The following is a 45072-nucleotide window of genomic DNA, read 5'->3' as shown; positions in this document are numbered from 1 at the left end:
CGACCACGGTGTAGCCGGTGCGCTCGTGCCGGATCCCGTCGATCGTGATGCGGTACGCGGCGGGCTTCCAGGCGAGGACCGCCCGGAGGCCGCCGGCGTAGTAGGAGGCCGCGCCGCGCAGCAGGCGGGAGGCGTTGGCGTGGCGGTTGGCCACCGCGTCGACACCCGCGTACACGCTGCCGAGGACGTGGGTCCCCGGGTGCCGGGCGGACTTCACCTCGATGGTGTCGACGGCCCGCGGTTCGCCGTCGAGCAGCACCTCGGCGAGGCCCGGGGCGTCGGTGGGAAGCCCCAGAGCGCGCGCGAAGTCGTTGCCGCGGCCGGCGGGGACCAGGCCGAAGACCGTGTCCGTGCCGCTGAGCGCGCCGCCGACGGTGCCAGCCATGCCGTCACCGCCGACGGCCAGCACGACGTGCCCCTTCGCTCCGGCGTCCCTGGCGAGTTCCTGTGCGTGTTCGAGACTGCGGCTGTAGACGGTGTCGAGCCGCGCCCCCGCCTCCCGCAGCAGCCGGGCCAGCGGGAGCAGGCTCGCCGTGCCGCTGGAACCCCCTGCGGTGGGGTTGACGACGGCGGTGAACTGTCGCATGGATCTGGCCTCCGGGCGGCAGAAGAAGGAATTCGGGAGGGAGGGGCTCAACGGGGATCAGCGGGCGGGGATCAGCGGACGGGGATCAGGACCCCGGGGCTGAGCACGCCGGACGGATCGATCTCGGCTTTGACGGCCTGGAGCATGCGGACGCCGAGGGGGCCGATCTCCCGGGCGTACCAGTCGCGGTGGTCGGTGCCGACGCCGTGGTGGTGGCTGATGGTGCCGCCCGCCGCCAGGATCGCGTCGTTCGCCGCCCGCTTCACCGGCGCCCAGTGCGCGACGGCGTCCTCGCCCTGCGCGGAGACGACGGTGAAGTACAGCGAGGCGCCGTTCTCGTAGGTGTGCGAGATGTGGCACATGACGAGCGGCGGGGTGCCGGCCTCGGTGAGGGTGTTGGTCAGCGCGTCGCGTACCGCCGCGTAGAGGCCGGGGATCGCGGACCAGAAGGCGGCCGTCTCCAGCGTCTCGGCGAACGCGCCGGCGTCGAGCAGCGCGTCGCGCAGGTAGGGCGCGTCGTAGCGGCCGTGCTCCCACTTGTCGCCGGGCTCCTCGCCGAGGAACTCGCCGTCGCAGGCGAGGAGGACCTCACGCGCGGCGGCGCGGCGGGCGGCCGTGTCGGCTTCGGTGCCCTCGAAGCCGACGATGGCCGTGCAGCCGGGGTTCTGCGGGAGTTCGGTGGTGCCGATGGCATCCGGCTGTGCCAGTCCGATGAAGGTCTCGGTCTCGTCCGACAGCCGCAGCACCGTGGGTCGCGGGCCGTCCTGGGCGAGCCGGCGCAGTGCCTCCGTGCCGGCCTCGAAGGAGGTGAAGCGCCAGCCCTCGTAGATCCGCTTCTGCGGCAGCGGACGGACGCGTACGGTCACCGACGTGATCACGCCGAGGGCGCCTTCGGAGCCGAGGATCAGCTGGCGCAGGTCGGGACCGGCGGCGGAGCGCGGGGCGCGGCCGCTCCACAGGGTGCCCTCGGGGGTGGCGACCGTCAGGCCGACGACCATCTCGTCGAAGCGGCCGTAGCCGGCCGAGGCCTGGCCGCTGGAGCGGGCCGCGGCGAATCCGCCGATGGACGCCCATTCGAAGGACTGCGGGAAGTGGCCGAGCGTCCAGCCGCGCTCGTTGAGCAGCGCCTCGCACTGCGGGCCGCGCAGGCCGGGCTGCAGGGTCGCGGTGCGCGACACCTCGTCGACGGCGAGGAGCTGGTCGAGCCGGCCGAGGTCCAGGGCCACGAAGGGCCGCTTCGTGGTGGGCGCGAGGCCGCCGACGACGGAGGTGCCGCCGCCGAACGGAACGGCGGACAGGCCGTGGTCCGCGCAGGCGCGCAGGACGGCGAGGACCTCGTCGTGACCGGCGGGGAGCACGACGGCGGCCGGGATGTCGTCGACCTCGCCGGCACGGATGCGCAGGAGGTCGGGGGTCGACTTGCCCCGGGTGTGGCGGATGCGGCTCTCGGCGTCGTCCCGCAGGCCGTCGGGTGCGGCGACGGCGGCGCGCAGCGCTCCCCTCGCCTCGTCGGTCAGTGCCGGGGCGGGCACGTCGATGTCGGCGAGGACGGACGGGCCGCTCTCGCGCGGCGTGACGCCGAGCAGGTCCCGCAGCAGGCCGGTCACCGAGTCGGGCAGGGGCGCCGCCTTGGCCGGGTCGCCCCAGCCGCTCCACAACATGTCCACTTCGAGAGGTTCCTCACGGTCTGTTTCACGGACGGCGCTGCCGCTCGGCCCGCACTGGCATTACACTGTGACAGATGACGCCCATTCGTCACAACCATGCGGACGCAGATCCCGTACTCGACGCGGCACGCGACTGCGTGCTCGCCGTCGGCGTACGGCGAACCACCCTCACCGACGTCGCCCGGCGGGCCGGCGTGTCCCGGATGACGCTGTACCGGCGCTGGCCCGACGTGCGGACCCTCGTCGGCGACCTGATGACCCGTGAATGGATCGCCGCCGCCGCCGACGCCATGCCGCCCGCCGACGACGACCGGCCCGAACGGGCCCGAATCGTCGAGGGGTTGGTGGCGGGAGTCGCCGCGTTCCGGTCGCATCCGCTGTTCCGGAAGATCCTCGACGTCGACCCCGAGCTGCTGCTGCCGTACGTCCTCGACCGGCGGGGCGCCAGCCAGGACGCCCTCCTCGGGCTCCTCGTCACCGCGCTGGACGAAGGGCACGAGGACGGTTCCGTACGCCGCGTCCACACCGACCTGCAAGCCCGGTCCCTGCTGCTCGTCGTCCAGTCCTTCACGCTCTCGCTGCGCACCATGGCCGACGAGGACGATCCCGAACTGAGCGAAGCCGCCTTCCTCGAAGAGCTGCGCACCCTCCTTGAGAGGACCCTCACGCCATGAGCCCCACCAACCCCACGAGCAGCACCGCCCTGCCCGGTTCCTCGCTCGACGCCGAGCGGCGCCGACGCGAACTGGACCGGCTCGCCGACGGCGACATCGTCGACGTACTCGTCGTCGGGCTCGGCGCCACCGGAGCCGGAGCCGCGCTCGACGCCGCCACCCGCGGACTCCGCGTCGCCGCGATCGACGCCCACGACCTGGCGTTCGGCACCTCCCGCTGGAGCTCCAAGCTGATCCACGGCGGACTGCGCTACCTCGCGTCCGGGCAGCTCGACGTCGCCCACGAGAGCGCCGTCGAGCGCGGCATCCTCATGGAACGCACCGCCCCCCACCTCGTCCGCGCCCATCCCTTCGTGCTCCCCCTCACCCCGCTCGTCAGCCGCGGCCAGGCCGCCCTCGCCCGCGCCGGATTCGTCGCGGGCGACCTGCTGCGCGTCGGTGCCCGCACCTCGCGCCGCACGCTGCCGCAGCCGCGCACGCTGTCCGCCGTCGAGACCCGCCACCTCGCCCCGGCCCTGCGCCCCGTCGGCCTGCGCGGCGGACTGCTCTCCTGGGACGGACAGCTCTCCGACGACGCACGCCTGGTGACCGCGATCGCCCGCACCGCGGCCGCCTACGGCGCCCGCGTCCTCACCCGCACCCGGGCCCTGGAACTCCACGGCGACGGCGCGCTGGTGCGCGACGAGACCACCGGCCAGGAGCTCCGCGTCCGCGCCCGCACCGTCGTCAACGCGGCCGGGGTCTGGGCGGGCGGCCTCGTCGACGACGTACGTCTCCGCCCCTCGCGCGGCACCCACCTCGTCCTGCGGTCGGAAACCCTCGGCCGGCTCTCCGCCGGACTGCACATCCCGATCCCCGGCGAGACGAACCGCTTCGTCCTGGTCCTGCCCCAGGGCGACGGGCGCGTGTACGTCGGCCTCACCGACGAGCCCGTCGACGGCGACGTCCCCGACGTGCCGGAGGTCCCCGAGACCGACATCGGCTTCCTCCTCGACGTCCTCGGCTCCGCCCTCGACGTCACCGTCCACCGCTCCGACGTGGTGGGGGCCTTCGCCGGACTGCGGCCCCTGCTCGACGCCCAGGGCCCGGAGGGCCGCACCGCGGACATCTCGCGCAAGCACGCCGTGCTCACCTCGCCCGACGGCATCGTCACCGTCGTCGGCGGCAAGCTGACCACCTACCGCCGCATGGCCCAGGACGCCGTCGACGCGGCCGTCGCCGTCCGCGGCCTGGCCGCCGGCGCGTGCCGCACCGCGTCCGTCCCCCTCGTCGGCGCGGCCGGCCCCGGGACCCTCGCCGGTCTCGACGTCCCGCCCCGCCTCGTACGGCGCTACGGCTCCGAAGCCCCGGCCGTCCACGCCCTCGGTCTCGAAGACCCCGCCCTGGCCGGGCCCGTCGTGCCCGGCCACCCCGTCACGGGCGCCGAACTGGTGTGGGCGGTCCGCCACGAAGGCGCCCTCGACGCCTCCGACCTCCTCGACCGCCGCACCCGCATCGGCGTGGTCCCGGAGGACCGCGCCCTCGCCGAAGAAGCGGCCCGGGACGCCCTCGCCCGTACGGCCCGGGCACGGTGAACGGGCACAGTGCCCCTGCCGGCATCCGGCAGGGGCACCGTCGTCCTCCCGGCAGGTGAGGTCGCGTCGGCCCGGTCCGGACGGAGAGCCGCGCCCGCACCCCGCATGCCGCCGTACGGCCGGGCCGGTAGCCTTCGCCCTGCCCGCGGTCATACGCGTCCCCGTGGGCACGCGCTTGCTCGTGTTCGCCGTCCTGTCGGTCCTCGGGACAAGCGGCCTCCGGTCACCGGTGGCTGTGTTCCAGCGGGGGAACTCCTCTTCGGCGGCGTGCGGACGGGGCGGGAATGGCCCCTTCGGAGCAACATCGGGCCCGGATGGCGGTCTTCCCGGGGACTCCACGTGCCGGCGGACGATCGCGCGCCTAGCGTGTTGGTCGCACGGAAGTGACGCGCAGCCAGGCGTGCCGTGGGACCGGGAGGGCTCCCGACGCGCGGGCGTCGGCACGGGCAGTGGCGGCGACCATCCCGACCACCGGTGCGTGCCTTCCTCATCACCCACACCCTCCGGGAGTTCGGCATGTCCCGTATCACCATCAACGGCGTGACGGTGGACCCGCTGGCCCAGGCCGATGAGCTGGTCGCCGCCTCGCTGGTGTCGGAGGACGCCACCGCGTCCAACTACGTGCTCATCCAGACCACCCACCCGCCCACGACCGAGGAGAAGGAAGAACTCACGGCACTCGGGGTGGTGATCCAGGAATACGTTCCGGACGACACCTATCTGTGCGGCTTCCGGTCCAGGGACCTGGACGCGGTGCGCGCCCTGCCCTTCGTGGCCTGGGCGGACGTGTACTTCAAGGGCTTCAAGATCACCCAATCGCTCCGGTCGAACCGCCTGCGCCCGGGGATCGCCGTGCTGGCCGATCCCCTGGAGGCGGTGGGTTCCCGGCCCCGGACCGTCGACGTCGTGCTGCACGAGGACGTCGAGGTGAACACGGACGGACTACGGGACCGGATCGCGGCGGCGGCCGGCGTCAGCCCCGGCGACGTACGTCCCGAGGGCGACAAGGTGCGCATGACGGTCCGCCAGGAGGACCTGGAGGCGCTGGCCGCGCTCGATGAGGTGAAGGAGATCGAGGAGGTCCCCGAGAGGGTGCTGTACAACACCGTCGCGGGAAACCTCATGCACGCCCATGTGTCCCTCAACGGCACGAAGTTCCGGGGCGAAGGCCAGATCGTGTGTGTCGCCGACACCGGGTTCGACAAGGGGTCCACCACCAATGTGCACCCCGCCTTCACCGGCCGGGTCAAGCGTCTGGTCGCCCTCGGCCGTACGAGCCCCGCGAGGGCGGACGACCCCGACGGGCACGGCACGCACGTGGCGGGCTCGGTTCTCGGCGACGGCACGTCGGCGTCGATGGGCGGCCCCGTCACCGGCACGGCCCCCGAGGCGAGACTGGTCCTCCAGTCCGTGCTGGCCGACGACGGCTCGCTGTCCGGCATCCCCCCGAACCTGCGTGACCTTTTCGAGCCGCCCTTCCTGGAGGACGGGGTGCGGATCCACACGAACTCGTGGGGTCCGATCACCCCGGCCCTTCCGTACAACCAGAGCGCGCGCGAGGTCGATCGGTTCGTCTGGGACAACAAGGACTTCGTCATCTGCTTCGCCGCGGGCAACGACGGCACGGACCACGACGGTGACGGCCGGATCAACCTGAGGGCCGTCAGCGGGGAGACCGGCGCCAAGAACGTCATCACCGTCGGCGCCAGCGAGGGCGACCGCCCCCAGATCCCCCACACCTACGACGACCTGAGGCCGTCCTCGTACCCCGCCCCGCCGATCCGCGGCGACAGGATGGCGGACAACCCCGCCGGGATGGCGGCCTTCAGCAGCCGCGGCCCCACTCAGGAAGGCCGGATCAAGCCCGACGTCGTCGCTCCCGGCACGGCGATCCTTTCGACGCGCTCGCGCCTCGCGCCCGACAACGCTCGCTTCGGCGTCTCCACGGACCCCGCGTTCATGTTCGAGAGCGGCACCAGCATGGCCACCCCGCTGGTCGCCGGCTGTGTGGCGGTACTGCGCGAGACGCTGGTGAAGAACGGCACGCCCAAGCCCAGCGCGGCGCTCATCAAGGCCATGCTGATCAACGGCGCCGACGAGCTGAAGGGTCAGTACGTCCCCAGCGAAACGGGCTCCTCCCCCAACAACAACTCCGGCTTCGGCATCGTCAACCTCCAGCAGGCCGTCGTCCTGCCGACCGACGCCGGCCGGGCGGGTTTCACCGACGCCAAGGAGCTGGACCAGGGAGAAGAGCGTACGTTTCTCATCGCGGTCCCGGAAGGGGCGACCCGCCTGAAGGTCACCCTCGTCTGGACGGACCCCCCTGGCAAGGCCCTGCAGAACGACCTCGACCTGATCGTCCGAGCGGGCGGCCAGGAGCGCCACGGCAACATGGGCACGGATCCCGGGTTCGACCGTGTCAACAACGTCGAGCAGGTCGACTGGCGGAACATCCCGGCCGGGGAGGCCGAGGTCGTCGTCAGCGCCTTCCGGATCACCCAGTTCGCCCAGCCGTATGCCGTCGCCTGGCGAATTCTCTGACCGGTACGGCCACGAGGACGAGCACGCCCCCGCCCCGCAGCCCCGTGCACCGTCGCGCCGGCGGGGCGGGCCGGGTTTCCCGGCCGCCGCGGCGACGTGCTCACCCCGTGCCGCCCGGCCGACGGTGCGTCACTTCGCCAGGAAGGCGAGGAGGGCGGCGTTGACCTCCTCCGCGTGGGTCCACAGCAGGCCGTGCGGGGCGCCCTCGATCTCGACGTAGTCGGCGGAGGGGAGCGCCTTGTGGAAGGGGCGCGCGGTGCCCTCGGCGGGCAGGATGCGGTCGGCCGTGCCGTGCAGGATGAGGGCGGGCACGTCGACGGCCGGGATGTCGGCCCGGAAGTCGGTGTACCAGGTCGCGGGCGCGGCGGAAGCGGCGAAGGAGCCGCCGCCGGCCGCGGTGTTCCAGCTGTTGCGGACCGCTTCCTCGCTGATCCGGGTGCCCAGGTTCTCGTCGAGGTTGTAGAAGTCCTCGAAGAAGGCGGTGTAGTAGGCGTAGCGGTCGGCCCTGACCGCGGCGACGACGCCGTCGAAGAACTCCTTCGGGGCCACGCCGTCCGGGTTGTCGTCGGTCTTGAGCAGGCAGGGTTCCAGCGAGGCCAGGAAGGCGACCTTGGCGACGCGGGCGGAGCCGTACGTGGACACGTAGCGGGCGACCTCGCCGGTGCCCATGGAGAAGCCGACGAGGACGGCGTCGTTCAGGTCGAGGGTCTCCATCACGGTGTTCAGGTCGGCCGCGAAGGTGTCGTAGTCGTAGCCGGTCGTCGGCTGGGAGGACTGCCCGAATCCGCGGCGGTCGTACGTGATCACACGGTGGCCGGCGTCGAGCAGCGCGGCGGTCTGCCGCTCCCAGGAGTGGCCGTCGAGCGGGAAGCCGTGGATGAGGACGACCGGCTGCCCGGTGCCGTGGTCCTCGTAGTAGAGGTCGACGGCGGTGGTGTTCTCCTGGCCCACGGTGATGTAGGGCATGGGTTGTCTCCTTGAGGCGAAGTGGCTGGTCCGCGCCCTGGTCCGGCACGGAACGCCGTCACGCTACGGGCCCGTCGGCGCCGCCTGTTGTCGCATCACGCACGGCGTCTTGCCCGTGAGCGCAGTGTTCCGCTCCCGCCGTTCCTGCCTGTGGTTCTGCCTGGAGACAGGCACGGCCCGCTGCTTGGCTGTTCGGTGCGGGCGGGAACCCGGGCCTCGCCGAAGCGGTCCGGTCACGCTCCGGCGAGGTCGTCGCCCGTGCGACGAGCCGTCCGGCCCCGCCGTACACGGGCCGCCGCCTTCCGGGGAGGTGCGGCGTCCCGTTCCCGACCGTCGCAGCCCCGGAGTCACTTCCCCTGAGCGGAGAGCACTTTGAGCTTGGTGTTGTCGACCGCCTCCGTGCCGGACCAGGACAAGGTCGCGTACTGGAACGACGCGGTCAGCAGGACGCTGGTGCCGATGACGGTCGTCCCTCGGGGCGACGGGCCGTTCGACGGCCGGATCGCCACCGACCGTCTCGGCTATCTCCAGGTCTGCACCATGGAGGCCGACGCGGAGCGGGTCAGCCGCACGCCGGCGCTGATCGCCAGGTCGTCCGAGGCGCTCGTGGCGGTCGGTGTCCAGATGTCCGGCACGGCCACCTTCGTCCAGGACGGCAGGCGGGCCGAGGTGGGGGAGGGCGACCTGGTGGTGTACGACACGACCCGGCCGTACTCCTTCGACTACCCGCGGCGGTTCGCCACGCACGTCTTTCAGCTTCCGCGCCGCACGCTGGGCGTGTCGGACGACGACATCCGGCAGGTCACCGGCAGCGCCATCGGCACCGGGGACGGTGTCGGCGCGATGCTGCTCCCGTTCCTGGCCGCCCTGGCCTCCTCCACCGCCGACGGCTACCCGCCGGCCGTCGCGAACCGGTTGGCCGGCAACGTCGTCGACCTGTTCTCCACCCTGATCGCGGAACGGGCCCACCGGGGCGGCACGGACACGGACGCCCGGAGCCATCTGATGCTGCGCGTCCTCGACCACATCAACCGGAACCTGGGCGACCCGGATCTGTCTCCGGAGCACATCGCCAGGGAGCACAGGATCTCCGTCCGGTACCTGCACCGGCTGTTCGAGGGCGAGGGGACCACTGTCGGTCAGTTCGTCCGGCGACGGCGCCTGGAGGAGTGCAGGCGCGAACTGGCCCGCCGCGGCAGGACGGCCCCCACCGTGTCCGCCGTGGCCCAGAGGTGGGGATTCGTCAACCCCGCGCATTTCAGCCGGTCCTTCCGCGCCGCCTACGGTGTCTCCCCCCGCGAATGGCGCGACCTGCGCACGGCCCGGGACGGCCCCGGGCGGTCCTCGGCGGTCGTCCCGGCGCCCGGAACCGCCCCCGAGAACGCCGCCGACGTCCGCGACACCGCCCGACAGGGGGCTGACCTCCCGCCGTCCAGGGGGTAAGGTCCCCGCTCGGAGCCGCGCCGGGTGCCCTGTGCCGCGGGCGGTGCCCCAGGCCCGACAGTCGCCGCATCGCGTTCCGCCGCTCGACCGGGGACCCGGTGCACCGACCCACTCTTTCGCTTCAGGCCCACTCGGCAGGAGACCGTGCGTGACCGACTTCGCCCCCTCGTCCGCTCGGCGCCCGGTCCTGGACCATCCCACCCGGGCGTTCGTGGCCCGGCACACCTGTCCGCCGCCGACGCACGACCCGGACCTGGCACAGGCACGTCTTGCCCTTGCGCGTCTCCAGGGAGAGGACGCCCCCGACCCTCTCGACGTGGAAGCCACTTCCACGGAGTGGTTCGCAGTGCCGGGAGGGCCGACCGGCCACGTCCGGGTGCAGGTGGTCAGGCCCGCCGACAGCGTCGGCGAGATCCCCGTCGTGCTCTTCCTGCACGGGCTGGGCTGGACCCTGGGCGACGCCGGCACCCATCGGCGTCTGGTGCGCGCGTTCGCCCTCGGCACGGACGCGGCCGTGGTCTTCGTCGAGTACGAGCGCGTCCCCGAGGCGCGGTATCCGGTCGCCGTCGAGCAGTGCTACGCGGTTGCGCGGTGGATCTGCGAGCGCGGCGGCGAGATCGGCCTGGACGGAAGCCGGATGGCCGCCGTGGGCGAGTCGGCGGGTGGCAATCTCGTGGCGGCCCTGACCCTGCTCGCCAAGGAGCGCGGAGGGGTGCGGCTGCTGCAACAGGTGCTGCTCTGCCCGGTCACCGACGCCGGGTGCGACACCCCCTCGTACCGGGAATTCGCCGCCGGGTACTTCCTCGGCGGCGAGACCATGCGCTGGTTCTGGGACCAGTACCTGCCCGACGTACGGCAGCGGCGCCAGGCCACCGCGTCACCGCTGAGGGCGTCCCTGGAGCAGCTCACCGGACTCCCCCCGGCGCTGGTGGTCACCAGCGAGGCCGATGTGGTGCGCGACGAGGGTGAGGCGTACGCGACGAAGCTCCGGGCGGCCGGCGTACCGGTGGTCTCCCTGCGCTATCAGGGGACGATCCACGGCTTCATGGTGCTCGATCCGCTCCGCGACACGGACTCCGCCCGCGCCGCCCTCGTCCAGACCCTCGACACCGTGCACGTCGCCCTGCACCGGCACCGTGGTTGATCCCCCGGCCCCGCGGCAGGGGCTCCTCACTCGGCAGGGAACGTGTCCAGCAGCCTCTGTGCGGCCTCCAGCTCCTTGTCGTCCGCCGCGTCGCCGAGGGCGAGGGCCTGGCGCAGGCAGTAGCGGGCCTCCTCGGTTTCGCCCAGTTCGATCAGGGCCTCTCCCAGGTGCAGCAGTTGTTCGGCCTCCCTGTGGGACACGCCGATGCGACTCGACTGGATCCGGGCGTTGCGATAGTGGTCGGCCGCCTCCCGCCACCGCCCCAGTGCGGCACAGTCGAGACCGAGCGCCTGGATCGTGTGGGCGCGGAAGACGTCGGCGACGAACCCGCTCACCGGGCAGTCGGGCGCGTCGAGGAAGGCGATGACGCGCTCGTGCTCGGCCAGGGATTCCTCGGGACGGCCGAGCAGACGCAGGGAGGTTCCGTAGAGGCGCACGGCCTGGGGCCAGACCTCGTAGTGGCCGGCGTCTTCCGACAGGTCGACGGCGGCGAGAGCTCTCTCCGAAGCCGCCTGGGCATCGCCGAGTTGCCGGTGCGCGCTCGCCGCGTGCACCAGCGCCGAGGCCTGCTGGTGCACGTCCTGTGCGCGCCGGGCGTGCTCCAGGGCTTCGTCGGCCCGTTCGATGGCCTCGTGGTAGCTCTGTTCGCAGGTGTTCAGCGCCCAGGAGTGGCAGTTGAGGTGGAAGGCCCGCATGTACGGGTCGTCAAGGGCGGCAGCGGCCTCGCTCGCCAAGCGGAAGACCTCGGGCCAGTGTCCCCAGTGGACCCACAGGTCACAGAACCACTCCATGGCACGAGCGGTCTCCACGACCTGGGTGTGCTCACCCCTGTGGGCGGCGCCGCGCAGCGCGGCGAGCCAGGACGGGGCTTCGCTCTGGAGCCAGGCCCGGGCCTCGTCGGCGCTCCCCAGCGGAACCAGGCCGCGCCAGGAGGAGGGCGGCGCCCCGTACCCGGGTTGGTACCAGCGGCCGGCGACCGCGGCCGTCTCCAGCAGCCAGGCGCGCAGCCGGTCGTCGGCCGCCTCCCGCTCGTGGGCTTCCTCCTCGCGGGACAGACGGACGCGGGAGAACAGCCGCAGTAGGTCGTGCAGTTGGTAGCGACCGGTGAAGGTGGGCTGCAGCAGGCCGGCCTCGACCAGCTCCTCCATCACGTCCTCGGCCTCGAAGACGTCGGTCGCGGTCAGAGCGGCGCCGTAGGCGGCGGTCATGTCCGGGCCCGGCACCAGACTCAGCAGCCGCAGCATCCGCGCGGCCTGGCCGGTCAACTGACGGTAGGACAGCTCGAAGGCCGCCTCCACCCGCACGTCGCCGGCGGCGAGCGCGCCCAGTCGGCGTTCCTCGTCGGCCAGGCGCCGGACCAGGTGGTCGACGGTCCATCCGGAACGGACCGTCAGCCAGTTCGCCGCCACCCGCAGGGCCAACGGCAGTCGCCCGCACAGCTCCGCCACCCGTGCCACGGCCCCGGCTTCCGCGTCCGCCCGCTCCTCGCCCAGGATCCGGCGCAGCAGATCGACCGCCTCGTCCTGCGTCATCTCCGACAGCGCCAGGCGGTGGACCTCCTCCAGGCCGGTCAGGGGCCGCCGGCTGGTGACCAGCACCAGGCTGCGCCCGCCCGCGGGCAGCAGCGCGCGGACCTGCTGCTCGTCGCGGGCGTTGTCCAGGACCACCAGGCACCGGCGGTCGCCCAGCAGCGTCCTCAGCAGTCCCGCGCGGCCCTGCTGGTCCTCGTGCGCCAGCCGGCGGTCCGGCACGCCCAGGGCTTTCAGCAGCCTCAGCAGCGCCTCGCCCGTCTCCACGGGGCCGTCCACTCCGTGAAGATCCACCACGAAGTGCCCGTCGGGGAACCCCTCCGCCAGGTCCGCCGCCGCCTTCAGCGCCAGCGTCGTCTTCCCGCACCCCGGAGGACCCGAGACGACCCATGTCGAGACCCTCTGGCCGGCCGATGCCCGTTCCGCGGCCTCCCGGAGCAGCGCCATCTCCGGTTCCCGGCCCGTGAAGTCCCCCACCGATCGCGGCGGCACGACCGTCCCCGTCACCGCGACCGCGCACGTCGGACGCGCCGCGCGAGCCGTGGCCAGCAGCGCCTCCCGCTCCGCGTCCACGAGCCCCAGACCGTCCGCCAGCGCCATCGCGGTGCGCCGTTGCGGAACCCGGCTGCGTCCCCGTTCCATGTCGCCGATGGCCCGGACGCTCACGCCCGACGCCTCGGCCAGCTCCTCCCGCGTCAGACGGCCCCGCTGCCGCAGACCGAGCAGAACGGCCCCGAACGGCTTCTCCCCGTACACCACTCCTCTTTCCTCCCCGCCCCAGGAAAGAATACGGTGTGTCAGTCCAGCGAACTCGCAGGTCACGGCACCAAGCACGGTGCCGGGCCCACCCCGAGGGGTGGGCCCGGCACGGCCTCCGAGACGCGCTCGCGGGTCAGTGGGCGGTGGTGCGGACCGCTTCCTGGATCAGCGCGGCCACGGCCTCGGGCCGGGCCAGCATGACGAGGTGCGAGGAGTCGACCTCGACGGTGGTCATGCCGGCCCGCTGGTAGCCGTAGCGCTCCACGTCGGGGTTGATGGTCCGGTCGGAGGTGGCGACCAGCCCCCACGAGGGCTTGGTCTTCCATGCCGCGACCGGTGCTGCCTCGGCGAAGGCCCTTGCCGCCAGCGGCCGTTGGGAGACAGCGAGTACGGCGGCGAGCTCAGGGGCGATGTCCGCTGCGAAGAGGGCGGGAAACTTCTCGGCCTCCACCGAGACGTCGGTACCGGGCTCGGCGGGCCCCGCTCCGGGGAACGGCGTGTACACGAGCGCGTCGGCGAGACCCGAGTCGGGGAAGCGCCCCTGCAGCTCGCCCAGGCTCTCGCCTTCCTCCAAGGCGTATCCGGCCAGGTAGACCAGGGCACGGACGTTGTCCTCCGTACCGGCGAGGGTGATGACGGCGCCGCCGTAGGAGTGCCCCACGAGGATCACGGGGCCGTCGATGGCGCGTATCACCGAGGCGATGTACGCGGCGTCGTCGACGAGGCCGCGGTTGGGCACCGCCGGAGCGACCGCCTTCAGGCCGGCGGCGGTCAGTTCGGGGATGACGCGGGCGTAGCTGGAGGCGTCGGCGAAGGCTCCGTGGACCAGGACGACGGTGGGGCTGACGGGTCGGGGCATGCGGGAACTCCTGGGTGTGTGGGTCGGGGGTCGGAAATCGGGTCGGTGCGGCGGGGGGGTTCAGAGCGTGCGGCGCACACCTGCCTGGCGCTCCAGGTCGCGGAGCTGGACCGCCAGGTCGCCCTCCACGGCGGCGTGGGCGGGGCCGCTGCGGCCGAGGGGCAGGACCTCCTCGCTGCGCATGTCCTCCAGCATCAGCGCGAACGCGGCGTACATCGCGACGAGCGCCACCACGAGTCCGAGAGCCCCGGACGTGCGCGTGAGCCCTTCGGCGCCGGTGAGACCCGACAGGCCGGCGGCGGCCCAGCGGGGCAGGGAGACCGCCAGGACGAGCCACAGCGCGCGCTTGGGGCGGGTCACGGCGGTCATCAGTGCCCCGAAGGCGAGGAGCGCCAGGTTGAAGACGCCCAGCACGCGCGGGCCGTCGGCCGCTCCGTCGAGCACGACGAGGGCGTAGGCCAGCCAGCTGCCGGCGAAGACGGCCATGAGCGTCGCCGCGATCACGTCACGGGCGCCGAAGGCCAGGACGCTGACCAGCAGTTGCAGGGCGAAGGCGGGCAGTACGCAGAGGGCGACGGCGCTGCGGGCCCCGGCCTCGAAGAGTCCGAGCTGTGCGCATCCCGTCATCGCGGAGGCGATCGCCACGGTGAAGAAGCCGAGCGGCATGGGTGAGGCGATGGGGCGGAGGTTGATCCGGGTCATCGACCGGAGGTCCGGTTCGAAGCGGCGCCCAGGGGCGGCGTCCGGCCGGCCGGCCGGTCCGGTGCCCGCGTCGGCGTCGGGGGCGGGATCAGTACTCATCGTGGGGGTCTCTCGTTCAGGGCGCGAAGCAGGGGTCGAGGAACGGCGGAGGCGTCTCGGGAGTGGAGCCCCGGGTGACGCGCCACCGGCGGTGCAGCTCGGATTCGGCGACGGCCTCGGCCACTTGCGCCGCCTGGCGGGCACCGCTCCGGTGGCCGCCGAAGCGGGCCACGGGGCTCCATTCCGGACGGACCGGCGGGAGGGCCTCGTCGAGTCCCTCGTACTCCGCGCCCGCGTAGACGATGCGGCCGCCGACGACGGTCAGCACGGACTCGATGTCGGGGATGACGTCGTCGGGCACGGTCAGGAAGTCCTCGGAGAGGATCGCGAGGTCGCCGTACCAGCCCTCCCGCAGGCTTCCCTTGACGTCCTGCTCGCCGGTGAGCCGGGCTCCGCCGAGCGTGTAGAGACCGAGGGCGGTCTCCCGGGCGATCAGCTCCTCGGCCGGGCGGAGCGCGGTGCCGCCGATGGTGCGCCCGGTCACCAGCCAGTGGAGTGCGACCCAGGGGTTGTACGAGGAGACGCGGGTGGCGTCGGTTCCGGCGGCGACGGTCAGGCCGCGGTCGAGCATGGCCCGGATCGGCGGGGCGTGGGCGGCGGCCTCGGCTCCGTAGCGGTCGCGGAAGGCGGTGCCCTGGAAGGACATGCGGTTCTGGACGGACAGGGCGCCGCCCAGGGCCGCAATCCGGTCCAGGCTGTCGGTCGAGACGGTCTCGGCGTGGTCGAAGAGCCAGCGGTTGCCGCCGGGGAAGAGTCCCTCCGCCGCGAGCTTCTCGAAGACGGCCAGGTCGCGGCGGATCGTCTCGTCGTAGGTCGCGTGGAGCCGGAATCCCCAGCCGTTCTCCATCAGGAGCCGCACCGCCTGCTCGAACTCGGCCTCGTACCCGTCGGCGAGCTCGGGCCGGGGTTCGGAGAAGTTCTCGAAGTCGGCGGCGGCCCAGGTCAGGTTCTCGCCCGCGCCGTTCAGCCGGAGCCACTCGTCCCCGTCCCCGGGCTTCACCGTCTCCGTCCAGCGCTTCAGGTCGGCGAGCTCCTGGCCGGCCGTCTGCGGGAACAGGTGGTAGGCGATCCGCAGCGACAGCTCCCCCGACCTGGCGAGGTCGACGACCGTCGCGTAGTCGTCGGGGAAGTTCTGGAACCCGCCCGCGGCGTCGACCGCGGAGGTCAGACCGAAGCGGTTGAGCTCACGCAGGAAGTGACGGGTCGACGTCCGCTTGTCGTCCTCGTCCAGCGGCGGCGCCTTGGCCAGGGTCGAGTAGAGGATGAGGGCGCTGGGCGCCGCGAGGAGGACGCCGTTGGGTTCACCGTCCCTTCCCCGCACGATCTGTCCGCCCCGTGGGTCGGGGGTCTCGCGCGTGAACCCGGCGGCTCGTACGGCGGCCCGGTTCATCAGAGCCGACTGGTAGAGGTGGAGGAGGAAGACGGGGGTCTCGGGGGCGGCGGCGTTCAGCTCGGCGACCGTCGGCATCCGGCGCTCGGCGAACTGTTCGGCGGTCCAGCCTCCGACGACCCGGATCCACTGCCCCTTGGGGGTGCGTCCGGCCTGCTCCCGCAGCATGGCGAGGGCGTGGCGGAGGCTTCGTACGCCGTCCCAGCGCAGCTCCAGCACGTAGTTCAGGCCGCCTCTGATGACGTGCAGGTGCGCGTCGTTCAGACCGGGGACGACCCGGCGGCCGAGCGCGTCGACGACCTTGGTCTCCGGTCCGACGAGGGGGGCGAGGCCGTGGTCGTCGCCGAGGGCCGCGATCCGGCCGTCGCGGATCGCGACGGCCCTGGCCTCGGGGCGGGCGGGGTCACCCGTGAACACCTTCGCGTTGCGGACGAGGAGGTCGGCGTGCGCCGGATCCCGTCGCGGGGCGGGGACGAGGCCCGCCACCGGCATGCTCGTGGACGTGCTCGTCGACGGCCTGGTCATGCCAGGGCCTTGCGCAGGGTGTCGGCCGCGAGGCCGATGGCCAGTTCCGCGCCCCGCGTCTCGCGCAGCGCGTTCAGCATGACGAAGTCGTGGATGGTCCCCTGGACGCGCAGAGCGGTGACGGGGACCCCGGCGGCACGGAGCCTGTCCGCGTACGCCTCGCCCTCGTCGCGCAGGACGTCCGCCTCGGCGGTGATCACCAGGGCCGGTGGCAGCCCGGTGAGCTGCTCGGTGGTGGCGCGCAACGGGGAGGCGGTGATCTGGGCGCGTTCGGCCTCCTCGGTCGTGTACTGGTCCCAGAACCACTTCATGGCGTCACGGCGCAGGAAGTAGCCCTCGGCGAAGAGGTCGTACGACTCGGTGTCGAAGCGCGCGTCGGTCACGGGGTAGAACAGGACCTGGTGGGTGAGGCGGACGTCGCCGCGCTGCTTGGCCATGAGGGTGAGGGCGGCCGTCATGTTGCCGCCGACCGAGTCGCCCGCGGCGGCGATGCGGGTGCCGTCGAGGTCCTTGTGGTGCCCCTCGCGGGCGATCCACTGGGCGACGGAGTAGTTCTGTTCGATGGCGACGGGGTACCGGGCCTCGGGCGAGAGGTCGTACTCGGGGAAGACGACCGCCGCCCGCGCGCCGACGGCAAGCTCGCGGACGAGCCGGTCGTGGGTGTGGGCGTTGCCGAAGACCCAGCCGGCGCCGTGGAGGTAGAGGATGACGGGCAGCGGGCCGGTGGCGCCGCGCGGGCGGACGATCCGGGCGCGCACGTCGCCGGTCGGACCGCCGTGGACGGTGACCCATTCCTCGTCGACGGCGGGCAGCGGGACGTCTCCACCGCTCTGGACGTCGTCCACGGCCTTGCGGCCGTCCACCACGGGGATCTGGTACAGGAACGGCGGCTGGGCGGTGGCGTCGGCGAAGGCCCGGGCGGCGGGTTCGAGGATCGGCGGGTGGGGCATGAGGGGTTCTCCTTCGTGGGTCCTGCGGGGGGGGTGCGGGTGAGTGGGGGCGCCTCAGAGGCCGTAGGCCTCGAGGAGGCGCAGCCAGACCTCGCTGACGGTCGGGAAGGCGGGGACGGCGTGCCACAGCCGTTCGAGCGGCACCTCTCCGACGATGGCGACGGTTGCGGTGTGGATGAGTTCGGTGGCCATCGGGCCGGTGAGGGTGCAGCCCACGACCACGCCGCGGCCCTCGTCGACGACGAGCTTGGCGTGGCCGCGGTAGCCGTCCGCGTGCAGCGCGGCGCCTGCGACGTCGTCGATCCGGTACTCCACGGCGCGCACGGTCATGCCCGCCTCGCGTGCGGCCCGCTCCGTGAGCCCGACGCTCGCGACCTCGGGGCGGGTGAAGACGGCCTGCGGCACGACGGGGCGGTCGGTGCCGGTGCTCCGGGCGTGTCGGGCGCCGGGGTCCGAGGGGCGGCCCGCGGCGCGTCCGGCGATGGCCGCGGCGCAGGTCCGTGCCTGGTGCTTGGCCATGTGGGTCAGCGGCGCCAGGCCGTTCACGTCGCCGACGGCATAGAGCCAGTCGCCGTCGACGGCGGTGACCCGGCAGGTGCCGTCGACCGGGATGCGTCCGTCGGCCGGCAGTCCGACGGTCTCCAGGCCGAGGTCGGCTGTGCGTGGGCGTCGGCCGACGGCGGCCAGGACCTCGTCGCAGACGAGCGTCGCACCGTCGTCGGTCTCCACGGTGACGGCGCGGGTGGCCTCGTCCCGGCCGACCCGGGTGGCCGTGACCCCGAAGCGGACCGTCACGCCCAGGCCGGTCAGCCCCCGGGCGACCTCTTCGCCGGCACACGGCTCCCAGGCGGTCAGCAGGGCCTGGTCCCGTACGAGCAGGGTGACGGAGGAACCGAGCGAGCTCCAGGCGGTCGCCATCTCGCAGGCCACCACTCCCCCGCCGATGACGACGAGCCGCTCGGGCACCGCGGCAGCGGTCGTGGCCTGGCGGCTGGTCCACGCGCCGATCCGTTCGAGTCCCTCGACCGGAGGCAGCACGGGTTCCGTGCCGGGGCTGAGCACCACCGCGCGCCGGGCCCTCAGGGTGCGGACCGTGCCGTCGGCCCTGGTCACCTCCACCCGGCGCTCGCCGGAGAGCCGTCCCCATCCGCGTACGAGGGAGATGCCGGCGCCGTTCAGCCAGTCGGTCTGGCCGGTGTCGTCGCCTCGACCGGTGAAGCGGTCACGGCGGGCCAGGACGTGTGCGGGGTCGAGCGACGCGGTGACCGCCTGCCGGGCCCCGTCGACCGACCGCGCGTCCGCCAGGGCGGCGCCGGGGCGCAGCAGGGCCTTGCTCGGCACGCACGCGAAGTAGGAGCACTCCCCGCCCACCGCCTCGGCCTCGACGACGACGGCCGTCAGTCCCGACCGGACGGCGCGGTCGGCGACCACCTCGCCGCCCGGCCCGCCGCCGACCACGACGACGTCGTACGTGTCGTCCATCAGCCGCGCACCAGCGGGGTGTCCACGAGGTGCTCGGCCAGGAACCACACCTGGGCCTCGCCGGTGCGGATGACCTCGGAGACGAGCAGGTCGGTGCTTCCCTCGTCGCCCTCGGCGGCGATCCGGGTGGCGGCGTCCCGGGCGTCGACGAGGATCCGCTCGTGGGCGTCGAGGAGCCGCGAGAGCATGACGGGGACCTGCTCGACGCCGTTCGGCGGACGGGGGATCACCGTCAGCTCGGCAACGTGGCGCGGATCTCCGACGGCGACGCCGCCGAGGCTCTGGATCCGCTCGGCCAGCGCGTCGACGATGGCGAGCTGCGCCTCCGCGTGCTTGTCGAGCATGAGGTGAAGCGAGTGGAAGGTGGCCCCGCGCATGAGCCAGTGGTGCTTCTTGTAGAGGGAGTACAGGATCTGCGTGTCGGCGAGTACGCGGTTCAGGCGCTGGCAGGCGTACATGCGGGTGTCGTGGCCGAGGCCGATCGGCAGCTGCTTGAGCGTGCCGAACGCCTGGGTCTCGGCGCCCTTCTGGTGCAGCAGCGGCTGGCCGCCGCCGGGCGCGTGGGGGGTGGTGGATTCGGTGATCGCGGTTTCCATGGAGGCGCTCCTGGTAGGAAGGGGTGAAAGGGCCCGGCCGCTCGGGCGGGGCCTCTCGGGTGGCCGGGCCCGGTCCGTGCGCGGCTCGCGCTCAGCGTCCGCCGGGGGCGGCGGTCCGTGCCGCCGGGGCCGTCCGGTGCAGGACGAGCCGGGCGAGCAGGCCGCTGCCGGTGCCCGCCGCGAGCGCGAGGGCCGCGTACCAGAGCGGGTACGGGGTGAGGCCGAGGGCGGCGTCGAGGGACCAGGCGCCCGGTCCGGTGGCGGCGAGGGCGGCGGCTGTGCCGATGAGGACGAGCGGGTACTCGTAACCGTCGTTCTGCACCCACAGGCCGTTGTGCCACTTCACGGTGAGGGCGACGGTCATGACTCCGACGGCCCCGGTCGCGGCGAGCGGGGTCAGGAACCCGGCCGCGAGCAGCAGGCCGGATCCGATCTGGCCCCCGCCCGCCGCCACGGCGGTGAGTGCTCCGCCCCGGAAGCCGTCGGCGCGGAACTCCTCCGTGCCGCCTTCGAGGCCCTTGCCGCCGAGGTGCCGGCTGACCTTCTGCACGCCGTGGCCCGCGATGAGCAGGCCCACCAGCAGACGCAGGATCAGAATGCCGGTGTCCACGCGGGTCAGCCGGCCGCGTGCGCGCCGATGACGCTCTGCGCGTACACGACCCCGAGGCCGTACGCGCCCGCGTGGGCCTTGACGACCTCCGTCACGGGGCCGTAGGTCTCCTGGCGGGCCCAGTCGCGCTGCAGTTCGAGGAGGACCTGCACCCAGGTCACCGGCACGGCGCCGGCGGCGATCATCCGCTGGAGGGCGTGCTCGTGGGCGGCCGGGGTGACGCCGCCGGAGGCGTCGGCGACGACGTACACCTGGTAGCCCTGCTCCAGGGCGGAGAGCGCGGGCAGCACCAGGCAGACCTCGGTCCACAGGCCCGACAGGATGATCTTCTTGCGGCCGGTCGCCCTGACCGCCGCGACGAGCGCCTCGTCCTCCCAGGCGTTCATGGTCGTACGGTCGATGACCTCGTGCTCGGGGAACACGGCGGCCAGCTGGGGCAGCAGGGGCCCGGAGAACGACTCGGCGGCCACCGTCGTCAGGACCACGGGCACGTCGAAGACCTCCGCCGCCTTGGCGAGCCCCACCGTGCTGTTGATGATCGCGGCCCGGTCGCCGCTCCCGGTGCCGAAGAACATCTGCGGCTGGTGGTCCACGAAGAGCATGACCGAGTTGTCGGGTGTCAGGAGGTCCTTGCTCGGGGCGGCCTGCACCTTGGTGACGTCGAACACGAGGGGTGGGTCCTTTCGAAACGATCGGTGTCTCCGTGCCCGCCGCTTCCGCGGCCCGGCACACCCCGAAGCTACGACCGGTCCGATCGCCCGACTTTTCTCCCCGTGCCCCGGAGTTGGCACGACAGCGCACGATCGTCCGCTGCCGCGCCGGCCGTTCACCGGGCGGACAACTCCTCCAGCCGCTTCCGGGCACCGCTCACGATCTCGGCGTCGGCCGCGTCGCCGATTTCGAGGACCTCCGCGAGGCAGCCACGGGCCTCTTCCACCTCTCCGAGTTCGATCAGTGCCTCACCCGCACCCAGGAGCGCGCTCGCCTGCATGTGGGGCATGCCGATGCTCCGGAACCGGGCCAGCGCGTCGCGATGACGGTCCAGTGCCTCGCTCCACCGGCCCAGAAGGGCGTGGTCGAGGCCGAGCGCGTACGTCGTGTGGGCGCGGACCATGCCTGCCAGGTGCTCGCCGACCTCCCTGTCCGGCGCGTCGAGGAACGCGAGGACCCGCAGGTTCTGCGTGTGCGCCTCTCCGGTACGGCCCAGGGCACGCAGGCAGGACCCCAGGTTGACCATGGCCCCGAGCCAGCCCTCGCGGTCGCCGATTCCCTCGTACAGCTCCACGGAGGCGCGGGCCTTGTCGGCGGCTTCCTGGACTTCGCCCAGCTTCCGGTGCGCCACCGCCGCGTGGGAGAGGGCCGAGGCCTGCTGCGGCACGTCGCCGGCGAGGCGTGCGCAGCCGAGGGCCGTCTCGGCCCGTTCGATGGCCTCCCGGTACCGGTGGTCGCATGCGATGAGGGCCCATGCGTGCATGTTGAGGGTGAAGGCGCGCTTGTCGGGGGCGTCGAGCGCCGCGGCCGCTCGGCCGGCGAGCTCGTAGAGCTCGGACCAGTGACCCCAGAAGACCCACAGGTTGCAGAACCACTCCATGGCGTCGGCCGTCTCCACGACGCGCGCGTGCTCGTTCTTCTGCGCGGCGTCGCGCAGCGCCGCGAGCCAGGCAGGAGCTTCGCTCTGCAGCCAGGTCCGGGCGTCCTCGGCACTCTCCAGAGGGACGAGTCCCTTCCAGGAGGCCGGAGGCGCGCCGTACTTGGGCTTGTACCAGCGGCCGGCCACCACGGCCGTGTCCAGCAACCAGTCGCGCAGCCGGTCGTCCGCCGCCCGCAGTTCGAGGGGCGGCTCCTCGCGGAAGAGGCGACCGCGGGCGAACAGCCTGAGCAGGTCGTGCAGTTGGTACCGACCGCTGAAGGTGGCCTGGAGCAGCCCGGCCTCGACCAGTTCCTCCATCACGTCCTCGGCCTCGAAGAGGCCGACGTCCGCCAGCGCGGCACCGTACGCGGCGGTCATGTCCGGCCCCGGAACCAGGCTCAGCAGGCGCATCATCCGAGCGGCCTCGTCCGTCAGCTCCCGGTAGGACAACTCGAACGCCGCCTCCACCCGTACGTCGTCCACGGTCAGGGCGCTCAACCGCCGTTCCTCGTCGGACAGACGGCGCGCCAGGCGATCGACGGTCCAGGCCGACCTGATCGCCAGCCAGTTGCCGGCCACGCGAAGGGCCAGCGGCAGGCGTCCGCACATCTCCGCCACCCTCGCCACGGCGTCGGGTTCCGCGTCCGCCCGCCCTTCGCCCAGGATCCGGCGGAGCAACTCGACCGCCTCGTCCTGGGTCATCTCCTCCAACGCCAGCCGGTCGACGTCCTCCAGCCCTGTCAGGGGCCGTCGGCTGGTCACCAGGACCAGGCTGCGCCCGCCCGACGGAAGCAACGGGCGCACCTGCCCTTCGTCGCGCGCGTTGTCCAGCACCACGAGACACCGCCGCTCGCCCAGCAGCGCCCGCAGCAGTCCGGCGTGCCCGGCCGCACCCTCCTGGCTCAGCCGGCGGTCCGACACCCCGAGGGCCTTCAGCAGCTTCAGCAGCGCCTCGTCCGGATCCACGGCCCCGTCGACGCCGTGGAGGTCCACCATGAAGCAGCCTTCGGGGAAGTCTTCCGCCAGATCCGAGGCCGTCTGGAGCGCCAGGGTGGTCTTTCCGCATCCCGGCGGGCCCGAGATCACCGCCATCGACACACCGTCACCGGCGCCGGCCCGCTCGGCCATCCCCTTCAGCCGGGCCAGCTGGGGGCCACGCCCGGTGAAGTCCTCCACCGATCGCGGCGGCACCGCCGTGCCCGCGACCGCCACCGCACGCGTGGGACGGCCTGCCCGGCTCGCCGCCAGGAGGCCCTCCCGCTCCGTCACTCCGAGTCCCAGCCCGTCCGCCAGCGCCACCACGGTGCGCCGCTGTGGTGTGCGGCTGCGGCCCCGCTCCATGTCGCCGATGGCACGGACGCTCACACCCGACGCCTCGGACAGCTCCTCCATCGTCAAGCGGGCCCGCTGACGCAGCGCGCGCAGGACCGTCCCGTAGGTTTTCTCTCCGGACATGACTCCCCTGTCTCTTCTCAGGGGCGAGGGTATGTCGTGCGCGGTACGGCCGGACCCGCTCGTAACGGGCGCCCCGGCGGGGCGGGAGGCCCCACGGTGATCGGCCTCCCGAGCCACCACGGCGCAGCACGGCCCTCACCGGCCTTCTCGGGGCTGTCCACGACGTCAGCGGCTCGCGTACGGCAGCAGGGCCATCTCGCGGGCGTTCTTGATCGCGGTGGCGAGCGAGCGCTGTTGCTGGGCGGTCACGCGGGTGACGCGGCGGCTGCGGATCTTGCCCCGGTCGGAGAGGAACCTCCGCAGCAGGTCGGTGTCCTTGTAGTCGACGTACGTGATTCCGGCCGCGTCGAGCGGGTTGGGGCGGGCCTTCACGGGCTTGCGGGGGTCGGGACGTCGTGCCATGTCGCGGTTCCTTCGATTGAGCGTTTCAGTGGGGTCGTACGAGGTCAGGCGGCGTCGAGCAGGGAGTCGAAGGCGGCCGGCAGCTGCTTCCAGGCCTCGCGCCCCGACGCGTACTCCGCGTCCGTCAGGAGGCAGGAGTCGAGGAGCCGTTCGAGCCCGTCGCGGTCGAGGCCGGGCGAGGTGAAGACGAGGTGCTGACAGCAGTCGCCGTGCTCGGGGTGCCAGTCGAGGGCGGCCGCCGCGCGGCGCACGGGCGGGACCATCTCCCAGGCGGCGTCGGGCATCGACGCCAGCCAGGGACCGGCGCTCTCCACGCACAGCGCGCCGCCGGCCGCGTCCCAGGCGAGCAGGGTGTCGGGGCGGTCGGCGAGCCAGAACCGGCCGCGGCTGCGGGCGGCGGCACAGCACAGGTCCTCGAGCGCCTCGTACAGCCGTTCCGGGTGGAAGGGCCGGTGGCGGCGCCAGACGAAGGTGGCGACGCCGGCCTCGTCGGCGTCCTGGGGCAGCAGCGCGCAGGCGGGGTGCTGGGCGGCCGCCGCGGCCTCGACGTCGAAGCCGGCGAAGGCCGCTTCGACGAGTTCGCCGGAACCGGCGGCCACGCGCCGCGCGGTGGGATGGAGCTGTGCGAGGAGGGCGTGGTCCTCGTCGTCGGCCTCGTCGTTGTCGACGAGGGCGAGCACGGGTGCGTACTCCAGTTGACGGGCCCAGGTGTCGCCGACCGTCCGCTGGTCGGCAGGGGCGGCGGCCAGGCCGGCCTCGGCCAGGTCGTCGCCGTTGGCGAGGCAGGGAAGGACGAGGGCGGGATCCACGGCGGTGATCACGTTCGTCAGCGCCAGTCGGTCTCCGCCGTGGTGGGCGATGACCTCCGCCATGGCCTTCGGTTCGACCGAGTCCCACAGCTCGATCACGGCGAGACGGGTCGGACCGCCGTCCGCGAGCCGCTCCAGTTCCGGGACCAGGTCCTCGCGCAACGCGCAGCACGCACAGTCGTTGACCAGGGGCGTCTCGCCGGAGGAGACGGTGCCGGAGGCGTCCCGTACGAGACGGAGCACCGTACCGCCGGGCCCTTTGCCGAGGTCGTGGTGCAGCGCGACGCTGCCCGGAACGGCCCGCAGGAGCCGCTCGACGACCTCCTTCCGCGCTTCGGCGTGCAGCCCCGCGACGATCACGACGGGCAGCCGCTGATCGCCGACCATCAACGGGCTCCGTAGCGGCGCTGGAACTTCTCGACGCGGCCGGCCGTGTCGAGGACGCGCGCCATGCCCGTGTAGAAGGGGTGGCTCGCGGAGGAGATCTCCACGTCGACGACCGGGTAGGTGTTGCCGTCCTCCCACTCGATCGTCTTGTCGCTGGTCATCGTGGAGCGGGTGAGGAAAGCGGTGCCCGAGGCGGAGTCGCGGAAGACGACGGGCTCGTAGGCGGGGTGGATGCCGGGTTTCATGGCAGGACCTTTCGATGGTCGGGGGTCTGGTGGGGCGGGGTGGTCAGCGCTCTTCGCGGAAGTCGGCGTGCCGGCCGACCACGGGGTGGTACGTGCGCGGCACCAGGCGGCCGGGGTCGGTGCGCCGGTTCTCGCACGTCACCCGGGTGAACCCGGTGCCCGCCGTGGAGCGGAGCTCGATGGCCGGGCGGATCTCGTTGCATGTCATGCCGGATAGTATATGACAACGGTTTTCATTTTCGATACCGTACGTCGAGCATCACACCCAGCCAACGAGGAAGGCGGCAGCACCCATGTCGGCCCACTGCCAACTGACCGGCGCCAAGCCGGGATTCGGCAACACCATCTCCCACTCCCACCGGCGCACCTCGCGTCGCTTCGACCCCAACATCCAGCGCAAGCGCTACTGGCTGCCCGGCGAGGGACGCCACGTCCGCCTGACGCTCAGCGCCAAGGCGATCAAGACGGTGGACGCGATCGGCATCGAGGCCGCCGTGGCGCGCATCCGCGCACGAGGAGGGAAGGTCTGATGGCGAAGCGAAGCAAGATCGCGAAGAACGAGAAGCGCAAGGAGACCGTCGAGCGGTACGCCGCCCGGCGGGCCGAGCTCAAGGAGGTCATCCGCCGTCCGTCCTCCACCGCGGCCGAACGGGACGCCGCCTTCGCCGAGTTGCGGCGCCAACCGCGCGACGCCAGCGCCACGCGCGTACGCAACCGCGACAGCACGGACGGCCGCCCCCGCGGCTACCTGCGCAGGTTCGGACTCTCGCGAGTACGGACGCGCCAGCAGGCACACGCCGGATTCCTGCCCGGAGTGACCAAGTCGTCCTGGTAGACGAGGACTCGGCGACACCACCGGACGGCACCCGGGCGCGCGAACCGCAGGCGTCCGTCGGAAACGGACGCCACGAGTGTTCAGGGCCGCTCTCGTCCGCGTGCGGAATCCCGCGGGCCCGCGAGGGGAACCCGGGGCCGAGCCGGGAGGACCGGCTCAACCGCCCGCAACCGGCCCGAGATCCAAGCCTGCGGGGCGCCGCGAAACCTCGCGGCGCCCCACTCTTCGTCTCCCTCCCCGTCCGTCGCCTACCCGGCCGCCTCCGGCAAGGGCCGCACCGCCGGCGCCGAACCTGGCCGCGTACGGCCAGTTCGTACGTACCCGGTTCGGTGAAGACCCAGTTGACGTGGGTGTGTGCCTCGGGCGGCAGCGTGGAGGAGTCCTGCGCGTCGAGGCCGTCGGTCGAGTCGATGTGGCCGGTGGGGTTGCCGAGCGTGTCGGTGAGGTAGACGTGCAGGTCGCCCGGTGCCGAGGTTGTCGCCGGCTTCGACGAAGGAGCGGTGGAGAGCGAACGCTCTCCACCGCCGGAACACAAGGCCTCCTACCTGGTCTTGACCCGCAGGAAAGTGACCGAATAGGCGGGGAAGGTGTACGTGAAGTTCCGCCCGATGCCCTCCAGCGTCGACCTGCGCGGCTGGATCGGGGAGGCGTCGGCGCCGTTCACCGCGTCCGGTGCGCCCGCCAGGGTCGTCAGGCGGGCCGTCGAGGCGATGTTCGCGGTGCCGAGGTCGATGCTCGTGCGGGCCGCGGTGGCCTGGGCGTTGACGACCTTGACGACCAGGTCGTCCTTGTCCCTGGTCACCACCTGGCGGAACGGCTCGGCGGTCTTGTCGTCGGTGAAGGAGCCCCACTTCTGGCCGTCGAGGTAGAGGGTGACCTGCCGGCCCCGTACCTGGACGCGGACGTCGTAGGTGCGGCCCGTCTCGATGGTCGTGGGGCTCTCCAGCAGGGTCTGCTTGCCTCCGTCGGCGGTCTTCTCGACGGCGGAGCGGGTGTTGCCCCAGCCGCCGAGGTTCCACCAGTAGTGGTGGCCGGTGTCGCGTACGCCGAAGGCGACCAGGAAGCCTTCCCTGCCGGACTTCTTCGTGGCCTTGACCTTCAGGTCGTAGTTCTGCCAGCCCGCGTCGCCCGCGGTGACCAGGGTGTTCTCCGCGGTCTCGTCGGACTGGACGTACGCTCCGTCCGCGACGGCCCAGGTGCCGCGTCCGGCCGCCGGCGTCCACCGGGAGTCCCCGGCGGAGAAGTCGTCCTTCAGCAGGGTGGTGCCGTCCTCGCCGGTCACCTCGACGTCGTCGTAGGCCGCGCTGGTGGCCCAGGTCGACAGGCCGATCGCGCCGGTGATCGGTCCGGAGACGGCCGGGGTGGCGGAGGCGCGGCTCGGCACGACCCGGTCACCGGTGTTGTTCATGAACAGCTTCTGGACCTCGTAGCTGGTCGAGCCCCAGGAGCGGTCGTTGTCGAACCAGATCATGTCCGGCCGCCACTGGTTCTTCTGCACGTCGGCCAGCAGCGGGGCGTAGGAGGCGAGTTTGACGACGTCGGCGTTGCGTTCGAGGCCGGTCATGAACGCCGCCTCGGACAGGGCGTTGGAGAAGCGGTTGTCGCGGGAGGCGTACTCCCCGAGGAACACCTTGGGGCCCGTACGGTCGTAGGAGTCGTAGCGGTTGTTGTTCTCCAGGAACCACTGCGGGGTGTTGTAGTAGTGCTCGTCGACCAGGCCGACGCCCGCCCGGCGGTTGAGGTCCCACAGCCGGTCGAAGACGGCGCCGCTGGAGGCGGGGCCCGAGTTGGAGACGACCGTGATCTGCGGGTACCTGGCCTCGATCGCCTTGCGGAACTCGGTGAAGCGGGCGAAGAAGGCGTCGGGCAGGTTCTCCTCGTTGCCCACGGCCAGGTGGGTCAGGCCGAAGGGCTTCGGGTGGCCCATCTCGGCCCGCTTGCGGCCCCAGGTGGAGGTGACGGGGCCGTTGGCGAACTCGATCAGGTCCAGGGTGTCCTGGATGTGCCGCTTCAGGAGAGCGGGGTCGTCGGTGGCCTGGTTCTGCCCGCAGCCGGTGACCAGGGCGGGCACGACGGGCAGCGGCATCGCGCCGATGTCCTCGGCGAACTGGAAGTACTCGTAGTAGCCCAGACCGTAGCTCTGGTGGTAGCCCCAGAAGTTCGCGTTCACGGCCCGCTGTTCGACCGGGCCGATCGTGTCCTTCCACTGGTAGGAGCGGCGGCGTTCCCAGGTGGGTGCCTCGTAGGCGTAGTGGCTGCCGGTGTTGACCAGGCAGCCGCCCGGGAAGCGCAGGAAGCCGGGGTCCAGGGCGGCGATCTTCTCGGCGAGGTCCTTGCGCAGTCCGTTCTTGCGGCCCTTGTAGGTGTCCCGGGGGAAGAGGGAGACCATGTCGAGGCGTACGGTCCCGGCGCCGGAGGCCGTCACCGCGAGCCGGCCCGCCGTGGTGGTCACCTTGGGGACGAGCGTGCCGGTGTACTTGGTCCACCGGTCGCCGCGTACGGCGATGCCCAGTGGCTCGGACAGGACGGTGCCGTCGCCGGAGCGGAGCTCGGTCGTCAGACGCGTACCGGCCGCGTCGTCCGTGCGCGCCCAGACGGAGAAGTCGTAGCGTGCGCCTTCCTTGAGGGCCATGCCGGCGCCGTAGCCGCTGTTGACGATGCCGAAGCGGCCGGTGGTGCCGCCTGTACCGGAGAGGTTCAGGCGCAGGTGGTTGCGGTTGCGTTCGTTCAGCCGCCCGTCGTCGTCGACGACCTGGAGGGTGCCGGTGGCACCGCCGGACGCGGTCTGCTGCCAGGAGGTCAGCGGGGTGTAGGACCGGTTGTCGACGGGGCTGTACTCGAAGGAGCGGTTCTGTACGAGTTCGGCGTAGAGGCCGCCGTCGGCGGCGTTGTTGATGTCTTCGAAGAAGACGCCGTACATGGTGGGGTCGATCGCCGGACCCGTGCGGTCCGCGTCCACGGAGATCGTGTAGTCCGTCACGGCGGTGTCCTCCGCCGCCGCCGGGGAGTGGGCGAGGAGACCGGCGGCCAGTGAGGTGGCGAGCAGGCCACCGGTGAGGACACCGGTTCTTCCGGTGGTGCGGGTGCGCGTGCGCAAGGCGGCTCTCCTTGAGGTGGACGGTGGTGGGCGTCGTGCTCTCGGTGCGCGGTGCGCCGGCGGGGCGCGCCGCAGCCATGGCGGTGTGGTCACACGGTGGGGGGGTTGCCGTAGTAGGCGTCCGGACCGTGCTTGCGCGTGAAGTGGCGGTCCAGGACGTGCTGCGGGGGTTCGACCGTGCCCAGGGCGATGGTGTGGAGGGCCATCTCGGCCACCGCCTCGCAGATGATGGCGTGCTCCAGGGAGGCAGTGGCGTCGGCGCCCCAGGTGAAGGGGCCGTGGTGGGCGACCAGGGCGCCGGGGACCTCCCTGGCCCGGGTGTCGTCACGGCCCAGCAGGTCCACGATGACCTGGCCGGTGTTGTACTCGTAGTCCGTGGCGCACTGCTCGGGGGTGAGGGCCTCGGTGACGGGGACGGGACCGTTGAAGGTGTCGGCGTGGGTCGTGCCGAGTACGGGTATGGGGCGCCGGGCCTGGGCGAAGGCGACGGCGTGGGTGGAGTGCGTGTGGGTCACGCCGCCGATGGAGGGGAAGGCCAGGTAGAGACTGCGGTGGGTCTCCGTGTCGGTGGACGGTCGCAGGTGGCCGTCCACGACGCTCCCGTCGGACAGGGAGACGACGACCAGGTCCTCCTCGCTCAGCACGTCGTAGGCCACCCCCGACGGCTTGATGACGAAGACGCCGGCCTGTCGGTCCACACCGCTCACGTTGCCCCAGGTGAGGGTGGCGAGCCCGGCTCGGGGGATGCGGAGGTTGGCTTCCAGTACCTCTCGGCGCAGTTCCCTGGAAACGGTCGTGCTCACGGAGGACTCCGTCCTGGTGGGGGTGGAGGCGGTGGTGGCTGGAGTGTTCACAGGCTCTGGGCCAGACGGTGGTAGGCCTGGCTCCAGCGCAGTTCGCGTGTGAAGCGCCGGATGGTGGTGTCCTCGTCGATGACGGCGAGCTCGGTCCGCAGCATCTCGGCGAGGTCTTCGAGCTCCTCGCCGCCGAGAGCGGTGGTCAGGACGGTGTGGTGCGGTGCCCCGGCCGTCAGCCAGGCCTCGGTGGACGTGCGCAGGTCGGGGCGGGGGCGCCAGACGGCGCGGGCGACGGGGAGCCGGGGCAGCGGCTCGGGCGGGGCGACGACGTCGATGTGGTTGGCGACGAGGCGGAACCGGTCGCCCATGTCGGCGAGGCCGACGACGACGGCCGGGCCGGGGTCCGCGTCGAAGACGAGGCGGACCGGGTCCTCGCGTCCGCCGATGCCGAGCGGGTGGATCTCGCAGGTGGGCGTGGCCGTCGTGAGGGAGGGGCAGACCTCGAGCATGTGGGCGCCGAGGATGAGCTCCTGGCCGGGCGTGAGGTCGTAGGTGTAGTCCTCCATGAAGGAGGTGCCGCCGGGCAGGCCGTGGGCCATCGCCTTCAGTGTGCGCAGCAGGGTGGAGGTCTTCCAGTCTCCTTCGCCGCCGAAGCCGTAGCCGTCCGCCATCAGGCGCTGCACGGCGAGGCCGGGCAGCTGGCGCAGGCCGCCGAGGTCCTCGAAGTTGGTGGTGAAGGCGCGGAAGCCGCCTTCCGTGAGGAAGGTGCGCAGGCCGGCTTCGATGCGGGCGGCGTAGCGCAGGGAGTCGTGGCGCTCGCCGCCGGGCCGCAGCTCGGGCGCGAGGGCGTAGAGGTCCTGGTACTCCTTGACGAGGGCGGTGACGGTGTCGTCGGGGGCGGCGTCGACCGCGGCGACGAGGTCGTTGACGCCGTAGGTGTTGACCGAGACCCCGAACCGCAGCTGCGCCTCGACCTTGTCGCCTTCGGTGACGGCGACGTCGCGCATGTTGTCGCCGAAGCGGGCGAGCTTGAGGGTGGTCAGTTCGGAGCGGCCGACGGCGGCGCGGGCCCATCCCGCGATGCGGTCGACGACGGCGGGGGTGGAGACGTGACCGGCCACGGTCTTGCGCGGGACGCCGAGGCGGGTCTGGACGAAGCCGAACTCGCGGTCGCCGTGGGCGGCCTGGTTCAGGTTCATGAAGTCCATGTCGATGGTGGACCAGGGCAGTCGGCGGTTGGCCTGGGTGTGCAGGTGCAGCAGCGGCTTGCTCAGGGCGTCGAGGCCGGCGATCCACATCTTGGCCGGGGAGAAGGTGTGCATCCAGGCGATCAGGCCGATGCAGCGGTCGTCGGCGTTGGCCTCCAGGCAGACCGCGCGGATGGCGGCCGCGTCGGTGAGGACCGGCTTCCACACGAGGCGGACGGTCATCTGGGGCTGGTCGGCGAGGGTCTCGCAGATGGCGCGGGACTGGTCGGCGACCTGGGCCAGGGTGTCGTCGCCGTAGAGGGCCTGGCTGCCGGTGAGGAACCAGATCTCGCGGTCGGGCTGGGCGGGCGTCATGTCGGGTGTGCTCCTCGGAGGTGCTGGGGCGGAGAGGTCGGGCCGGGGCGGGACCCGGAGAGTCGGGGAGGCGGGCCGGTCAGCCGGCGGTGGCGACGCGTGCGGTGTTGCGGATCCGCCGCAGGCGGTGCAGGAGGAGGTCCGGCCCGGTGCCGAAGTGCTCGTGCAGGGCGCGGTACTCGGCGAACAGCGCGTCGTAGGCGTCCGCCCGCGCGGTGTCGGGCACGTACGCGTGGCGCTGCACGCTTCCCATGACGGAGGCGGCGGTGCGGACGTCCGGGTAGGCGCCCGCGGCGACGGCGGCGTGGATGGCCGAGCCGAGCGCCGGCCCCTGTTCGGAGGTGCCGAGGGAGACGGGGCGGCGCAGGACGTCGGCGTGGATCTGCATGAGCAGCGCGTTCTTCTTCAGGCCTCCGGTGACGATGAACTCCTCGACGGGGATTCCGCCGTCCTCGAAGGCCTCGACGATCATCCGGGTGCCGTAGGCGGTGGATTCGAGCAGGGCTCGGTAGACGTCTTCGGGCCGGGTGTCGAGGGTGAGGCCGGCGATGACTCCGGAGAGGTGGTGGTCGACCAGGGGGGAACGGTTGCCGTTCATCCAGTCCAGGGCGACCAGGCCGTGCGCGCCGACCGGCTGGTCGGCGGCCTTGCGGGTCAGGAGCTGGTGGAGGTCCTCGCCCGACGCCTCCGCCTCGGCGCGGTAGGGGTCCGGGACGCCCTGCCGGAGCCACCAGGCGAAGATGTCGCCGACCGCGCTCTGGCCGGCCTCGTAGCCGTAGGCGCCCTCGACGATGCCGCCGTCGACGACCCCGCAGATGCCGGGGATCTCCGCGAGGGCGGCGCCGTTGAGGACGTGGCAGGTGGAGGTGCCCATGATGGCGAGCATCCGCCCGTTCTCGACGGCGCCCGCCGCGGGCGCGGCCACGTGGGCGTCGACGTTGCCGACGGCGACGGCGATGCCCTCGGGGAGGCCGGTCCAGCGCGCGGCCCGGCCGCTCAGTGCGCCGGCGCGGGAGCCCAGGGGTGAGAGCGGGTGCTCCAGGCGCGTGGCGGGGAAGTCGGCGAAGTCCGGGTGGAGTCGGGCGAGGAAGCCGGGCGAGGGGTAGGCGCCGTCCTGGTGGATGCCCTTGTAGCCGGCGGTGCAGGTGTTGCGGGACTCGGTGCCGGTCAGCTGCCAGACGATCCAGTCGGCCGCCTCGATCCAGCGGGCACAGGCGGCGTAGACGGCGGGGTCCTCCTCCAGGACCTGCAGGGCCTTGGCGTACTGCCACTCGGAGGAGATCCTGCCGCCGTACCGTGCGATCCACTTCTCGCCGTGGGCGTGGGCGAGGGCGTTGATGCGGTCGGCCTGCCCCTGGGCCGCGTGGTGCTTCCACAGTTTGGGCCAGGCGTGCGGGCGGTCGGCCCACTCGGGCGTCAGGGCGAGCGGGGTGCCGTCCGGGGTGGTCGGCAGGACCGTACAGGCGGTGAAGTCGGTGGCGATGCCGATGACGCGGGCGGGGTCGACTCCGGCGGCGGCGACCGCCGCCGGAACGGCGGTGCGCAGGACGTCGCGCCAGTCCTCGGGGTGCTGGAGGGCCCAGTCGGGGCGCAGGGGGGCGCCGGTGGAGGGGAGGCGGTCCTCGATGACGGCGTGGCGGTACTCGTGGACCGCCGAACCGAGTTCGGCGCCGTCCCGGACCCTGACCACGACGGCGCGCCCGGAGAGGGTGCCGAAGTCGACTCCGATCGTGCAGGCCTCGGGGTGGTGAGGGTCCGCGGGGCCGGGAAGGGCGTGTGTGGTCACGATGTGGTCTCTCTCGTCATGAGCAGGGGCCGGAGGAGCATCCCGATTGTTAACGCTCACAATTGGATTGGACAAGGGTTGCGTGCTGTTCTGCCGAACATTCGGAAAGAAATCAGCCTTCTGAAGTGAGCGCTCACTTCAGGGCAGGAGAGGGCCGGCCGCGCCGCGACCAGCCCAGCAGGACAGGGGGCGGGGCCGGCGCTGCGCCCGCGCGGGCGGACCGACGGCACGTGCGCCGACTGGACGGGAGGCGGGAGCCGACGGGTGCGCCCGCGCGGGCGGCCCGGCGCGCACCGTTGAACGGCAGACAGGAGGCCTGCCGCCGGACGGCAGGCCCGTCACCGGACGACAGGCGGCAGACCCGTCGCCCGGCGGCAGACGGCAGACCCGTCGCCGGACGGCAGGCGGAGACCCGTCGCCCGGCGGCAGGAAGCGGTGGCGAGAGTCGCCGTGAGTGTCAGGCCTCGCTCGAAGGGCGCGTGCTCGCGCGCATGATGAGCTGCGGTTCCACCAGGAGGCGCTCGGCCTTCTGGGCGCGGCCCTCGATGTGGTCCACCAGGAGCCCGATGCTCCGGCGCCCGATGGCGGCGAAGTCCTGACGGACCGTCGTCAGCGGCGGAGGGAAGTACTCGGCCTCCGGGATGTCGTCGAAGCCGGCGACGGCCACCTGCGAGGGGGTGCGGATCCCGACCTCGCGCAGCGCCCGCAGGACGCCGAGCGCCATCTGGTCGTTGGCGACGAAGACGGCGGTGACCGGTGTCGCTCCGCGGCGGGCCAGGGCGAGACCGGCGAGTTCCTGTCCCGCCCGGTACCCGGACAGCGGGCTCCAGTCCCCCGTCAGTACGCGCGGAGGCCGGATGCCGCTCTCCTCCAGGACGGTGCGCCATCCCGCGGTGCGGGCCTCGCTCTCCAGCCAGTCGTCGGGGCCCGCCACGTGCCAGACGGTGCTGTGCCCGGCGGCGAGCAGGTGCTCGGTGACCATGCGGGCGCCGAGCTCCTGGTCGAGGGAGACGCCGGGCAGGTCGAGCTGATGACCGCCCTCCACGGTGACCACAGGGAAGGGCGCGTCCAGTTCGGCGAGCGCCTGCACGTGCGAGCGCTGCGGGGTGATGGCGACGACGCCCTCCACGCCCCAGGCCGCGAGGTGGTCGATGGCGTCCTTGAGCCCCTGCCCCTCCCCGGTGCGCAGACTGACGGTCGAGACGAGGTAGCCCTGCTCCCGGGCCGCCTCCTGCAGGCCGGTCATGGTGCTGGCAGGGCCGTACAGGGCGGTGTTGACGGCGATGACGCCCAGCGTCCTCGTACGGCGCGTCACCAGGGCGCGTGCGGCGGAGTTGCGGCGGTAGCCCAGCCGCTCGATGGCCAGGGTGACCTGCTCCCGGGTGGCCGCGCGCACGTTGGGGTGGCCGCTCAGCACCCGGGAGACGGTCTGGTGGGAGACCCCCGCCTCTCGTGCGACGTCGGCCATCGTCGGCGGGCGGACGTCTTCCGCGGGATGCGCCACGTTCGCCTCCCTTCTCCCTGCTTACGGCTGTGTATCGATGCGAGAAAAACCTTAGCGCCTCTTGTATCACGCCGTTGTGAGCGCTAACAATCTAGCTCGACCGGGGCGTCGACGCCCTGGCCACCCAGCCGGAACGGTGCCGTCCCGGTGGTGCGAGGACACGCGCTGCCGCCGATCCCGTTCCGGTCCGAGCCGCCCTCCACGACGGGATTGCCAGGTAACGCCCATGAAGAAGTTCCGATCCGTATCCGCCCTCCTGGCCGTGACCACGAGCTGCGCCCTGCTCCTGACCGCCTGCGGGCAGAACAGCGAGGGCGGCAGCCAGGAGTCGAAGGACAAGAAGGACCTCACCATCGGCATCGCCATGCCCACCAAGTCCTCCGAGAGGTGGATCGCCGACGGCCGGAACATGACCGCGAGCCTGAAGAAGGCCGGCTTCTCCACGACCCTGCAGTACGGGGAGGACGACCCGGACCAGCAGGTCGCCCAGATCGAGAACATGATCACCCAGGGCGTCGACGCCCTGGTCGTGGCCGCCATCAACGGCGAGGCCCTGTCCAACGTCCTCCAGCAGGCGGCGGACGCCCACATTCCCGTGATCTCCTACGACCGGCTCATCCTGGGCTCCCCGCACGTCGACTACTACGCCTCCTTCGACAACGAGAAGGTCGGCGAGCTCCAGGCCACGTACATCGTCGAGAAGCTGGGGCTGAAGAGCGGATCGAAGAAGGGCCCCTTCAACATCGAGCTGTTCGCCGGGTCCAACGACGACAACAACACCAAGTACTTCTTCAACGGCGCCATGAAGGTGCTGAAGCCCTACCTCGACAAGAAGCAGCTGGTCGTGCGTTCCCAGCAGACCCGGCTCAACCAGGTCACCACGCTGCGCTGGGACGGCGGGACGGCGCAGAAGCGCATGGACGACCTGCTGACCTCCACGTACTCCACGGCCCGGGTCGATGCCGTCCTCTCCCCCTACGACGGCATCTCCATCGGCATCCTGTCCGCCCTGAAGTCCGACGACTACGGCAGCGCCGCCAAGCCGCTGCCGGTCGTCACCGGCCAGGACGCGGAGGTCGCCTCCGTGAAGTCGATCATCGCGGGGCAGCAGACGCAGACCGTCTACAAGGACACGCGGGCGCTCGCGCAGGTCGCCGCGGACATGGTGACCGCCGTCCTCGCCGGCAAGAAGCCCGAGACCAACGACGAGACCACCTACGACAACGGCAAGAAGGTGGTCCCGGCCTTCCTGCTCGACCCGGTGAGCGTCGACAAGTCGAACTACAAGAAGGTCCTGGTCGACTCCGGTTACATCGACGCCGGGGAACTGCGGTGACCCCCTCCGCGGCCCACTCCCCCGACGCTCCCGCCCCGGTCCCGTCCCCCGCCGGCCCCGTCCTCGAAATGCGGTCCATCGTCAAGACCTTCCCGGGCGTCAGGGCGCTCTCCGAGGTGACCCTGTCCGTGGAGCGCGGCGAGGTGCACGCCCTGTGCGGAGAGAACGGTGCGGGAAAGTCGACCCTCATGAAGGTCCTGTCCGGCGTCCATCCGCACGGGACCTACGAGGGGGAGATCCTCTTCGACGGCGAGCCGTGCCGTTTCAAGGACATCAGGGCCAGTGAGCAGCACGGCATCGTCATCATCCACCAGGAGCTCGCGCTCGTTCCCTACCTGTCGATCGCCGAGAACATCTTCCTCGGCAACGAGCCGTCCCGGAGGGGGATCGTCGACTGGCGCGAGGCGCTGCGCCGGGCGTCCGAACTGCTCAGGCGGGTCGGTCTCGACGAACACCCCGAGACCCGGGTCGCCGACATCGGTGTCGGCAAGCAGCAGCTCGTGGAGATCGCGAAGGCGCTGGCGAAGAACGTCCGGCTGCTGATCCTCGACGAGCCCACCGCGGCGCTCAACGACGAGGACAGCGCGAAGCTGCTGCGGTTGATGCGGGAGCTGAAGGGCCAGGGCATCACGTCGATCATCATCTCGCACAAGCTGAACGAGATCGCCCGGATCGCCGACTCCGTCACCATCCTGCGCGACGGTCGCTCCATCGAGACCCTCGACGTCAGGGATCCGGCCACCACCGAGGAACGCATCATCCGCGGCATGGTGGGGCGGGACCTCGACAGCCGTTTCCCCGACCGCACGCCGTACGAGGGCCCGGCCGACGCCGCCCCGGTCCTGGAGGTCCGGGACTGGACCGTGCGTCATCCGCTCGACCGCGGCCGCAAGGTGGTCGACGGGGTCTCGCTCCGGGTCCGCCGCGGGGAGATCGTCGGCGTCGCGGGCCTCATGGGAGCCGGCCGGACCGAACTCGCCATGAGCGTCTTCGGCCGTTCCTACGGCCACTACGAGCGGGGCGCCGTGTTCAAGGACGGCCGCGAGGTACGGACGCGTACGGTCCCCGAGGCGGTCGCCCACGGCATCGCGTACGTCACCGAGGACCGCAAGCACTACGGGCTCGACCTCGGCGACTCCGTGAGCCGGAACATCTCGCTCGCGTCCCTCGGCGCCCTCGCCCGTCGCGGAATCGTCGACGGGCACGAGGAACGCAAGGTGGCCGAACGGTTCCGGCGGACCATGAACATCAAGGCTCCGAACGTCCTCGAACCGGTGGGGCGCCTTTCCGGCGGCAACCAGCAGAAGGTCGTCCTCAGCAAGTGGATCCTCGCCGGACCGGACGTCCTCATCCTCGACGAGCCCACGCGCGGAGTCGACGTGGGAGCCAAGTTCGAGATCTACACCGTGATCGACCGGCTCGCCGCCGAGGGCAAGGCGATCCTCTTCATCTCCTCCGAGCTGCCCGAACTGCTCGGCATGTGCGACCGCATCTACACCATGGCCGCCGGGCGGCTGACCGGCGAGGTCACCCGCGAGGACGCCACGCAGGAAGTGCTGATGCGGCACATGACGCAGGACTCCCCCGCACCACCGGCGGTCACCGCAGGCGCCGCCTCCAGCGAAGGACACCAGGCATGAGCACCGACATCGGCATGAAGACGACCACCCCGGCGCCCCCGGGCGGCGGGTCCCCGTCCACCGGGGCATCGATGGCCCGGATGCTCCTGGACGGCGTCCGGAAGAACATGCGCCAGTACGGGATGCTCTTCGCGCTCGGCCTGATCGTGCTCCTGTTCCAGATCTGGACGGGCGGCGACCTCCTGCTGCCGCGCAACGTCTCCAACCTGGTGCTGCAGAACAGCTACATCCTCATCCTGGCCATCGGCATGATGATCGTCATCATCTCCGGGCACATCGACCTGTCGGTGGGCTCCCTGATGGCCCTGGTCGGCGGCATCGGGGCGGTGCTCATGGTCGAGCACCACGTCTCCTGGCCCGTCGCGGTGCTCCTCACCCTGCTCCTCGGAGCCGTCGCCGGCGCCCTGCAGGGATTCTTCATCGCGTACGTCGGCATACCGTCGTTCATCGTGACCCTCGCCGGCATGCTGCTGTTCCGCGGGCTCACGGAGATCTTCCTCAAGGGGCAGACGCTCGGCCCGTTCCCGGACGGACTGCAGAAGATCGCCAACGGCTTCCTGCCGGAGGCGGGGCCGCGGACCAACTACCACAACATCACCCTGCTGCTCGGCATGGGACTGATCGCCTACGTGGTCTTCCAGGAGGTGCGGGACCGCCGCCGCCAGCGGGAGTTCGCCCTGGAGACGCTCCCCACCGGCCTGTTCGCGCTGAAGGTGACGGCACTGGTCGCCGCCGTCCTGGTCACGACCCTGCTGCTCGCCAGCTACAAGGGCGCCCCCGTGGTCCTCCTGATCCTGGCCGTGCTGCTGGTCGGCTTCGGCTACGTGATGCGCAACGCGGTGATCGGCCGCCACGTGTACGCGATCGGCGGGAACCTGCCCGCCGCGAAGCTGTCCGGGGTCAAGGACAAGAAGGTGACCTTCGCGGTGTTCCTCAACATGGGAATGCTCGCGGCGCTCGCCGGGCTCGTCTTCGCGGCGCGCTTCAACGCGGCCTCGCCGAAGGCCGGCGTGAACTTCGAACTCGAAGCCATCGCCGCCGCGTTCATCGGCGGGGCGTCCATGAGCGGCGGCGTGGGGACCGTGCTGGGAGCCATCATCGGCGGCCTGGTCCTCGGCGTGCTCAACAACGGCATGAACCTGGTGGGGGTGGGCACCGACTGGCAGCAGGTCATCAAGGGCCTCGTGCTGCTCGCGGCGGTCGGCTTCGACGTGTGGAACAAGCGAAGGGCAGGCGCCTGACGCCGCTCCGGACACGGCTGTGCCCGCCGGTTCCTCCACCGGCGGGCACAGCCGTGTCGACGTGTTCGCACGCGGTCAGTCGCGGGCGTCGAACCGCAGGACCGTCCTCGACCGGTACTCGTCGCCGGGTCGCAGCACCGGGGACGGGTCACCGGGGCGGTTCGGGGAGTCGGGGAAGTGCTGGGTCTCCAGCGCGATGCCGGCGGCCGCCCGGTAGGGCGTACCGCTCTTGCCGAGGACCGTTCCGTCGAACTGCCCCGCGGTGTAGACCTGGAGGCCGGGCTCCGTGGTCAGCACCTCCATGCGGCGGCCCGTGGCCGGGGCGTGGAGGACGGCGGCCCGGCGGAGGGTGCCGTCGTCGTGCGGGCTCAGGACGAAGTTGTGGTCGTACGCGCCGCCCGCGTCGGGGCGGGCCAGGGCTTCGGCGATCCTGAGCGGCCGGCGGAGGTCGAACGCGGTGCCGGAGACGGGGCGGTGGTCCCCGCGGGGGATGAGGTCCGCGTCGACCGGTGTGTAGTGCGTGGCGTCGACGGCCAGTTCGTGGTCGAGGACGTCGCCGGCGCCCTCGCCTTCGAGGTTGAAGTAGGCGTGGTTGGTCAGGTTGACCGGGGTGGGCGCATCGGTGACCGCGGCGTAGGAGAAGGAGAGTTCGCCGCCGCGGCCGACGAGACAGCTGACGGTGACGTCCAGGTTTCCCGGGAATCCCTGGTCGCCGTCGGGGCTGCGGAGGTGCAGGAGCACACCGGTCCACTCCGGGGTGTGCACGCTTTCGGCTTCCCAGAGCCGGGTGTCGAAGCCGTCGGTTCCGCCGTGCAGGCAGTGGCCGTCCTCCTGTGTGGTCAGCTGGTACGGCTTCCCGTCCAGGGAGAACCTGCCTCGTGCGATGCGGTTGGCGTAGCGGCCGACGGTGGCGCCGAAGTACCGGGCGGCGTCGGCCGTCCGGGCCGGGTCGCGGGGGGCGAGGACGACGTCGGCCGGGGTGCCGTGCCGGTCCGGCACCCACAGCCCGTGGAGGCGGGCGCCGCGGGTGTGCACCTCCGCCGTGAGTCCGCCGGGAAAGCCGAAGGTCCATCGTTGCCCGGCGTCCGTGCCGGGGTGGCAGACCGGTGGGCCTCCGGTGGAAGGGGGCGGGGACGGGTTCATGGGAGTTCCTTGCTCGAAGTGGGATACGCCCGGGAAGGGGGGAGCAGGGTTCCCTGCTCCCCCCTTCCCGGGCGGTCGTGTTCAGCGGCCCGCTCGGGATTCGGTCTCGGCCGGGAGGTCGGGAGGTCTATTCCGTCGGGAGGTCTATTCCGTCGGGAGGTCTATTCCGTCGGGCGGGACCCTCCGAAGAGGCGCTGGAGGAGGATGAAGACGAACAGCAGACCGCCGATGACGATGCGCGTCCACCACGAACTGAGCGTGCCCTGGAAGCTGATGACGGTCTGGATCAGGCCGAGGACCGTCACGCCCAGTGCGGTCCCCAGGACGAAGCCGGAGCCTCCGGTCAGCAGCGTTCCTCCGATGACGGCGGCCGCGATGGCGTCGAGTTCCATGCCGACGGCGTGCAGGGCGTAGCCGGACAGCATGTAGAAGGTCAGGAGCAGGCCGCCGAGGGCGGAGCACAGACCGCTCACTGCGTAGACCGCGACCTTGGTGCGTCCCACGGGCAGGCCCATGAGACGGGCCGAGGACTCGTTGCCGCCCAGGGCGTAGACGGTGCGGCCGAAGCGGGTGTGGTGCAGGAGGACGAAGGCGAGCACCAGCACGACCAGGGCGATGACCACGGCGGGTGAGACGAACAGCCCCCCGGGCAGGAGCACCCGTGTCTGGGCGATCCGCGTGGTCGTCGGGTCGGTGATCGAGATGGACTCGGTGCTGATCATGTAGCAGAGGCCGCGGGCGAGGAACATGCCCGCGAGGGTGACGATGAAGGGCTGGATCTCGAAGGTGTGGATCACCCAGCCCATCAGGGCGCCGCCTCCCGCTCCCACCAGCAGGACCAGGGGCACCGCCAGGGCGAGCGGCACGCCGTTCCGTTCGACGAGCCAGGCCGTCAGCATGGTCGACAGGGCCACCATGGAGCCGACGGACAGGTCGATCCCGCCGGTGAGGATGACGAACGTCATGCCGATCGCGACGACGAGCAGGAAGCCGTTGTCGATCAGGACGTTGAGCAGGACCTGCGCGGAGAAGAAGCCTTCGTACCGCAGGGAGCCGATCGAGAACATCGCGATCAGCAGAGTGCCCGTCACCATGAGCGGCAGGCGGGTGGCGTGCCGTACCGAGAACCGGTGGAGCGGTGTGGTGAGGGAGCTGAGGGTGGTGCTCACGGGTGGACCTCCTGCCGGCGGGCCGCCGTGTCGCCGGCCGCGGGGGCGGGGTCCGGGGCGGCCGGTCGGCGACGGCGTGAGAGTCGCGCGCGGAACGCGGGCGACTGGACGAGACACACGACGATGACGACCAGGGCCTTGAAGACGAGGGTGGTCTCCGGCGGTACGCCGAGGGTGTAGATCGTGGTCGAGAGGGTCTGGATGATCAGCGCGCCCAGGACCGTCCCGCCGAGGGAGAAACGGCCGCCCGTGAGGGCGGTGCCGCCGATGACCACGGCGAGGATCGCGTCCAGCTCGATCCACAGGCCCGCGTTGTTGCCGTCGGCGCTGGACACGTTGGAGCTGATCATCAGGCCGGCCACCGCGGCGCACACGGCGCTGACGACGTAGACCATGACCAGGAGTCCGGCCGCCCTGATGCCGACGAGTCGGCTCGCGACGGGGTTGCCGCCCACCGACTCGATGAGCATGCCGAGCGCGGTCCGCCGGGTGACGAGGGAGGTGACGGCGACGAGGGTGGCGGCGAGCAGGACGGCGAAGGGGAGGGTGAGCCAGTAGCCGCCGCCGATCATCTTGTAGGCGCTGCTGGACACGCTGATGATCTGGCCGTCGGTGATCAGCTGGGCCACGCCGCGTCCGGCGACCATGAGGACCAGCGTGGCGACGATGGGCTGGACGCCGAGCCGGGCGACGAGGAAGCCGTTCAGCAGTCCGATCGCGGCGGCCACGCCGACCGCCACCGCGATCGCCGCCATGACGGTGGGCAGGCTTCCGGGGTCCTTCGCGGTGGCGATGTGCTCGCACGCGAGGGCGCCGGCGATGGCGACCGTCGAGCCGACCGACAGGTCGATGCCCCGGGTGGCGATGACGAGCGTCATGCCGAGCGAGACCAGGATCAGAGGGGCGCCGAACTGGAGGATGTCGACGAGGCTGCCGTACAGGTGTCCGTTCTGGACGCGGACGGCGAAGAAGTCGTGGGTGAGCGCGACGTTCCCCAGCAACAGGGCGGCCAGGACGGCGGCGGGCCAGAACAGGCGGTGCTCGGTGAGCCGCCGGGCACCGGGCGCCCGGGCCGGGAGGGCCCCGGCGCCCGTGTCGTCAGGTGGTGTCATGAGGTGGCTCCGGTGGCGATGGCGCCCAGTATCCGGTCGGGCGTCAGGGTCGTGTCGTTGGGGAGGGTGGCGACGAGCCGGTGGTCGCGCAGGACGCCGACCCGGTGGCTCAGCCGCAGCACTTCCTCGAGTTCGGCGGAGATGAACAGGACCGCGGTGCCCTCCGCGGCCAGGCGGGTGACGAGTTTCTGGATCTCCGTCTTGGCACCGATGTCGATGCCCCGGGTGGGTTCGTCCAGGATCAGCAGCTCGGGGTCGGTGAGCAGCCACCGGGCGAGCAGCACCTTCTGCTGGTTGCCGCCGCTGAGGTTGCGGACCTGCGCCTCGGGGTCGGCCGGGCGGATGTCGAGGACCTCGGTCCACCGGGCGGCGATCTCGTCCTGTCGGGTGCGGGAGAGGGGTTTGGTCCAGCCGCGTGCGGCTTGGAGGGCGAGCACGATGTTCTCGCGGACCGTGAGTTCGCCGATCAGGCCCTCCGCCTTGCGGTTCTCCGAGCAGAAGGCGATCTTGTGGGCGATCGCGGCGCGCGGCGAGCGCAGTGCGGCGTGTTCGCCGTGGATCCGCAGCTCGCCCCCGTCGGCGGGGTCGGCGCCGAAGAGCAGCCGGGCCGCCTCGGTGCGTCCGGATCCGAGGAGCCCGGCCAGGCCGATGACCTCGCCGCGGTGGATGTCCAGGTCGTACGGCTGGATGGAGCCGGTCCGGGTGAGCCCGCGGGCGCTCAGGAAGGGGGCGTCCGCGGACTCGGGGGTGGCCGCGGCGCCGGTGTGGGACGTCTCGGCCAGTTCGTCGAGGGTGCGCAGTTCGCTGCCGACCATGCGGTGGACCAGGGTGACGGGTGTCAGCTCGTCGATCCGGTACTCGCCCTCGAGGCGTCCGTTGCGCAGGACGGTCACCCGGTCGCACAGGTCGAAGACCTGGTCGAGGAAGTGGGTGACGAAGAGGATCGCGACGCCCCGGTCGCGGAGGCGCCGCACCAGGGCGAACAGTTGGGCGACTTCGTCCCGGTCGAGGCTGGAGGTGGGCTCGTCCAGGACGAGGACCTTCGCCTTGACGTCCACGGCGCGTACGATCGCGACGAGTTGCTGGACGGCGAGGGAGTGCGCGCTCAGCGGCAGGCGGACGTCGAGGTCGAGTTCCAGCTCGGTGATGAGGTGTGCCGCGCGCTGGTGGAGGGCCGACCAGTGGACAAGACCCAGGCGCCTGGGTTCACGGCCGATGAGGATGTTCTCGGCGACCGAGAGGTTGGGGCAGAGGTTCACCTCCTGGTAGACCGTGCTGATTCCGGCGTGCTGTGCCTCCAGCGGTTCGGCGAACCGCTGGAGGCCGCCGTCGACGGAGACCGTTCCCGCGTCGGGCGGGTGGACCCCGGTGAGCACCTTGATGAGGGTCGACTTGCCTGCGCCGTTCTCGCCCATCAGCGCGTGGACCTCGCCCGGGAAGAGGCGCAGGTCCACGCCGTCGAGGGCGAGGACTCCGGGGAAGGCCTTGCGGATGCCGCGGGCCTCCAGGACGGGCGGGCCGGTGCGGGTGAGTGCGCGGGGGGTGGGTGGGGCTGCCATCCGCCCTCCTCTCCTGAGGGATCGGGGGTGGCACGAGGGCCGCCCCCGGTCTGGTGCGGGCGGAAGGTCAGTACTGGCGGCCGGGCAGGGCGGCCGCGGCCTGGTCCTGGGTGTAGACCCCCTCCTTGACCTCGACCCGCCGCGGGACGCTCTCCCCCGCCGCGACCTTCTTGGCGAGTTCCATGAGCTGGTCACCGAGGAGCGGGTTGCACTCGACCACCACGTTGATCTTCTTCTCCTGCATGGCGACGAAGGCGTCCTTGATGCCGTCGACGGAGATCACCTTGATGTCGACGCCCGGCTTCTTGCCCGCCTCCTCGATGGCCTGGATGGCGCCCAGGGCCATGTCGTCGTTGTGGGCGTACAGGACGTCGATGTCCTCGTGGGACTTGAGGAAGGCCTGCATGACCTCCTTGCCCTTGGCGCGGGTGAAGTCCCCGGTCTGGGAGGCGACGACCTTGAACTTGGGGTCGCCCTTGATGACGTCGGCGAAGCCCGCCTTGCGGTCGTTGGCGGGTGCGGAGCCGGTGGTGCCCTGGAGTTCGACGAGGTTGACGGGGGCGGAGGTGCCCTCGTACTCCTTCACGAGCCACTTGCCGGCCTCCTGTCCCTCCTTGACGAAGTCGGAGCCGAGGAAGGTCCGGTAGAGGGAGGTGTCCTGCGAGTCGACCGCGCGGTCGGTGAGGATCACGGGGATGCCGGCGTTCTTGGCCTCCTTCAGGACGGTGTCCCAGCCGGACTCCACCACCGGCGAGAAGGCGATGACGTCCACCTTCTGCTGGATGAAGGTGCGGATCGCCTTGATCTGGTTCTCCTGCTTCTGCTGCGCGTCGGAGAACTTCAGCGTGATGCCGGCCTTCTCGGCCGCCTCGCGTACGGACTTGGTGTTGGCGGTGCGCCAGCCGCTCTCGGCTCCCACCTGGGCGAACCCGAGCACCAGCTTGCCGTCGGAGGAGCCCTTGCCGGCGCCGCCGGTGGCCGCGGGCTCGGTGGTGCAGGCGGTCAGCACACTGCCGGCCAGGGCGGCGGCGGCGATGATGCGGAGGGCTCTGTGGGCCATGTCGTGGTTCCTCTCGGGACGTGCGTCGTGCCAGGCGGGGCCCTGAAGGTGATGGGCCCGGTGAAGGCGTGGTCGCGCAGGGGTGGTTGAGCCGGATGGGGCAGGGCGAAGCGTCGGCCCCGACGAGCGGCGGGCTGCCGAATGCGACACATTGTGAGCGCTAACAGAGACGTAACTCAAGGGGTCGCACGGGAGTTACCCGTTCTT

At 71.9% G+C, this 45072-nt stretch carries 37 protein-coding genes and 1 pseudogene; 10 read left to right on the top strand and 28 right to left on the bottom strand.

Going from position 1 to position 45072, the window contains the following annotated elements; translation table 11 throughout:
• Together ABZ318_RS19940 and ABZ318_RS19935 are read right to left on the bottom strand one after the other, a co-directional pair.
• Positions 1 to 586, bottom strand: a 586-nt coding sequence (locus tag ABZ318_RS19940) for a diacylglycerol kinase family protein (protein ID WP_356903787.1), incomplete at its 3' end; no start/stop codon positions are given.
• A gap of 71 nt (positions 587 to 657) precedes the next feature.
• A complete protein-coding gene (locus ABZ318_RS19935; RefSeq protein ID WP_356903786.1) occupies positions 658 to 2253 on the bottom strand; it encodes an FAD-binding oxidoreductase in 1596 nt (531 codons plus the stop codon).
• Between the two features lie 74 nt (positions 2254 to 2327).
• Between ABZ318_RS19935 and ABZ318_RS19930 the strand changes: the two genes are divergently transcribed.
• The 3 genes from ABZ318_RS19930 to ABZ318_RS19920 all read left to right on the top strand — a co-directional run bounded on the left by ABZ318_RS19930 (position 2328) and on the right by ABZ318_RS19920 (position 7042).
• Entirely contained in the window at positions 2328 to 2927 is a 600-nt protein-coding gene (locus ABZ318_RS19930) for a TetR/AcrR family transcriptional regulator (protein WP_356903785.1), read from the top strand.
• Positions 2924 to 4501, top strand: a complete 1578-nt coding sequence (locus ABZ318_RS19925; protein ID WP_356903784.1) for a glycerol-3-phosphate dehydrogenase/oxidase — start codon at positions 2924 to 2926, stop codon at positions 4499 to 4501. Before ABZ318_RS19930 ends, ABZ318_RS19925 begins: the two co-directional genes overlap by 4 nt.
• A 516-nt stretch (positions 4502 to 5017) precedes the next feature.
• The gene (locus tag ABZ318_RS19920; protein WP_356903783.1) at positions 5018 to 7042 is read left to right on the top strand and encodes a S8 family serine peptidase; all 2025 of its coding nucleotides are present in this window, start codon (positions 5018 to 5020) and stop codon (positions 7040 to 7042) included.
• A gap of 129 nt (positions 7043 to 7171) precedes the next feature.
• Here the strand turns inward: ABZ318_RS19920 and ABZ318_RS19915 are convergent, their stop codons facing one another.
• Positions 7172 to 8008, bottom strand: a complete 837-nt coding sequence (locus ABZ318_RS19915; RefSeq protein WP_356903782.1) for an alpha/beta hydrolase — start codon at positions 8006 to 8008, stop codon at positions 7172 to 7174.
• A 381-nt stretch (positions 8009 to 8389) separates the two neighbouring features.
• Between ABZ318_RS19915 and ABZ318_RS19910 the strand changes: the two genes are divergently transcribed.
• Together ABZ318_RS19910 and ABZ318_RS19905 are read left to right on the top strand one after the other, a co-directional pair.
• Positions 8390 to 9451: a helix-turn-helix domain-containing protein gene (locus ABZ318_RS19910; protein ID WP_356903790.1), complete on the top strand. Its 1062-nt coding sequence runs from the start codon at positions 8390 to 8392 to the stop codon at positions 9449 to 9451.
• Between the two features lie 316 nt (positions 9452 to 9767).
• Positions 9768 to 10595 carry an alpha/beta hydrolase gene (locus tag ABZ318_RS19905; RefSeq protein ID WP_356903781.1) on the top strand — a complete coding sequence of 276 codons (828 nt, stop codon included), beginning with the start codon at positions 9768 to 9770 and terminating at the stop codon, positions 10593 to 10595.
• A gap of 26 nt (positions 10596 to 10621) precedes the next feature.
• Here the strand turns inward: ABZ318_RS19905 and ABZ318_RS19900 are convergent, their stop codons facing one another.
• From ABZ318_RS19900 to rpmG, 14 genes are all read right to left on the bottom strand, one after another.
• The gene (locus ABZ318_RS19900) at positions 10622 to 12883 is read right to left on the bottom strand and encodes an NB-ARC domain-containing protein (protein ID WP_356903780.1); all 2262 of its coding nucleotides are present in this window, start codon (positions 12881 to 12883) and stop codon (positions 10622 to 10624) included.
• A gap of 133 nt (positions 12884 to 13016) precedes the next feature.
• Positions 13017 to 13742, bottom strand: a complete 726-nt coding sequence (locus ABZ318_RS19895; protein WP_356903779.1) for an alpha/beta hydrolase — start codon at positions 13740 to 13742, stop codon at positions 13017 to 13019.
• 60 nt (positions 13743 to 13802) lie between these two features.
• Positions 13803 to 14543 (bottom strand): GPR1/FUN34/YaaH family transporter, encoded by a 741-nt coding sequence (locus tag ABZ318_RS19890; protein WP_356903778.1) that lies wholly within the window; start codon positions 14541 to 14543, stop codon positions 13803 to 13805.
• 16 nt (positions 14544 to 14559) lie between these two features.
• A complete protein-coding gene (locus ABZ318_RS19885) occupies positions 14560 to 16458 on the bottom strand; it encodes an amidohydrolase (protein WP_356903777.1) in 1899 nt (632 codons plus the stop codon).
• Positions 16455 to 17408: an alpha/beta hydrolase gene (locus ABZ318_RS19880; protein ID WP_356903776.1), complete on the bottom strand. Its 954-nt coding sequence runs from the start codon at positions 17406 to 17408 to the stop codon at positions 16455 to 16457. Before ABZ318_RS19880 ends, ABZ318_RS19885 begins: the two co-directional genes overlap by 4 nt.
• A gap of 54 nt (positions 17409 to 17462) precedes the next feature.
• The gene (locus ABZ318_RS19875; RefSeq protein ID WP_356903775.1) at positions 17463 to 18890 is read right to left on the bottom strand and encodes an NAD(P)/FAD-dependent oxidoreductase; all 1428 of its coding nucleotides are present in this window, start codon (positions 18888 to 18890) and stop codon (positions 17463 to 17465) included.
• Entirely contained in the window at positions 18890 to 19486 is a 597-nt protein-coding gene (locus ABZ318_RS19870; protein ID WP_356903774.1) for a DNA starvation/stationary phase protection protein, read from the bottom strand. Before ABZ318_RS19870 ends, ABZ318_RS19875 begins: the two co-directional genes overlap by 1 nt.
• Before the next feature lie 91 nt (positions 19487 to 19577).
• Positions 19578 to 20096, bottom strand: coding sequence for a DoxX family protein (locus ABZ318_RS19865; RefSeq protein WP_356903773.1), 519 nt, complete (start codon positions 20094 to 20096; stop codon positions 19578 to 19580).
• Positions 20097 to 20101: 5 nt separating this feature from the next.
• Positions 20102 to 20764, bottom strand: coding sequence for a hydrolase (locus ABZ318_RS19860; RefSeq protein ID WP_356903772.1), 663 nt, complete (start codon positions 20762 to 20764; stop codon positions 20102 to 20104).
• Positions 20765 to 20922: 158 nt separating this feature from the next.
• Entirely contained in the window at positions 20923 to 23181 is a 2259-nt protein-coding gene (locus tag ABZ318_RS19855; RefSeq protein WP_356903771.1) for a tetratricopeptide repeat protein, read from the bottom strand.
• A gap of 165 nt (positions 23182 to 23346) precedes the next feature.
• Entirely contained in the window at positions 23347 to 23583 is a 237-nt protein-coding gene (gene rpsR / locus ABZ318_RS19850; RefSeq protein WP_356903770.1) for a 30S ribosomal protein S18, read from the bottom strand.
• A 44-nt stretch (positions 23584 to 23627) separates the two neighbouring features.
• Entirely contained in the window at positions 23628 to 24779 is a 1152-nt protein-coding gene (locus tag ABZ318_RS19845; RefSeq protein ID WP_356903769.1) for a GTP-binding protein, read from the bottom strand.
• Complete coding sequence (locus ABZ318_RS19840) at positions 24779 to 25024, bottom strand: type B 50S ribosomal protein L31 (protein ID WP_356903768.1); 246 nt, start codon at positions 25022 to 25024, stop codon at positions 24779 to 24781. Before ABZ318_RS19840 ends, ABZ318_RS19845 begins: the two co-directional genes overlap by 1 nt.
• A 43-nt stretch (positions 25025 to 25067) precedes the next feature.
• Positions 25068 to 25232 carry a 50S ribosomal protein L33 gene (gene rpmG, locus ABZ318_RS19835; RefSeq protein WP_356903767.1) on the bottom strand — a complete coding sequence of 55 codons (165 nt, stop codon included), beginning with the start codon at positions 25230 to 25232 and terminating at the stop codon, positions 25068 to 25070.
• Between the two features lie 85 nt (positions 25233 to 25317).
• Here rpmG and rpmB point away from each other — a divergent pair, with 85 nt between their 5' ends.
• Together rpmB and rpsN are read left to right on the top strand one after the other, a co-directional pair.
• Positions 25318 to 25554 carry a 50S ribosomal protein L28 gene (gene rpmB / locus ABZ318_RS19830; protein WP_356903766.1) on the top strand — a complete coding sequence of 79 codons (237 nt, stop codon included), beginning with the start codon at positions 25318 to 25320 and terminating at the stop codon, positions 25552 to 25554.
• Positions 25554 to 25859 (top strand): 30S ribosomal protein S14, encoded by a 306-nt coding sequence (gene rpsN / locus ABZ318_RS19825; protein ID WP_356903765.1) that lies wholly within the window; start codon positions 25554 to 25556, stop codon positions 25857 to 25859. The genes rpmB and rpsN overlap by 1 nt, the downstream gene beginning before the upstream one ends.
• A gap of 295 nt (positions 25860 to 26154) precedes the next feature.
• Here the strand turns inward: rpsN and ABZ318_RS19820 are convergent.
• The 6 genes and pseudogenes from ABZ318_RS19820 to ABZ318_RS19795 all read right to left on the bottom strand — a co-directional run.
• Positions 26155 to 26394: pseudogene (locus ABZ318_RS19820) on the bottom strand (TIGR03769 domain-containing protein); the annotation flags it as partial.
• 6 nt (positions 26395 to 26400) lie between these two features.
• Positions 26401 to 28890: an alpha-L-arabinofuranosidase C-terminal domain-containing protein gene (locus ABZ318_RS19815; protein WP_356903789.1), complete on the bottom strand. Its 2490-nt coding sequence runs from the start codon at positions 28888 to 28890 to the stop codon at positions 26401 to 26403.
• 155 nt (positions 28891 to 29045) lie between these two features.
• On the bottom strand, positions 29046 to 29759 hold the full coding sequence (gene araD / locus ABZ318_RS19810) for an L-ribulose-5-phosphate 4-epimerase AraD (RefSeq protein WP_356903764.1): 714 nt from the start codon (positions 29757 to 29759) through the stop codon (positions 29046 to 29048).
• 47 nt (positions 29760 to 29806) lie between these two features.
• Positions 29807 to 31315 (bottom strand): L-arabinose isomerase, encoded by a 1509-nt coding sequence (gene araA, locus ABZ318_RS19805; protein ID WP_356903763.1) that lies wholly within the window; start codon positions 31313 to 31315, stop codon positions 29807 to 29809.
• Between the two features lie 79 nt (positions 31316 to 31394).
• The gene (gene araB, locus ABZ318_RS19800) at positions 31395 to 33101 is read right to left on the bottom strand and encodes a ribulokinase (protein WP_356903762.1); all 1707 of its coding nucleotides are present in this window, start codon (positions 33099 to 33101) and stop codon (positions 31395 to 31397) included.
• A 457-nt stretch (positions 33102 to 33558) separates the two neighbouring features.
• Positions 33559 to 34605, bottom strand: coding sequence for a LacI family DNA-binding transcriptional regulator (locus ABZ318_RS19795; RefSeq protein WP_356903761.1), 1047 nt, complete (start codon positions 34603 to 34605; stop codon positions 33559 to 33561).
• 226 nt (positions 34606 to 34831) lie between these two features.
• Between ABZ318_RS19795 and chvE the strand changes: the two genes are divergently transcribed.
• The 3 genes from chvE to mmsB all read left to right on the top strand — a co-directional run bounded on the left by chvE (position 34832) and on the right by mmsB (position 38822).
• Positions 34832 to 35941 (top strand): multiple monosaccharide ABC transporter substrate-binding protein, encoded by a 1110-nt coding sequence (gene chvE / locus ABZ318_RS19790; RefSeq protein ID WP_356903760.1) that lies wholly within the window; start codon positions 34832 to 34834, stop codon positions 35939 to 35941.
• 68 nt (positions 35942 to 36009) lie between these two features.
• Complete coding sequence (gene mmsA, locus ABZ318_RS19785; protein WP_356903788.1) at positions 36010 to 37581, top strand: multiple monosaccharide ABC transporter ATP-binding protein; 1572 nt, start codon at positions 36010 to 36012, stop codon at positions 37579 to 37581.
• Positions 37578 to 38822: a multiple monosaccharide ABC transporter permease gene (gene mmsB / locus ABZ318_RS19780; RefSeq protein WP_356903759.1), complete on the top strand. Its 1245-nt coding sequence runs from the start codon at positions 37578 to 37580 to the stop codon at positions 38820 to 38822. The genes mmsA and mmsB overlap by 4 nt, the downstream gene beginning before the upstream one ends.
• Before the next feature lie 75 nt (positions 38823 to 38897).
• Here mmsB and ABZ318_RS19775 read toward each other — a convergent pair whose 3' ends face one another.
• From ABZ318_RS19775 to ABZ318_RS19755, 5 genes are all read right to left on the bottom strand, one after another.
• Positions 38898 to 39965: an aldose epimerase family protein gene (locus tag ABZ318_RS19775; RefSeq protein ID WP_356903758.1), complete on the bottom strand. Its 1068-nt coding sequence runs from the start codon at positions 39963 to 39965 to the stop codon at positions 38898 to 38900.
• A 161-nt stretch (positions 39966 to 40126) separates the two neighbouring features.
• Positions 40127 to 41134, bottom strand: a complete 1008-nt coding sequence (yjfF, locus tag ABZ318_RS19770) for a galactofuranose ABC transporter, permease protein YjfF (protein ID WP_356903757.1) — start codon at positions 41132 to 41134, stop codon at positions 40127 to 40129.
• Positions 41131 to 42246, bottom strand: a complete 1116-nt coding sequence (locus ABZ318_RS19765; protein ID WP_356903756.1) for an ABC transporter permease — start codon at positions 42244 to 42246, stop codon at positions 41131 to 41133. The genes yjfF and ABZ318_RS19765 overlap by 4 nt, the downstream gene beginning before the upstream one ends.
• Positions 42243 to 43805: a sugar ABC transporter ATP-binding protein gene (locus tag ABZ318_RS19760; protein ID WP_356903755.1), complete on the bottom strand. Its 1563-nt coding sequence runs from the start codon at positions 43803 to 43805 to the stop codon at positions 42243 to 42245. Before ABZ318_RS19760 ends, ABZ318_RS19765 begins: the two co-directional genes overlap by 4 nt.
• A gap of 67 nt (positions 43806 to 43872) precedes the next feature.
• Positions 43873 to 44865, bottom strand: coding sequence for an ABC transporter substrate-binding protein (locus tag ABZ318_RS19755; RefSeq protein WP_356903754.1), 993 nt, complete (start codon positions 44863 to 44865; stop codon positions 43873 to 43875).
• Between the last annotated feature and the right edge of the window lie 207 nt (positions 44866 to 45072).

Source organism: Streptomyces sp. NPDC006197 (assembly GCF_040613865.1).
Taxonomy (GTDB): Bacteria; Actinomycetota; Actinomycetes; order Streptomycetales; family Streptomycetaceae; genus Streptomyces.
Note: the sequence above shows the minus strand (reverse complement) of the source record. Positions and strands in the feature narration are given on the sequence as shown.

What these genes read in the sequence shown, in the direction of transcription:
- rpmG (WP_356903767.1), bottom strand. Translation starts at nt 25,232, where the DNA reads ATGACATGCAACGAGATCCGCCCGGCCATCGAGCTCCGCTCCACGGCG.
- ABZ318_RS19890 (WP_356903778.1), bottom strand. Translation starts at nt 14,543, where the DNA reads ATGAGTACTGATCCCGCCCCCGACGCCGACGCGGGCACCGGACCGGCC.
- ABZ318_RS19855 (WP_356903771.1), bottom strand. Translation starts at nt 23,181, where the DNA reads ATGTCCGGAGAGAAAACCTACGGGACGGTCCTGCGCGCGCTGCGTCAG.
- ABZ318_RS19840 (WP_356903768.1), bottom strand. Translation starts at nt 25,024, where the DNA reads ATGAAACCCGGCATCCACCCCGCCTACGAGCCCGTCGTCTTCCGCGAC.
- araA (WP_356903763.1), bottom strand. Translation starts at nt 31,315, where the DNA reads ATGACGCCCGCCCAGCCCGACCGCGAGATCTGGTTCCTCACCGGCAGC.
- rpsR (WP_356903770.1), bottom strand. Translation starts at nt 23,583, where the DNA reads ATGGCACGACGTCCCGACCCCCGCAAGCCCGTGAAGGCCCGCCCCAAC.
- ABZ318_RS19775 (WP_356903758.1), bottom strand. Translation starts at nt 39,965, where the DNA reads ATGAACCCGTCCCCGCCCCCTTCCACCGGAGGCCCACCGGTCTGCCAC.
- mmsB (WP_356903759.1), top strand. Translation starts at nt 37,578, where the DNA reads ATGAGCACCGACATCGGCATGAAGACGACCACCCCGGCGCCCCCGGGC.
- rpmB (WP_356903766.1), top strand. Translation starts at nt 25,318, where the DNA reads ATGTCGGCCCACTGCCAACTGACCGGCGCCAAGCCGGGATTCGGCAAC.
- chvE (WP_356903760.1), top strand. Translation starts at nt 34,832, where the DNA reads ATGAAGAAGTTCCGATCCGTATCCGCCCTCCTGGCCGTGACCACGAGC.
- ABZ318_RS19885 (WP_356903777.1), bottom strand. Translation starts at nt 16,458, where the DNA reads ATGACCAGGCCGTCGACGAGCACGTCCACGAGCATGCCGGTGGCGGGC.
- ABZ318_RS19755 (WP_356903754.1), bottom strand. Translation starts at nt 44,865, where the DNA reads ATGGCCCACAGAGCCCTCCGCATCATCGCCGCCGCCGCCCTGGCCGGC.
- ABZ318_RS19925 (WP_356903784.1), top strand. Translation starts at nt 2,924, where the DNA reads ATGAGCCCCACCAACCCCACGAGCAGCACCGCCCTGCCCGGTTCCTCG.
- ABZ318_RS19915 (WP_356903782.1), bottom strand. Translation starts at nt 8,008, where the DNA reads ATGCCCTACATCACCGTGGGCCAGGAGAACACCACCGCCGTCGACCTC.
- ABZ318_RS19875 (WP_356903775.1), bottom strand. Translation starts at nt 18,890, where the DNA reads ATGGACGACACGTACGACGTCGTCGTGGTCGGCGGCGGGCCGGGCGGC.
- ABZ318_RS19895 (WP_356903779.1), bottom strand. Translation starts at nt 13,742, where the DNA reads ATGCCCCGACCCGTCAGCCCCACCGTCGTCCTGGTCCACGGAGCCTTC.
- mmsA (WP_356903788.1), top strand. Translation starts at nt 36,010, where the DNA reads ATGCGGTCCATCGTCAAGACCTTCCCGGGCGTCAGGGCGCTCTCCGAG.
- rpsN (WP_356903765.1), top strand. Translation starts at nt 25,554, where the DNA reads ATGGCGAAGCGAAGCAAGATCGCGAAGAACGAGAAGCGCAAGGAGACC.
- ABZ318_RS19880 (WP_356903776.1), bottom strand. Translation starts at nt 17,408, where the DNA reads ATGCCCCACCCGCCGATCCTCGAACCCGCCGCCCGGGCCTTCGCCGAC.
- ABZ318_RS19920 (WP_356903783.1), top strand. Translation starts at nt 5,018, where the DNA reads ATGTCCCGTATCACCATCAACGGCGTGACGGTGGACCCGCTGGCCCAG.
- ABZ318_RS19930 (WP_356903785.1), top strand. Translation starts at nt 2,328, where the DNA reads ATGACGCCCATTCGTCACAACCATGCGGACGCAGATCCCGTACTCGAC.
- ABZ318_RS19765 (WP_356903756.1), bottom strand. Translation starts at nt 42,246, where the DNA reads ATGACACCACCTGACGACACGGGCGCCGGGGCCCTCCCGGCCCGGGCG.
- ABZ318_RS19845 (WP_356903769.1), bottom strand. Translation starts at nt 24,779, where the DNA reads ATGGTCGGCGATCAGCGGCTGCCCGTCGTGATCGTCGCGGGGCTGCAC.
- ABZ318_RS19870 (WP_356903774.1), bottom strand. Translation starts at nt 19,486, where the DNA reads ATGGAAACCGCGATCACCGAATCCACCACCCCCCACGCGCCCGGCGGC.
- ABZ318_RS19760 (WP_356903755.1), bottom strand. Translation starts at nt 43,805, where the DNA reads ATGGCAGCCCCACCCACCCCCCGCGCACTCACCCGCACCGGCCCGCCC.